Here is a 57,217-nt window from a genome sequence, read left to right as displayed (position 1 = left end):
GGCCAGCGTACGCAGCAGGGGTTCGGCGAGTGTCAGCAGCCCGGAGACGGCCGCGAGCGGATTGCCGGGCAGCCCCACCAGATACCGGCCGGACGGCAGCGCGGCGAGCAGCATGGGGTGGCCGGGGCGTACGGCGACCCCGTCCACCAGCAGTTCGGCGCCCACCCGCGCGAGCACCGGATGGACATGGTCGACCGGGCCCGCCGCCGTACCGCCCGTGGTGAGGATCAGATCGGCCTCGGACGCGGTGATCGCCCCGTACAGTGCCTCCGCGTCGTCACCGAGGCGGCGGGTGGCGATGACCTCGGCGCCGAGAGCGCGCAGCCAGGGCGCCATCATCGGGCCCAGGGCGTCGCGGATCAGCCCGTCGTGGGGGATTCCGGCGGCGAGCAGTTCATCGCCGAGGACAAGCACCTCGACGCGCGGGGGCGGGACGGTGAGCAGCTCGTCGTAGCCGGCGGCGGCGGCCAGGCCCAGTACGGCGGGCGTGACCGGGGCTCCTGCGGGCAGCAGCCGGTCCCCGGAGCGGCACTCCTGGCCGCGCGGCCGGATGTCCTGGCCCTGGGTCACCGCGCGGCGCTCGGCGTGCAGATGGCCGGTGGCGTCGACGCGGGCGTGCTCGCTGCGGATCACGGCGGTGGTGTCGGGCGGGATCCGGGCGCCGGTGGCGATCCGTACGGCCGTGCCGTCGGCGAGCGCCGCAGACCGGCCGTGACCGGCGAGGATGCCCGCGGCGGCGGAGTCGGTGCCTGCGGGCGCCACGGACCGTACGGACCAGGGGCCCGGTCCCGAGACCGCCCAGCCGTCCATGGCGGAGGTGTCGAAGGACGGCAGGTCGGTGAGCGCGGCCAGCGGCTCGGCGAGGGCCCGGCCCAGGGCCTGGTCGAGAGGCACACGTCCCGGCGTCGGCCCCGGCTTTGCCGATCGGCCGGCGCGGGCCGCGAGCGCGCGGGCCGCCGTCCATGACGCGGCGCGGTGGCGCTCCCGGCGCTCGTGCGGGACGTCCGCCGGAGCGCCGCGCCGGTCCGCGCCGGAAGACGGCGGGGAGTGCGGCGAGTTCGGGGAGTTCGGGGAGTCCCCGCCCGGAGCGCGGGCCACGACCGGCTCTCTGCCCACCAGCGCGAGGACGTCCTCGATCCCGTCGATACCGTCGATCCCCTCGATACCGTCGTGGCCGGTCATCCGGCGTCGGTCCCGGTCTCGTCCGCCCAGCGCCGGGCGAGCGCCACCGCCTTGCGCGCGGCCTCGGCGACGGCTTCGGGGCCGTCCCCGCCGGCCCGGCCCGCCGCGTAACCGACCAGGAAGGTCGTCAGCGGCGCGGCGGGCCGGGCGACGCCGTGCGCGGCGTCACGGGCGAGGTCGAGGAGGAGGACGGTGTCGACATCCAGCTCGATGCCGAGTTCGTCCTTGACTGCGGTGATCCATTCGTCCAGCACGGTCCCATGCTCTCTGATGCGCGCCCGGGCCGTGGAGATGTCCTCCCAGGTGTCGCAGTCGAAGGAGGCGAACGGGTCGGCCTCGACCCGTTCGCGGTCGAGTTCCTGGGTCAGCAGGCGCAGCGGCAGACCGGCGAGGCTGCCGTACTCGGCCCTCAGCAGGGCGATCTCACGGCGCAGCGGCTCGACGCGGTAGGCGGCGACCAGCGGCTGGTCACGGCCGTCGGCGTCGGTGAGCAGCGCCGCTTCCCTGCTGGTGGCGTCGAGGACGCCGATCAGCCGGCGGACCGTCGCCCGGTCGAGGAACGGCAGATCCGCCGAGAGGACGAGTACGGTCCCGGCGTCGGCGGCGAGCCCCCGTACCCCCGCGTCGAGCGCGGCGAGCGGACCGCCGCCGGGCGGCTCCTCGCGCGTCCAGCGCACCGGCCGCACCGTGGGCCGTCTGCCGCCGACGACCACGGTGCTGTCCGCTCCCGCGCTCGCCGCCAGCACTCGGTCGAGAAGCGCCCGGCCGCCGACCCGTACTCCTGGCTTGTCGGCCCCGCCGAGCCGCTGGGCGGTGCCTCCGGCGAGCACGATGGCGTCATAGGCGGTCATGGCTGAAGTATGAGCCGCCCCGGTCAGAGCGTGCGCAGCAGTACCACCGGCTGTTCTACGCAGTCCGCCACGTACCGCAGGAAGCCGCCCGCCGTACCGCCGTCGCAGACCCGGTGGTCGAAGGTGAGCGACAGCTGAACGACCTGGCGTACGGCCAACTCGCCCTGGTGCACCCATGGTTTGGGCACGATCCTGCCGACGCCGAGCATCGCCGCCTCGGGGTGGTTGATGATCGGCGTGGAACCGTCGACCCCGAACACCCCGTAGTTGTTGAGCGTGAACGTGCCACCGGTCAGCTCGGCCGGCGTCAGCGTGCCCGTCCGGCCCGCCTCCGTCAGCCGCGCGAACTCGGCGCTCAGCGACTCCGCCGAGCGTGCGTGCGCGTCCCGTACGACGGGGACGACCAACCCTCGGTCCGTCTGCGCGGCGAATCCGAGATGCACCCTGGTGAGCCGGACGATCTCGCGGGCCACCGGGTCCACGGTCGCGTTCAGCTCGGGGTGGCGGGCGAGCGCCGCGGTGCAGATCCGGGCCAGCAGGGCGAGCAGCGAGATCTTCGGGCCGTCGGCCGCGTTCATTGCCGCCCTGGCGGCCATCAGCTCCGTCGCGTCCGCGTCGACCCAGCACGTCGCGTCCGGTATCTCGCGCCGGCTGCGGGCCAGCTTGTCCGCGATCGCGCCCCGTACGCCGCGCAGCGGCACCCGTACCGCGTCGGCGTCAGGCGCGGGGACCGGCGCGGGGGCCTGGGCCGGTGGCACCATGGCCGGCGCGGCCGGGGTGCGTGCCACGCCCTGGCCGATCGCCTGCTCGACATCGCAGCGCAGGATCAGCCCGTCCCGCCCCGAGCCGGTCAACCCCCGCAGATCGACTCCGTGTTCGCGGGCGAGCCGGCGGACCAGCGGCGAGACGACCGGGACCGGTCCCGGCGCGGTACCGTTCACCGGCCGGCCGGTGGAAGCCGTCCCGCGCGGCGGCCGGATCCGGCGCCGGCGCGAGGACGCCGCGCTCGTCCCGTACCCGACCAGCACATTGCCCGATGCCTCCGGCGCGGGCCCGGTATCCGCCGCGGGCACGGACGCGGCAGCAGCCGCGTCGGCGGGCGCGGAGGCCGCCGCGGGCCGCTCCGCCGCGCCCACCGCCACCGTCAGCAGGGGTGCGCCCACCGGCAGCTCCGTGCCCTCCTCGCCGTAGCGCGCGGTCACCACGCCCCCGTAGGGGCAGGGCACCTCGACCATCGCCTTGGCGGTCTCGACCTCGACCACCGGCTGATCGACGGCGACGACATCCCCCACCGCCACCAGCCAGCGCACGATCTCGGCCTCGGTCAGCCCTTCCCCGAGATCCGGCAGTTTGAATTCCAGCACCTGGGCCATCAGCTCTCCGTCTCCCACTGGAGCCGCGCGACCGCGTCCAGCACCCGGTCCACTCCCGGAAGATGGTGCCTCTCCAGCATCGGCGGCGGGTACGGAATATCAAATCCGGCCACCCTGAGGACCGGCGCTTCCAGATGGTGGAAGCAGCGCTCGGTGATCCGGGCGGCGATCTCCCCGCCGGGGCCGCCGAAGCCGGTGGACTCGTGGACCACCACCGCCCGGCCCGTCCGCCGTACGGACGCGGCGACCGTCTCGTCGTCGAACGGCACCAGGGAGCGGAGATCGACGACCTCCAGGTCCCAGCCCTCCTCCCGGGCCGCCTCGGCCGCCTCCAGACAGACCGGCACGGAAGGACCGTACGTGATCAGGGTGGCGCCGGAACCCCGCCGCCGCACGACGGCCCGCCCGATCGGGGGGACCTCGGTGGGCTCGTCCGGCGACCACGCCGCCTTCGACCAGTAGAGCCGCTTCGGCTCCAGGAAGACCACCGGATCGTCCGAGGCGATCGCCGCCCGCAGCAGCCCGTACGCGTCCTCCACCGTCGCGGGCGTGACGACATGGAGCCCCGGAGTCGCCATGTAGTACGCCTCGGAGGAGTCGCTGTGGTGCTCCACGCCGCCGATCCCGCCGCCGTACGGGACGCGCACCGTGATCGGCAGGGGCATCGCGCCGCGTGTGCGGTTGCGCATCTTGGCCACATGGCTGATCAGCTGCTCGAACGACGGATAGGCGAAGGCGTCGAACTGCATCTCCACGACGGGCCGCAGCCCGTACATCGCCATCCCTACGGCGGCCCCGAGGATGCCCGCCTCGGCGAGCGGGGTGTCCGTACAGCGCGCGTCCCCGAACTCGGCGGCGAGTCCGTCGGTGATCCGGAAGACACCGCCGAGCGTCCCGACGTCCTCTCCGAGGACATGGACCGACGGGTCCTCGGCCATCGCGTCACGCATCGCGCGCCGCAGGGCCTGCGCCATGGTGGCGGACCGCACCGCGGCCGGGGCGACCGTCGTCCCGACGGCGGTCATCGCGCCTCACCCGCCGCGTCACCTTGGTAGGAGGCCGCCTCGGCGTCCAGCTCCGCGCGGAGCAGGGCCGCCTGCTCGCGCAGTTGGGGCGTCGGCTCCGCCCAGACGTGCGCGAAGATCTCCATCGGGTCGAGCGCCGGCTCGGCGTTCATCCGCTCGCGCAGCCGCGCGGCCATCGCCTCGGCCGCCTCCGCCGCCCGGGTGACACCCGCCTCGTCGAGCACGCCGCGCGCCAGCAGCTCCCGCTCCAGCAGCCGGACCGGGTCGTGCGCCCGCCAGGTCTCGACCTCCTCCGCGTCCCGGTAGCGCGTGGCGTCGTCGGCGTTCGTATGCGCGTCGACGCGGTACGTCACGGCCTCGACGAGCGTCGGCCCGTCGCCGCGCCGGGCCCGCGCCATGGCCTCCCCGAGCACCGTGTGCACCGCGACCGCGTCGTTCCCGTCGACGAGCCGGCCCGGCATCCCGTACCCGACGGCCTTGTGGGCCAGGGAGGGCGCCGCGCTCTGCTTGGCGAGCGGCACGGAGATCGCGAAGCCGTTGTTCTGGACGAGGAAGACCACAGGAGCGCGCCAGACGGCGGCGAAGTTCAGCGCCTCGTGGAAGTCGCCCTCGCTGGTGCCGCCGTCCCCCACCAGGGCCAGCGCGACCACATCGTCCCCCTTGAGGCGGGCCGCGTGCGCCAGACCGACCGCGTGCGGCAGCTGGGTGGCCAGCGGCGTGGACAGCGGGGCAACCCGGTGTTCGCGCGGGTCGTAGCCGGAGTGCCAGTCGCCGCGCAGCAGCGTCAGCGCCTGTACGGGGTCGAGCCCGCGCACCACGGCCGCGAGGGTGTCGCGGTAGCTGGGGAAGAGCCAGTCCCGCTCGCGCAGGACCAGCGCCGCCGCGACCTCGCACGCTTCCTGGCCGGTGCTCGACGGATAGACCGCGAGCCGTCCCTGCTTGGTGAGCGCCGTCGCCTGCGTGTTGTACCTGCGGCCGCGCACCAGCTCGGCGTAGAGCCGCAGCAGCAGCGCGGGCTCCGCGCCCGCGGCGGCGTCCGTACCCAGCACCCGGTACGGCTCGGGGTCGGGAAGCAGCGGGGCGGGGTCGGTACGCGGGCGCCACGCCGGGGGCGGAGTCGGCCGGTGGGCCGCGGCGGCGGGTGGTTCCTGGACCGACGTACTGCTTTTCTTCACGCGTGCACCTCCTCGTGGGAGCGGGCAGACGGGGTGCCGATGTGTGCGGCACGCCTCCCTACCGATTGTTCGGTCGCCGGGCCATTTTGGCTACACACGCCTTCAGCCTGTGGACAAACGGTTCTCCACAGCCTGGGATGGACGCAGGTCGTCCATGGCGTGGAGGCGGGGAGACATGACAGCTGAACAAATGGCCGACGAGGGTACGGAGCGGAGCGTTCCGCCGCGCCCGCTGGACTCCACCGACCGGGACATTCTGCGGATCCTCCAGGCCGACGGACGCGCCTCGATACGGTCCGTCGCCGAGCGGGTCCACGTCTCGCGCGCCAACGCCTACGCGCGGATCAACCGGCTCATCGACGACGGTGTGATCCGTGGCTTCAGCGCCAGGCTCGACCACGAACGGGCGGGTCAGGGCGCCTCCGCCTACATCACCCTGAAGATCGTGCAGAACTCCTGGCGCACCGTGCGCGAACAGCTCCAGGAGCTGCCGGGGGCCACCCATATCGCGCTGGTCAGCGGCGACTTCGATGTCCTGCTGCTGGTGCACACCCCGGACAACCGGACCCTGCGCGAACTGGTGCTGACCCGCATCCAGTCCATTCCCGAGGTGCTCTCCACCCGCACCCTGCTGGTCTTCGAGGAGACTGACCTGGCACCGGGAGCGCCCACGCCTGCACCGCTGGACGCGCCGCCCTGACGGTCTACTGCGGCGGTCGCACCGTACGCAGCCCGTCGAAGGCGAGCCGTACGACGGCCTCCGCCACCTGGTCGCGGTCGTCGCCGCCGCCCGGCAGCGGCCGGTACCACTCCACCAGGGAGTTGACCATGCCGAAGAGCAGCCGGGTCGCCAGTCTGGTGTCCATGTCCGAGCGCAGATCCCCGTCCGCGGCGGCGGCCTTGAGCAGATCGGCCACCCGCTGGTCGAACTCCCGGCGCCGCTCCATCGCCCAGCGCTCGGTCCTGGTGTTGCCCCTGACCCGCAGCAGCAGCGTCACATAGGGCAGCTCGGCCATCAGCACCTCGACCGTGCGGCGGGTCACGTACTCGACGCGCGCGATCGCCCGCCCCCGCGTCGCGCCGTCCTCCTCAAGGATGCCGAAGAGGCCGTCCAGGGCGCGGCTGACCGCCCGGCGCAGCAGCTCCTCCTTGCCGACGACATGGTGGTATATCGAGGACTTGGAGATGCCCGCGGCCTTGGAGAGGTGCTCCATGGACGTGCCGTCGTAGCCGCGCTCGTTGAAGACGCGGACGGCGACCGTCAGCAGGGTCTCGGGCGTGTAGGTGTCCCGCTTGGCGGTGGTCATGAGCGTCCCTGCTTCGCTTCGAGGTCGGCACGGCGGCGCAGCGCCGGGGACGAGCCGTAACGGCCGCCGGGATACTCGCCGTCCAGGCTGCACAGGAAGTGGTGCGCCCATCGCGCACCGAGGCGCGCGCACCACTCGCCGGGTCCGCCAGGGTAGTTCACGCCGAGTCTCATGGCGGTGTCGATGTCCCGCGCGCTCGCCACCCCGCGGCCGGCCGCGTCCGCCGCGAAGTCGATCAGCATGGCGACCGTACGCGCCACGATCATGCCGGGGATCTCGTCGATGACGCTGACCTTCTTGCCGAGCCGCTGGAAGAGGCCGACGGCCGCGCGCAGATCGGCGGGGTCCGCGTCCGCGCCGGGCGCGAGGGCGATCCGGGTGCAGGAGCGGTAGTCGAGGGCGAGATCGAAGTGGATGTACGCCCCGGAGGGGTCGCTGGTGGCGGTCGTCCCGTCGGTGAGGGCGAGCGCCGTGCCGCCGGGCAGGGCGAGGAAGCCGTGGGAGACGTACGGGGTGCGGTCGCGGGTGACCTTGATGCCCGCTTCCTCGATCATCTCGCGCAGTACGGCGGCGGGCCCGAGGTCCGCGTGCAGGCCCACGCTGTCCGGGGCCTCCTGCGGCTCCTCGGTCCGCGGGCACGCGCGCGTGGCGTCCGTCCCGTACGTGAACCAGCCCTGTCCGGTCTTGCGGCCCAGCCGCCCGGCCTCCACCAGCTTGCGCTGGGCAAGTGACGGCGTGAACCGCGCGTCCTGGAAGAAGGACTCCCAGACGGACCGGGTGACCGCCTCGTTGACGTCCTGGCCGATCAGGTCCATCAGCTCGAAGGGGCCCATCCGGAAGCCGCCGCACTCCCGCAGTACCGCGTCGATCGTGGCGGGGTCGGCGGCCCCCTCCTCGTACACCCGCAGCGCCTCGGCGTAGAAGGGGCGGGCGACGCGGTTGACGATGAACCCGGGGGTGTCGGCGCAGCGCACGGGGGTCTTGCCCCAGGCGCGGGCCGTCGCGTACGCGCGCTCGGCGGCGGCCGGTTCCGTCGCGGCGCCGCTGACGACCTCTACGAGCGGCAGCAGGGGCGCCGGGTTGAAGAAGTGGAGTCCGACGAGGCGGCCGGGGAGGCGCAGCGCGCCCGCGACGGCCGTCACGGAGAGGGAGGAGGTGTTGGTGGCGAGCAGACAGTCGTCCGCGACGGTGTCCTCCAGCGCGGCGAACAGCTCCTGTTTGACGGCGAGCCGTTCCACGACGGCTTCGGCCACGAGCGCGGCGTCGGAGAGCTCGGCGAGCGCGCCGGCCGGGTGGAGCCGGGCGAGCGCGGCGTCGCGCGCCGCCGCGTCGAGCCGGCCCTTCTCGACCAGCCGGCCGAGGCGTCCGGCGATGGCGGTGGCGGCCTGTCCTGCCAGGCCCGGCACGGCGTCGTAGAGCCGTACGGGATGCCCGGCGGCCAGCGCCACCTGGGCTATGCCCTGTCCCATCGTGCCGGTGCCGACGACCGCGACGACGCGGTGCGGCTCGATCGCTGTCATGAACACAATCCTCCCGTACGAGTCACCCGGCGCGGGGTCCGCGGTGAGTTGTCCACAGGTTCGCCGGCCCCCCTTGTCCCGACCGATCGTTCGGTTACTCTAACTCTGACCGCACGTCGCCGTCCCGCCGCATCCCGAGGAGTTGGTCCGTGATGGCCGCCCAGCTCAGCCCCCAGCAGCTCGCCGAGAAGCACCGGCCCACACTCGACCGGGCCCTCGACGCGGTCCGCACCCGCGCGTACTGGTCCCCCCACCCCGAACATCCCAAGGCGTACGGCGAGAACGCGCCCGCCGACGGGCTCGCCGCGTTCGAGGCCCTGCGCGGGACCCCCTTCGAGCTGGACCAGCCCGGCACGGACGGCTGGACCGGCGGAGAGATCTCGCCGTACGGCCCTGCCCTCGGCATCGAGTACCCGCACGCGGACCCGGACGTCCTGCTGCCTGCCATGCGCGCGGGCATGGGCGCGTGGCGCGCGGCGGGACCCGAGACGCGCGCCCTGGTCTGTCTGGAGATCCTGGCGCGGATCTCCGCCCGTACGCACGAGTTCGCGCACACGGTGATGCACACCAGCGGGCAGGCGTTCATGATGGCGTTCCAGGCGGGCGGGCCGCACGCCCAGGACCGGGGCCTGGAGGCCGTGGCGTACGCGTACCAGGAACAGACCCGGACGCCCGCCGCCGCCGACTGGTCCAAGCCCCAGGGCAAGCGCGACCCGCTGGAGCTGCGGAAGACCTTCACCGCGGCCCCGCGCGGCATCGCGCTGCTGATCGGCTGCAACACCTTCCCCACCTGGAACGGCTACCCGGGCCTGTTCGCGTCCCTGGCCACCGGCAACCCCGTCCTGGTCAAGCCGCATCCGCGCGCGGTCCTGCCGCTCGCGCTGACGGTAAGGACCGTCCGCGAGGTGCTCGCCGAGACCGGCTTCGACCCCAACCTGGTCGCGCTGGCCGTGGAGCGGCCCGGCGAGGGCATCGCCAAGGCCCTGGCCGTCCGGCCCGAGATCCGGATCATCGACTACACCGGCTCGACGGCCTTCGGCGACTGGCTGGAGACCCATGCCCGCCAGGCCCAGGTGTACACGGAGAAGGCCGGCGTCAACACCGTCGTCATCGACTCCACCGACGACTACCGGGGGATGCTCGCCAACCTCGCCTTCTCCCTCTCGCTGTACAGCGGCCAGATGTGCACCACCCCGCAGAACCTGCTGATCCCCCGGGACGGCATCGCGACGGACGCGGGCGAGAAGTCCTACGACGAGGTGGTCGCCGATCTGGCCGCCGCGGTGACCAAGCTGCTCGGCGACGACACCCGCGCCGCCGGCCTGCTCGGCGCGCTGGTCAACCCCGGGGTGAAGGCCCGCCTCGACGACGCCGCCGGACTCGGCGACCTCGCCCTGGCCTCCCGCGCCGTCACCCACCCGGACTTCCCCGACGCCGTGGTGCGCACCCCCGCGCTCGTGAAGGCCGACGGCGCCCGTAAGGCGTGGGACTCCGACGGCACGACGGCGGCGGAGACGGCGGAGACGGAGGTCCCGTATCTCTCCGAGTGCTTCGGGCCCGTCTCCTTCGCGGTGGCCGTCGACTCCACGGCGGACGCCCTCGACCTGCTGCGCCGCACGGTGCGCGACAAGGGCGCGATGACGGTGGGCGCGTACACGACCTCGCCCGCGACGGAACGCGCGCTGGAGGACGTCTGCCTGGACGAGTCCGCCCAGCTCTCCCTCAACCTCACCGGAGGGGTGTACGTGAACCAGACGGCCGCCTTCTCCGACTTCCACGGCTCCGGCGGCAACCCGGCGGCGAACGCGGCCCTGTGCGACGCGGCGTTCGTGGCGAACCGCTTCCGCGTGATCGAGGTCCGTCGCCAGGCCTGAACCGCCCCGGCGGCGGCGCTGCCCGTCGGCTCAGCCGCCGGGCGGCGCCGGGATCTCCGCGTACCGCTGGATCCACGCGTGCATGGCGATCGCCGCCGCCGCGCCCGCGTTGATCGACCGGGTCGAACCGAACTGGGCGATCGAGCAGACCATCGAGGCGTGCGCCCGCGCCTCCTCGGTCAGCCCGGGCCCCTCCTGCCCGAAGAGCAGCACGCACCGCCGCGGCAGCTCGGTGCGCTCCAGCGCCACCGCCCCCGGCAGATTGTCGATCCCGATGATCGGCAGCCCCTCAGCCGCCGCCCACGCCGTCAGCTCCGCGGTGTCCGGGTGGTGCCGCACATGCTGGTACCGGTCGGTCACCATCGCCCCGCGCCGGTTCCACCGCCGCCGGCCGACGATATGGATCTCCTTGGCGAGGAAGGCGTTGGCCGTACGGACCACGGAGCCGATGTTGAAGTCATGGCTCCAGTTCTCCACCGCCACATGGAAGTCGTGCCGCCGGGTGTCGAGGTCCTCGACGATCGCCTCGCGCGTCCAGTAGCGGTACTGGTCGGTGACGTTGCGGCGGTCGCCGGAGGCCAGTAGCTCCGGGTCGTACCGCTTGTCCTCGGGCCAGGGCTCGCTGTGCGGGCCCACCCCGATCTCCGGACCGAAGCCGTCGTCGTACTGGACCGGTTCCAGCGCCTCGGCCGGTGTCTCGCTGCTCACCCCACGAGAGTACGGGGCTGGTCAGGGCTCTCGCTCCGCTGTTCGGGCGGGCGGGTACGCGCGGACGGCCCGAGCCGGCGGAGCCCGGGGAGCAGCCGGTCGCGCAGCCGGACGGTACGGGCGCCGAGGAAGAGCAGGAAGCCCGTCGGCAGGAAGACCGCGTCGGCCGCGATCATCGCGAGGGAGAAGAACGGCAGCCCCAGCAGTACGGCGATGCCCGCGTGCTCCAGCATCATCGCGACCAGCAGGACGTTCTTGACCCGGCGGTTGAAGAGCGTGAACGGGAAGGCGACCTGCACCATGACCGTCGCGTAGGTCACCACCATCACCATGATGCCGCTGGCCGCGAGGATGCCCGAGAGCGCCGGCCAGGGCGCGAAGTAGTCCAGTTTGAGCGGGTAGTAGAGGGCGGTGCCGTCCTGCCAGCGCGAGCCCTGGATCTTGTACCAGCCCGCGGTGGCGTACACGAGGCAGACCTCCGCCATGATCACGGCGAGTCCGGCGTTGTGGACGAGGTTGGCGAGCACGTCCAGCAGGGCGCGCTGCTGCCCGTCGGGCGCGTAACGGTTCGCCGCCCACCACAGGCCCTGCGCGGCCCACATGCCCCAGAACAGGAGCAGCAGCCAGAGCGCGGGAAGCGGCGCGGCCACCGCCGTACCGACGAGCAGGAGCGCGCCGGTCAGGCCCCACAGCACCGGCCCGACCCGGTCGGGGGCGGCCTTGCGCGCCGCGCGCCGGGCGTCCAGCGACCAGACCTGGCCGCAGCGGGTCAGCACCAGATAGATCGCCATCAGATGGATGACGTTGTCGCCGCCGTCGCCCATGAAGATGGAGCGGTTCTGGAGCGACAGCACCCCGAACATGAAGAGCACGGACATCGTGCGGGTACGCCAGCCGAGCAGCAGCAGCGCGCTGGAGAGGACGGCGACGGCGAAGACGATCTCGAACCAGACCGTGCTGTCCGACCACATCAGCGCGGTGAAGGCGCCGTTCCGGTCGATCAGCTGCCGGGCCATGTCCCAGCTCCACGGCCCGTCGGGCCCGTACAGCTCCCGACGGTGCGGCAGTTCGCGCAGCAGGAAGAGCAGCCAGGTGCCCGCGAAACCGATCCGCACGACGGCGCTCTGATAGCGGCCGAGGGGGGTGGAGGTGACGCGCTGGAGGGCGGTGGCGGCCCGCCGCTCGAAAGAGGAACGCCTGACCACGCGCGGCTGCGGCGTCATCGCCGGATCCGGCTCCGGCTCCGACCGCGGCTTGGGTTCCGTCTCCGGCTGCCCGCTCACTCGCCCGCCTCCTTGCTGCCGTTCCTTACGCCGTCGGGAAGATCCTCGGCGCTCACCGTCCACCAGGGATAGACCCGGTACGACGGGCGGGTGCTGACCTTCTCCTTGCTCCACACGGGGCTGCCGACGGCCGTCGTGGCCGACCTGAGCTGGATACGGGTCACGGTCCCGCCCAGCGCGCGGTCCTCGAGACGCAGCATCACGATGCGGCGTATGTACTGCTCGGAGAGCTTGCCGCGCAGTCCGTTGGGACGGTTCTGGCTGTCGTGCGAGCCGACGAAGAAGTCCCAGCCGCGGCGCAGTTCGTTCTGGTCGACATGGCTGGGCAGCGGATTGTGCCTGATCGCCCGGCCGTCCTCGGCCGAGAGATCGATCCATTCCGTGGTCGTCCGCGTCCGGGCGCCGTCGGCGGACTCGACCTCCGCGCGCGCCTGGACGGCGATGTTCTGCTGGAGCGGATTGGGCGCGAAGAGCTTCCAGTTCTGCTCGAACTCGGGATAGACCCACGCGTCGACGGCCTTGCCGTGCTCCTTGGTGATCGTGTTCGAGGGCGCGACATGGAGAAACACCATGGCCACATGGACGCAGGCCAGTACGGCGATGACCGCGAGGGCCGTGGAGGCCGCCACCTGGTACGGGAAGGAGAGGCCGACTATGCCGCTGCCGGGCGGCGGCGTCCCGGGCGGCGGTGTCCCGGGCTGCCGCGAGCCGGCCCGCGGAGCCCCGGCCCGCGCCTCCTGGTCGTCGTACGAATCCATCCCGCCCCGATCCCCGTCGCGCGCCCCGGTCAGTTATCCACAGAGGTTGACACCCTACGGGCCCCCGACCCACCATTGAAGTCAACGAACCGAACGATCGGTCGGTAGGGGGTCCGGATGACGGCAGTGACCGCGGGAACGGCTGCGGAGGCGGCGATGGAGACGACGGCGGAGGAATTCGCGAAGGCCTTCGACGCGGCCGTGGCGGCCGACGAGCGCATCGAGCCGCGCGACTGGATGCCGGAGGCGTACCGCGCCACGCTGGTGCGCCAGATGGCACAGCACGCCCACTCCGAGATCATCGGCATGCAGCCGGAGGCCAACTGGATCACGCGCGCGCCGTCCCTGCGCCGCAAGGCGATCCTGATCGCCAAGGTGCAGGACGAGGCAGGACACGGCCTGTATCTCTACAGCGCCGCCGAGACCCTGGGCACCGACCGCGACGAGCTCCTCGACAAGCTCCACACGGGCCGCCAGAAATACTCGTCGATCTTCAACTACCCCACGCTGACCTGGGCCGACGTCGGCGCGATCGGCTGGCTGGTGGACGGCGCCGCGATCACCAACCAGGTGCCGCTGTGCCGCTGCTCGTACGGCCCCTACGCCCGCGCGATGGTCCGGATCTGCAAGGAGGAGTCCTTCCACCAGCGCCAGGGGTACGAGCTGCTGCTCGCCCTCAGCGGCGGGACCCCCGCCCAGCACGCGATGGCGCAGGACGCGGTGGACCGCTGGTGGTGGCCGTCGCTGATGATGTTCGGCCCGCCCGACGACGAATCGGCGCACTCCGCGCAGTCCATGGCCTGGAAGATCAAGCGGCACTCCAACGACGAGCTGCGGCAGCGCTTCGTCGACATCTGTGTCCCCCAGGCCGAGGCCCTGGGGCTGTCCCTGCCCGACCCGGACCTCCGGTGGAACGAGGAGCGGGGCCGGCACGACTTCGGCGCCATCGACTGGACGGAGTTCCAGCAGGTCCTGAAGGGCAACGGCCCGTGCAACGAACAGCGGATCACCCAGCGCCGCCGGGCGCATGAAGAGGGAGCCTGGGTGAGGGAGGCGGCCTCGTCGTACGCGGCGAAGCACAGCGCCCCCGGCACGCACGACCACGGCCGCGACCACGACCACGACCAGTTGCGCGACCACGACCACGACCAGTTGATGGAGGCGACGGCATGAGCAGCCCGACCGACTGGCCGCTGTGGGAGGTGTTCGTCCGGTCCCGCCGCGGGCTCTCGCACACCCACGCGGGCAGCCTGCACGCCCCGGACGCCGAGATGGCGCTGCGCAACGCCCGCGACCTCTACACCCGGCGGGGCGAGGGCGTCTCGATCTGGGTCGTGCCCTCGGCCGCCGTCACCGCGTCCTCGCCCGACGAGAAGGACCCGTTCTTCGCCCCGGCCGCCGACAAGCCGTACCGCCATCCGACCTTCTACGAGATCCCGGAGGGGGTGCGCCACCTGTGACCGACGTACGGACGACCGCCGCGGCCCTGGCCCTGGGCGACGACGCGCTGGTGCTCTCGCACCGGCTGGGGGAGTGGGCCGGCCACGCGCCCGCGCTGGAGGAAGAGGTCGCCCTCGCCAATATCGCGCTGGACCTGCTCGGCCAGGCGCGGATCCTGCTCTCCCTCGTCGGGGACGAGGACGAGCTGGCCTATCTGCGGGACGAGCGGTCCTTCCGCAATCTCCAGCTCGTCGAGCAGCCGAACGGGGACTTCGCGCACACCATCGCGCGGCAGCTCTACTTCTCCACCTACCAGCTGGCGCTGTACCGGGAACTGGCCTCGGGGGAGGGCGAGTTCACCGGCCTCGCCGCCAAGGCAGCCAAGGAGGTCGCGTACCACAAGGACCACGCCGAGCACTGGACGCTGCGGCTCGGCGACGGCACCCCGGAGAGCCACCGGCGGATGGCCGGGGCGTGCGGCGCGCTCTGGCGGTTCACCGGCGAGATGTTCCAGCCCGTCGAAGGGCTGGACGTCGACTGGCCCGCGCTGGAGGCGGGCTGGCTCGCCTCCGTCACGGATGTGCTCGACCGGGCGACGCTGGGCGTGCCGGACGGGCCCAGGACCGGCGCGTGGACGGCGGGCGCGGGCCGGCAGGGACTGCACACCGAGCCATTCGGGCCGATGATCGCCGAGATGCAGCATCTGCACCGCAGCCACCCGGGGGCGTCATGGTGACCGGAACGGGCTCCCGGCCGCCCGGCCCCTCACCGGCCGCCCCCTCACCGCCGCCCACCGCGCTGGAGGCCGAGCTGTTCCGTCTCGCGGGCGCGGTCCCCGACCCCGAGCTGCCGGTGGTGACACTCGCGGAGCTGGGCGTCCTGCGAGCCGTCCGTATGGCGGCTCCCGTCCATATGGCGGCTCCCGTCCATATGGCGGCTCCCGGACCCGGACCCGGTCCCGGCCCCGGCCTCGCCCCGGGTGCCGGTGCGGTCCGCGTCGAGCTGACCCCCACGTACACCGGCTGCCCGGCGATAGAGGCGATGTCCTCGGACATCGAGCGGGTGCTGCACGACCGGGGCATGCCGGACGTCTCCGTCGTGACCGTCCTCTCCCCCGCCTGGTCCACGGACGACATCAGCGCGGAGGGCCGGCGCAAGCTCGCCGAGGCCGGCATAGCCCCGCCCCGGCCGGGCGCCACCGCCGGGCCCGTGCCGCTGACGCTCGCCATCCGCTGCCCGCACTGCGGCTCGACCGCGACCGAGCTGCTCAGCAGGTTCTCCTCCACCGCCTGCAAGGCGCTGCGCCGCTGCACGGCGTGCCGCGAACCGTTCGACCACTTCAAGGAGTTGTAGATGTTCCATCCGCTCCGGGTCGGCGCGCTCGACCGGCTCACGGACGACGCGGTGGCCGTCACCTTCGAGGTGCCGCCCGAGCTGCGCGAGGCGTTCCGGCACACCCCCGGCCAGCACATAGCCCTGCGCCGTACCGGGACCGCCGCGGCCGGCGAGATCCGGCGTACGTACTCGATCTGCACGCCCGCCGGGGCGGAGCCGGTGCTGCGCGTGGGCATCCGGCTGGTCGAGGGCGGCGAGTTCTCGACGTACGCCCTCAAGGAGCTCGCCGTCGGCGACACGGTCGAGGTGATGGAGCCGACGGGCCGCTTCGTGCTGGAGCCGCGACCGGGACACTTCGCGGCGGTCGTCGGGGGCAGCGGCATCACCCCGGTGCTGTCGATCGCGTCCACGCTGCTGGCGGCGGAGCCGGACGCCCGGTTCTGCCTGGTCCGCAGCGACCGCACCGTGGCCTCGACGATGTTCCTGGAGGAGGTCGCCGACCTCAAGGACCGCTGTCCCGACCGCTTCCAGCTGGTCACCGTGGTCTCCAGGGAGGAGCGGCAGTCGGGGCTGCCGTCGGGACGGCTGGACCGCGAGCGGCTGACCGGGCTGCTGCCCGAACTGCTCCCGGTGACCGGGGTCGACGGCTGGTTCCTCTGCGGCCCGCTGGGGCTGGTGACCGCCGCCGAGGGCGCGCTGCGCGGCCTCGGGGTGGCGCGCGGCCGTATCCACCAGGAGATCTTCCACGTGGACGACGCCCCGGCCACGGGGGCGGGCGCCGCCGCGGCACGGACGCCCGAGCGGGGACCCCGTACCGCCACCCTCACCGCCACGCTCGACGGCCGCTCGGGGCGCTGGCCGGTCCGGGACGGCGAATCCCTGCTGGAGACCGTGCTGCGGGGACGCGCGGACGCGCCGTACGCCTGCAAGGGCGGCGTGTGCGGCACGTGCCGGGCGTTCCTGGTCGCGGGCGAGGTCAGGATGGACCGTAACTTCGCGCTCGAACCGGAGGAGACGGACGCGGGCTATGTCCTGGCCTGCCAGTCCCATCCGGCCACGGGAGAAGTGGAGTTGGACTTCGACCGCTGACCCGGCCGGCCGCCAGGCGCGCCCCCGTCACGCCCCTTGGCGCGTCGCTCAGAGGACGAACGCGGGGCTGCCGGTGTCCGCGACCATCGGGCGTCCCGCGCCGTCCCAGGCGAGCATGCCGCCGTCCACGTTCACCGCGTCGACGCCCTGCCGCACCAGGTACTGGGTGACCTGCGCGGAGCGCCCGCCGACCCGGCACATCACATACGCCGTGCGCCCCTCGGCCACCGCCTCCGTCACCTCACCGAACCGCGCGGCGAAGTCACTCATCGGGACGTGCAGCGCGCCCTCGACATGACCGGCCGCCCACTCGTCGTCCTCCCGTACGTCCAGCACCAGGCCGTCGGCCGGGACCGCCGCGGCGTCGACCGAGGGCAGCGGGGCGAAATTCATGGGGATAGTGCCTTCTCTCGTACGTACGGATGCCTGAAGCGGGGAGGAGCCGTTGCTCCGGAAGCCCAAAGCCCCGGAAAACCTACTCCACCTACTCCACCAGCCTGCCCAGTTCCCTCTCGCGCTCGGAGACCTCCGCGAGCAGCTGCTCGGCGATCTCCTCCAGCAGCCGGTCCGGATCGTCGGGCGCCATCCTGAGCATCGCGCCGATCGCGCTCTCCTCCAGCTCCTTCGCGACCACCGACAGCATCTCCTTGCGCTGCGACAGCCACTCCAGCCGGGCGTACAGCTCCTCGCTCTCGCTCAGCCGTCCCGCCACCGGCGCCGGCCCCGCCGCCCACTCGTCCGCCAGCTCCCGCAGCAGGGGCTCGTCCCCACGCCCGTACGCGGCGTTGACCCGGGTGAGGAACTCCTCGCGCCGCGCCCGCTCGTTGTCCTCCCGCGCCAGGTCCGGGTGCGCCTTGCGGACCAGTTCGCGGTAGAGCTTGCGCGCCTCGTCGCCCGGCCGGACCCGCGCGGGCGGCCGTACGGGCTGGTCCGTCAGCATCGCCGCGGCCTCCGGCGACAGGCCGTCCGAGTCGAGCCACTCGTGGAACAGCTCGTCCACCCCCGGCATCGGCTGCACCAGCGCCCGCGCCTCCCGCGCCTTGCGCAGATCCTCGGGATCGCCGGTACGGGCCGCGCGCGCCTCGGCGATCATCGCGTCCAGTTCGTCCAGCCGGGCGTACATCGGGCCGAGGCGCTGGTGGTGCAGCCGGGAGAAGTTCTCCACCTCGATCCGGAACGTCTCCAGCGCGATCTCGAACTCGATCAGCGCCTGCTCGGCGGCGCGCACGGCCTTCTCCAGCCGCGCCTCGGGCCGCGCCTCAGCCTGCCGTCGTACGTCCTGCTCGTCGTCGTTACGGATCATCGGCTCCCCAGGGGCGTCGTGCATCACCCGTCCAGCGTACGGGCGCCCACGACGGCCGGTGCTCACAGCCCGGTCCGGGGCGCCCTCCCGCCGATGCCGGGGCGCCCTCCCGCCGATGCCCGGCCGGCCATCGACCCGTCATCCGCCGGCCACACCCACGCTAATGACCAGATGTACATTATGAGGATGAGCAAGGACCCACCAGAATTTCCTGGCGTGCCGACCCTCACCAGGAAGAAACACGTCCGCGCCCCGGAAGCCCACCGCGAGGCGATCCTGGAGGCGGCGCGGGCCGCGTTCGCCGAGCGCGGCTACGTCCGTGCCACCATCCGGGAGATCGCGGGGCGGGCCGGTGTCACCCACGGTCTGGTCATGCGCCACTTCGGATCGAAGGAGCAGTTGTTCCTCGCCGCCGTGCCCGGCCCGCGGGACCTGCCCGAACTCGTACCCGGCCCGCCCGAGACCCTGCCGGACCGGATCGCGCGGGCCTTCGTCGAACGCATGGAGCGCGGCGACGACACCGACCCGTTCCTCGCGGTGATCCGTAGCGCCGCCTCCGACGAGCGGGCCGCCACCGGGCTGTACGCGGCGATGCGGCGCAGCAGCGCGGAGGCCTACCGCACGGTGCTGAGCGGGCCCGGCACGGACGAGCGCGTCGACCTGCTCGCCTCCCATCTCGTCGGCATCACCTTCAGTCGCTACGTACTGCGGGACGGCCCGGTGGCCGAGATGCCGCCGGAGCGGCTCGTGGCGTATCTGACGCGCACGCTGCGGTGCGTCCTCGGGCCCCTCGACGGGCCCGTCACCCCTCCCACATCCTCCGAAGGGACCTCCCCGTCATGACGGATCAGGGCCTCACCCACGCCGCGTTACCGCCCTCCCTCATAGGCCGGACGGTCCTGCCGTCCGACGCCCGCTACCCACAGGTGCGCCACGGATTCGCGCACCGGGGCGCCCCGGCCGCGGTGATCTTCCCCGAGAGCGCGCGGGAGACGGCCGCGGCACTGGCGTACGCCCGCGCGCGGGGCGCGGTGGTGTCCGTGCGCAGCGGTGGGCACGGACTCAGCGGACGGTCGACCAACGACGGCGGTGTCGTCGTCGATGTCTCCCGCCTCGACGGAGTGACGGTGCTCGACCGGGCGCGGCGGCTGGTCCGGATCGGCGCGGGCGCCCGCTGGGGGAAGGTCGCGCAGGACCTCGCCGCGCACGGGCTCGCCGTCAGCTCCGGCGACAGCGGCGACGTGGGCGTGGGCGGACTGGTCACCGCGGGCGGCATGGGCTGGTTCGCGCGGCGGGACGGGCTGACCATCGACCGTGTGACGGCCGTCGAACTCGTCCTGGCCGACGGCACGTTCGTCCGCGCCGACGCGGAGCACCACCCCGACCTGCTCTGGGCGGTCCTCGGCGCGGGCGGCTACTTCGGCATCGTCACGGCGGTGGAGCTGGAGGCGTCGGAGGCCGGCGAGGTCGTCTTCGCCAACCTGGTCTTCGACGCGGGGGACGCCGCGCCGCTCGTCGAGGAGTGGGGTGCCGTCCTCGCCGCCGCGCCCCGCGAGCTGACGAGCCTCCTCACCCTCAGGCCCGCCGCACCGGGCCGGCCCGCCGTGGCCCATGTCGCCGCGGTCTACGCGGGGGACCGGCCCGACTCCGCCGAGCGGGTGCTGACCCCCCTGCTGGGCCTGGGACCCCTGCTGCACCAGGAGGCGGTGCTCGCCCCGTACCAGGCGCTGGTGCCGGTCAGCGGCGCGCCGCACCACGGTCGGGGCCTGGGCGTCACCCGCTCCGGACTGCTCGACCGCCTCTCCGCGCACACCGCGCGCGCCCTCGCGGAGGGGCTGGCGTCGGGGCAGGTGCTGATGGGGCAGCTCCGCTCGCTGGGCGGCGCGGTCAACGACATCGACGAGTCGGCCACCGCCTACTCCCACCGCGTCCAGAACTTCCAGTTGCTCTCCGCGACCGCTCCCGAACGGGAACGCTTCCTGGACGCCCACTGGGCGCGGCTCGCCCCGGAGGTGAACGGCATGTACCTCAGCTTCGACACCCGCCGCTCCCCCGAGGTCCTCGCCGAGGCGTTCCCCGAGCCGGCCCTGTCCCGGCTCCGTGCGCTCAAGGCCAGGTACGACCCCGAGAACGTGTTCGGCCACGACTTCCCGCTGCGGTGAGAGCGGTCCCCCGGCGGGCCGGGCCGGGCCGGCGGGCCGGGCCGTCAGGAGCCCTCGTCAGGCCCTCGTCAGGCCCTGTCAGGCCCTGTCAGGCCCTCGTCAGGCCTCGCCGTGCGTACGGGCGCCGTCGAGCGCCGTCGCGTACGACGTGGCCGCCAGCTCCCTGAACTGGAAGAGCCGGGGCACGTGCTCCGACTTGGTCAGCTCCGCGTGCAGGAACGTCAGGTCGGTGGCGAGGCCCACCATCCCGAGTGCCGCCTTCAGGTACGGCTCCTGGTAATCAAAGCCGTGGCGGGGCGTGCCCGGCCCGTACGCACCGCCGCGCGCGGAGGCCACCACGACCTTCTTGCCGGACAGCGGGCCCTCGCCGGTGGCCGGGTCGGCGATCAGCGGCGCGATCAGGACACGGTCGAACCATGCCTTGAACGTGGACGCCACCGAGAAGTTGTACATCGGCACCCCGAGCAGGATCGTGTCGGCCGCGAGGAGTTCCTCGATCAGCGGCCAGGTCACCGCCCAGCTCGCGGCCTCCTCGGGCGTCCGCGCCGCCTCCCGGGTCGCCTCCAGGTCGCGCACGCCCTCCGCCTCCAAGCGGTGCATGACCTTGATCTGCGCGTCGTCGACATGCGGCACGGGGGCGGCGGCCAGGTCGCGGTAGACGTAGGTGCCCTCGGGGTGGGTTTTGCGCCACGTCTCCGCGAACTCGCCCGAGATCTTGCGGGAGACGGAACCGTGACGGGGGCTGGAGTCGAGGTGCAGCAGTGTGGGCATGGCGTAAGTCCCTTGTCCGTTGGGTCCGTTGAGTGGAGTTGATCTCCATTTAATTCCCCGCCGGAACCGTTGTCCCGTCGCCTGGCGTGCTACTTCTTAACCTGAAGCGTTAGGGAGGATGACGGTGCTGGACGTACGGAAACTGGTCCTGCTGCGCGAGGTCGGGGCCCGGGGCTCGATCGCCGCCGCCGCGCAGGCACTGAACTACACGCGTTCCGCGGTCTCCCAGCAACTGTCCGCCCTGGAGGCGGAGACCGGCGCCGAGCTGCTTGACCGCAGCAGCAAACGGGCCGAACTCACCGCAGCCGGCCGGCTGCTGGTCGCCCACACCGAACGTATCCTCACCCAACTCGAATCCGCCGAGGCGGAGTTACTCGCCCGGGACGGCGAGGTCACCGGCGAGCTGCGGGTGGGCGTACCGCTGCACGAAGGCCCGTCCCTGCTGGTCCCGGCGTTGAACCGGTTGCGCGCGCGCCATCCGGAACTGCGCATCACCCTGCACGCCGTCGACCCCGACAAAGGCCGCCAGACGGTCCGGCTGGGGCGGCTCGACGCCGTCCTGGCCTCGGGCTACCCGCAGGTGCCGGAGCCACGGGTGCCGGGACTGTACGAGGAGGAGGTGATCGGCGACCGCATCCGCCTGGTCATCGCGCCCGGTCACCCCCTGGCCCGGGGCGAGGAGCCGCGCGCCCTCTCCGAGTTCGCGGAGCAGCCGTGGCTGCTGGACCGGACGTCCAGACTCGGCCGGCTGGCCCTGCACCTGTGCTCCGACGCCGGTTTCGTCCCCGACATCATCTCCGACATCGGGGACATGCAGGCCGTGTTCGGGCTGGTCTCGCTGGGCTGGGGCGTCGCGCTCGTACCCGACCTGGTGCCCGACCGGCCGGGGCATCCGGTCGCGCGCCTCACGCTGAAGGGGATCCGGCCGCTGCGCCGGATCACCCTCGTGGTGCGCGCGGGCGCCCGGGACAGCCCGCAGGTGGCGGCCCTGCTGCCGGCCGTACGGGAGGCTGCCGACGAGCTGCGCCGCCCGCCGGCGGAACCGGTCCACCACCCCTCGGCCGACGCGAACCCCGGCGATCAGCCCACACCCACCACCGACAGCCGACCGCTCTCTCCGGAGGCGGAGGCCGGCAAGGCCGGCACGAACGCGGGCACAGAGGCCGACCAGCGCGGATAGCTGCCCATGAAGCGCATCTCCAGACCCAGTGCGCCGACGGCCGCCATGGCCTGCCGCAGCGGACGCGTGTCGATGTGGGCGTCGACGTCGAGGAACAGGTGGTAACTCCCGAGCGCCCGGCCCGTCGGCCAGGACTGGATCCAGGACAGGGCGATGCCGAACGTACGGAACTCGTTGAGGACGTCGGGGACGAGGGCAGGGCCCGCGGTGCCCAACGACACCAGCAGGGAGGTGCGTTCGCGTACGGTCCTGGCCGGGTGGGACCAGCGGGGCGCCACCGACACGAACCGGGTCACGGCCCCCGCCTCCCGGCCGAGACCGGTGGCGAGGATCCGCAGCCCGTACAGCTCGGCGGCCGGCGCCGCCGCGACGGCCGCGTGCCCGACGACGCCCGCCCCGGCGACGTCCCGGGCCGCCGCGGCGGTCGAGGCGGCCGTACGGGTACGGGCCCCGGGCAGCCGGTCGCGCAGCCAGTCCTGGCACTGGCCCAGCGCGTGCGGATGGCTGTGCACCACGGTCACCTCCTCCAACGCGACGCCCTCCGGGGCCATCAGGGCGAAGGTGACCGGCACCTCGATCTCGGCGTTGATGTGCATCTCCGCCGAGGCCAGCTGGTCCATGGTGGCGGGTACGACGCCGCGCACCGAGTTCTCCAGCGGCACCACCGCCGCGTCGCACTCGCCCCGCCGGGCCGCCTCCAGCGCGGCGGGCACGCTCGGGAACGGCCGGTGCGCGGCATCCCGGTGTTCGGCGTTCCGGTGCGCGGCGTTCCGGTGCTCGGCATTCCTGTCCGCGGCATTCCTGTCCGCGGCTTCCCCCTCCGCGTCGGCCCCGGGATCCGCCGCCGAGAGCAGCCGGCGCAGCGCGGTCTGTGTGAAGGTCCCCTCCGGACCGAGATAGGCGTATGTCATCGTGGCCCGTCAGCTCTCGATCACACGGTGGAACGCGACGGTGTCGAAGATGTCCTCCATACGGACGGCCCGCCCCTCGCGCAGGAACCAGGAGTGCACGAACGGCAGCGTCTCCGTGTAGCCGCTCAGGGAGGTGATGTCCCGGTGGCCGAAGACGACCACGCGCTCGCCCCCGCCGACGAATTCGTCCGGACGCAGCCGCATACCGCCGAGGACCGTGGGCACATGCGCGAGGAACTCCTTGACACCGGCGTGCCCGTGCTTGGTGCCGCCGAGGCCGTACAGGTCCATCCCCTCGGGGTGCACCCACTCGATGTCCGGGTCGAAGGCGTCCAGGAGCGCGCCCACGTCGCGGGCCGCGAAAGCCGCGTAGGCCCGGTGGATCGGCGCCAGTGGATCGGCGCCGCTCACCCCGTCCGTACCGTTGTCCGTTATGCCTGCGTTGCTGGTGCTGTCGGTCATGACGGAAGCCGTTCCTCTCACTTCACTTCTTGAGCTGTTCGGGATAGAGGGCCGCGAGAGTGCGCCGAATGCCCACGCGCCACGGCACCTTGCACGGTCCCGTGAGCGAGCGGCGCAGCGTCGGGTCGAACTGGTAGGTCTCCCGGGTGACCTCGCTCGGTACGAGGTTCGCCTCGACCCCGGTGAGTTCCTCCAGGTAGCGGACGCAGTCGGTGATGCCGACTGACTCGTCGCCGCCCCAGTTGGTCAGGGTCACCGGGACGCTCGCCGCGTTCCACAGGTGCGGGGCCTGCTCGACGAGATCATCGGTGTACAGCAACGAGGTCCAGTTCTGGCCCTCCAGCGGCACCGGGATCGGCTCGCCCGCGAGCATGCGCTTGAAGTACAGCATCGGCACACCGCCGTAACCGCCGGGGCCATAGGCGATGTTGAGGCGTGCGATGACGGTGGGCAGGCCGAGGGTCTGCGCGAACGCCCGGACCGTACCCTCGGCCGCGATCTTGACCACGGGATAGGCGGGCAGCCAGTCGGCCTTGCCGTCCAGCGGGTCGGTCTCGGTGTACTTGTGGTCGAGGGTCTGGCGGGCGTACAGGGCGCCGGTGGAGACGTACAGGAACGCCTCCGCGGTACGGCAGTGGGTCATCAGGCGCCCCGCGGCGACCGAGTTGACCTCGACGGCCGCGTTGAAGTCGCCGTCCTCACCGCGGCGCACCGCGGAGTGGAAGACATGGGTGAAGTCCTCCGGCAGGCCCTTGAGGGAGTCGGCGGTGGTGTCGTCCATGTCCCAGCGGAACGTACGGATGCCGAGGCGGGTCAGCTCCTCCTCGGCTCCGGGGGCGCCGAAGCGGCCCAGCGCCCACACCTCGTTGCCGCCGGCCAGTGCCTCGGCGACCGGCCCCGCCACCTGTCCGGTGGCACCGGTCACCAGAATCTTCTTGCCGTTCACTTACTGCCCCTCCTCGGGGTCGTGGAGCGGGAATCGGTGCGGGTCAGGCGTCGCCGAGGGCGCGGTCCAGCTCCTTGCGCAGGATCGACTGGAAGGTCGCCACGTGCGCCGGGCCCATCAGCGTGTAGTGCTCGCCGGGGACGTCGATGTAGCGGTTCTCGCCGGTGGCGTGCTCGTCCCAGCGGCGCAGCTCGTTCCTGAGCCACTCCTCCTTGGTGCCGCGCAGCGGGATGGCGTAGAAGACGCTCATCGAACGGACCGTGCCGCCGGGCGCGTAGCCGCGGCCGAGGTTGGTGAGACCGTCGGCGAGTTCCGCCCATGCCCTGAACTTCTCGAAGGTGAGGTCGAGGTCGGCGAGCCGGCCCTCGGGCGCCTGGTCCATGAGGTACGCGAGCTGCTCCTCCCTGGGCAGCGACCGCAGTAGCGACGGCAGTTCGAGCGACTGCTTCTTGTCGATCAGCTCCAGGAAGAACGCCAGGTTGGCGGCGGTCTCGACGAAGTCCAGCTCGTTCATGCGGTACTTGATGTGCGGCGGCAGGTTGAAGCTGCCGACGAAGTCGACGCGCTCGCCCTGCGCTTCGAGCACCTTGGCTATCTCGAAGGCGACCGCGCCGCCGTACGAGTACCCCGCGACGGCGTACGGACCGTGCGGCTGCCGGGACCGGATGGCTAGGACGTACGTGTCGACCATCTCGGCGAAGCTCCCGAAGGGCTTCTCGCCGGGGTTGAAGCCACGGGCGCGCAGGGCGTAGAAGGGCCGTTCGCCCACGAAGTACTTGGCGAGGTTGACGAAGACGAGAACCTCTCCGACGCCCGGATGGACGCAGAACAGCGGGGTCCTGTCGCCGGTGACCTGCATCGGCACGATCGGGTCGTACTCCTCCTCGCCGTCCGCCGTCCCGTGGAGGTGGGCGGCCAGAGCGCGCGCGGTGGGCGCCCGCAGCACGGTGATGATCTGCAGGCCGTCCGCGCCGAGCCGCTGGGCGACCAGGGAACGCAGCCGCAGGATGTCCAGCGAGGTGCCGCCCAGGTCGAAGAAGTTGGCGGTGGCGCTCATCCGGGCGGGGTCCGTGTCGAACATCTCGGCGTAGATGCCGGTGAGGGCCCTCTCCGTGTCGCCCTCGGGCGCGGTGTAGCCGCCGAGCCGGCGCAGCACCAGGTCGTCGACGGCGGCCTTCACCTCGTCGTACGCCCCGGCCTCCAGCCGCTTGCGCATCAGCGCGCGCTGGATCTTGCCGAGGCTGGTCTTGGGGAAGGCGTCCTTCGGCAGCGGCAGGACGATCGCGGGCCGGAAGCCCCAGTGCATGACGACGCTGCCGCGCACCGCGCTCAGCACCCGGTACAGGGCCAGCTCGTCGCCGTCCGCGCACTCCGGGTGGAAGGCGATCACGAGCTGCTCGGTGTCGCTGCCGGGGGCGCGGGTGGGGAAGGCGGCGACGTACGAGCGGGCCACGTCGTCGAGGCCTTCGAGGAGCGTCTCGATGTCGTGGCTGAAGTAGTTGACGCCATTGACGATGACGCTGTCCTTGCTGCGCCCGACGAGGGTGAGCCGGCCGTCGTCGATCCGGCCGAGATCACCGCTGCGGAACCAGCCGTCGGGAGTGAAGGCGTCCTGCGTGGCCTGCTCGTTGTTGTAGTAACCAGCCGTGATCATCGGGCCGTTGAGCTGGAGTTCGCCCACCTCGCCCGCCGGGAGTTCGCGGTGGACGTCGTCGGCGACGCGGATGCGCAGCCCCTCGACGGGCCGGCCAAGATTGGCGAATTCCTGCCCCTGGTCGGCCGCCGGGAAGTCGACGGAGTAGACGCTGCCGGCGCAGGTCTCCGACATCCCGAACGCGGGCCACAGCGCGTCGGCGCGCAGCCCGTACGGCGCGAAGCGGCTGAGGAAGGTCTCGCCGGTAGTGCGGACGACGGCCTCGCCACCGCTGATGATGTGCCGCAGCTTGGACAGGTCGATCTCGTCGCCGTCCGTCTCGTCGAGCCGGTCGGCCTGCGGGTTGATCAGCCCCAGCAGGAAGTTGGGGGTGAAGCTCATGGTGACGCCGTAACGGGAGATGATCCGCAGGAAGTCCAGCGGCTCCTGGAGCACCACGGACGCCTCGACGTGCAGCTGGGTGCTGCCCGCGGACAGCGGCAGCAGGTGGCATTCGAGGAGGGCGGCGACATGGTCGAAGGAGACCCAGTTGAGGCTGGTGTCCTCGGCGGTCAGCCCGTGGCAGCCGTTCTTGCCGGCCATGGAGGCGAGCAGATTGGCGTGGCTGAGCATCACGGCCTTGGAGTTACCGGTGGAGCCGGACGTCAGCACGAGAACGGCGGTGTCCTTGGACTCGGCCTCGTAGAAGGAGTCCTCGGGGACCTCGGGGTGCTCGGCGCGCAGTTCCTCCAGCGGGACGACGCTCAGGCCCTCGGCGTACGGGAGTTCGGCGGCGAGGGTGGCGCTGGTGACGATCAGCGGATGGTCGAGGAGGCTGTCGACGTGCGTGAGCTGCGCCGCCCAGCGCTCCGGGTCCCCGCCCAGGGCGGCCATCGGGCACGGTACGAACCCGCCGAGCTGGCAGGCCCAGAACGCGGCGAGGAACTCCTGCGGTTTCTCCAGGAGCAGGACGACCTTGTCCCGTGGGGCGAGGCCGCGTTCCCGCAGGCCGGCGAGGACCGAGCGGGCCGCGTCGAGCAGGTCGGAGTAGCGCTGGAGGGGCGCGTCCCGGTCGTTCGCGCCCCGGGGATAGCGCAGCCCGGACTCCGCGTGGTCCCGGGCGGCGTCGCGCAACAGGTCCACGATGGTCCGCGTCGTCGTCACGGCTGTGGTCATGTGGGATGCCTTCTTCCTCTGCGTCGGCCGCCGTGCCCGGGGGTCACCGGAACGGCATGCCGAACGGTCTGCGGAATGTCCTCGCACGTGCTGGTGAGTCGGCGCGCGACCGCGAAAGGGCAGCGGTGACGGCAGCCGGTAGACAGAGGGGCGGCGCGGCACGCGCGGCCCCCACCCGAGAGCTAAGAAAGAGAAGAGTCAGATCCGCTTATAACCGGCGGATCGGTCCGGCACCTGTCATCGTCCCCCGTCGACCAGGTCAGCCCGGGAACCACGACGTCGGGGCCCCGGATACCCGCCCGACAATAAGAACCGCTCGTCGCGCTTGTCAAAGGACAGAAAGCGCGAGCAGAAATTGCGGGAAATCGGTAGGAAATCCCCAACAAACCTCACCGGGCACGAGGGAGAGCACACCGTCCTGACGCTGAACCCACGGAATATCAAGCAGGGATCCAGATTCCTGACCTGCACGGTTTCGCCGCAAGCAACTTGACCGTTACATTCCGATTTCCAGATGTGTAACAGAAAGAATCTGGTGCCGTATTTACTGACGGTGGGCGTAAGCGATCGAGACACGCCCCGAGCGGACAACCCGCCGCCCGCCGGCCACCGGAGGCCGTACACCCCACAGGCCGCCCCACCGGGCTCACCGCGCGGAGCCCGGTCCCGTCACACCCCGGAGGGAGGCCGGCGGAAGCTTCCCGTCACACTCTCCAAAGAGCGTGGAAATCTCCCGCGACAGCCGAACTCCCGGAAGGACATTGACCACCGAAGGACACCAAGCCTTTGGGAAGAATTTACTTCGGAAAACGGCGATTTGATTTGCCTTCAAAGCCGCCGAGAGGGTCACCCCGACAGCACCCTGAATATCGGTCAGTAAGACCGCCGCGGGCGTACGCGGGCGTACGCGGGCGTACGCGGGCGTACGCGAGTGAGTGCGAGTGAGTGCAAGTGAGTGCAAGTGCGAGTGAGCGGGCATGCGCGGGCGACCGCACTCCGTAAAAGCGACGCCAGAAGGACCGCACAAGACCACCGCGCGCCGGCGCCCGGCCCTGAGACGTAGTTCACATCCGAGGGGTAAACGGGGGGAGCGGGGGGGGGCCGGCGGCGGGCCGGCGGGGAGCCAGGGAGCCTGGGGCAGGGCCACGGAGGCACCGGCCGCCCCAGAGCGACCGAAGATCCACAACGGAACGCGGAACGGGCGGCACCGTAGTTACGGTGCCGCCCGTTCCTTCTGTGCGCGAGGGGGGAGTTGAACCCCCACGCCCTTTCGGGCACTGGAACCTGAATCCAGCGCGTCTGCCTATTCCGCCACCCGCGCATTGGGTGTGCCGTTCGGTGCCTCACCTGCTGGTGTGTGCTCCTGGCGACATCGAGAAGATTAGCACGCACCGGGCGGTGCCCTCACATCCATTCCCGTCGGCGGCCCGGCCCTCGAACAGGGAACGCACAGCGACCGCCCCCACTCCTCCTGAGTACCCCCGGGGTGCGGGACACTGGCGTCGGGGCGGCTCTACGATCCCGTGTGAGAGGGGACACTCATCAACGGGGCAGACAAGGGGAACCAGCCGATTTCCCGACGCGTGGATACGATCAGTAAGCAGTACGAGGACGGCAACGACCGAGGAGGTGCCCCATGGGAGTCATGAAGCGTTTCGAACAGCGTCTCGAAGGTTTGGTCAACGGCACCTTCGCGAAGGTGTTCAAGTCCGAGGTCCAGCCGGTCGAGATCGCGGGCGCCCTCCAGCGGGAGTGCGACAACAACGCGAGCATCTGGAACCGCGAGCGGACCGTCGTCCCCAATGACTTCATCGTGGAGCTGAGCACGCCGGACTACGAGCGGCTCAGCCCCTACTCCGGCCAGCTCGGCGACGAGCTGTCCGGCCTCGTCCGGGACTACGCGAAGCAGCAGCGCTACACCTTCATGGGGCCCATCAAGGTCCACCTGGAGAAGGCCGAGGACCTCGACACCGGCCTGTACCGGGTACGCAGCCGGACCCTCGCGTCCAGCTCGTCGGGGCCCGCCGGCCCCCAGTCCGCCGGCCCGCAGCCGGGCGGCGCGGGCGCGGCCGGACACGGACAGGGCCCCGGGCGCGGCCACTCCGCCCCGCCGCAGCCGGCCTCACCCCCGCAGGGCGCCCCGGGCGGCTACGGCTACCCGCCCGTCGCGGTGCCCCCGCTGCCTGCCTCCTCGCCCGCCGGAGGCCACGCCGGCCCCGGCCAGGGCGGACCGCCCGGCGGCCAGGTGCGCCGCTGGATCGAGATCAACGGCACCCGCCACCAGATCTCCCGCGCGACACTGGTCCTCGGCCGCAGCACCGAGGCCGACGTACGGATCGACGACCCGGGGGTATCGCGCCGACACTGCGAGATCCGGGCCGGAACGCCCTCCACGGTCCAGGATCTCGGGTCCACCAACGGCATCGTGGTAGACGGACAGCACACCACCCGCGCTACGCTCCGCGACGGCTCGCGGATCGTCGTGGGCAACACCACCATCGTATTCAGGCAAGCCGAAGGGTGAAGCGGGGGCAATGTCAGAGCTGACCCTGACGGTCATGCGGCTAGGTTTTCTGGCCGTTCTGTGGCTGTTCGTGATCGTGGCCGTACAGGTCATCCGCAGCGATCTGTTCGGAACACGCGTCACGCAGCGCGGCTCACGCCGCAACGCCGACGCCCGCCCGCAGCAGCCACGCCAGACACCGGCGCCGCCTCAGCAGCGCCAGCAGCAGGGGGGCAGACAGCGCCGGGGAGCGCCCACAAAGCTGGTCGTCTCCGAGGGGTCGCTCACCGGCACCACGGTGGCGCTCCAGGGGCAGACCATCACGCTGGGCCGCGCCCACGATTCGACGATCGTGCTGGACGACGACTACGCGTCCAGCCGGCATGCCAGGATCTACCCGGACCGGGACGGCCAGTGGATCGTCGAGGATCTCGGGTCCACCAACGGCACCTATCTCGACCGGACCCGGCTCACGACCCCGACACCGATCGCGCCAGGCGCTCCGATCCGCATCGGCAAGACCGTCATCGAGCTGCGGAAGTAGTACGACAATGAGCGAGCGGAGCGAGCGAGCCACAACGGTCCCGACAGCGGACCGCGACAGGCTCCCGACCGGAGGGTGGGCAGTGTGGCTCGAGACCGGCTGGCGCGACAGTCGACCGGCGAGCCGACGGGCGAGGTGCGCATGAGTCTGTCTCTGCGTTTCGCCGCCGGGTCGCACAAAGGCATGATCCGGGAGGGGAACGAGGACTCCGGTTACGCCGGTCCCCGGCTGCTGGCCATCGCCGACGGCATGGGGGGCCAGGCCGCGGGCGAGGTCGCCTCGTCCGAGGTGATCTCCACCCTCGTCCAGCTCGACGACGACGTACCGGGCTCCGACATCCTCACCTCGCTCGGTACGGCGGTGCAGCGCGCCAACGACCAGCTGCGGGTCATGGTCGAGGAGGACCCCCAGCTGGAGGGCATGGGCACCACGCTCACCGCGCTCCTGTGGACCGGCCAGCGCCTCGGCCTCGTCCACGTCGGCGACTCGCGCGCCTATCTGCTGCGCGACGGCGTACTGACCCAGATCACCCAGGACCACACCTGGGTGCAGCGGCTGGTCGACGAGGGCCGGATCACCGAGGAGGAGGCCACCACCCACCCGCAGCGCTCCCTGCTGATGCGCGCGCTGGGCAGTGGCGACCATGTCGAGCCCGACCTCTCGATCCGTGAAGTCCGCGCCGGCGACCGCTACTTGATCTGCTCGGACGGCCTCTCCGGCGTTGTCTCGCACCAGACGATGGAAGAGGCCCTCGCCAGCTACCAGGGCCCGCAGGAGACCATCCAGGCCCTGATCCAGCTCGCGCTGCGCGGCGGCGGACCCGACAACATCACCTGCATCGTCGCGGACGTCCTGGACGTGGAGTCCAACGACACCCTGGCCGGGCAGCTCAACGACACCCCGGTCGTGGTCGGCGCCGTCGCCGAGAACCAGCTCCCGCTGAGTTCCGCCGAGAACGCCGCCGCCATGCAGACCCCGGCCGGCCGCGCCGCCGGCCTCGGCCGCGCCGTACCGCAGCAGCCCGCCGGCGGCTTCGGCCCGCCCGGCAGCGGCGACGACTACGGCATGCACGACGGCGGCGGCTACGGGAGCGGTCACGGGCACGGCCAGTACGACGAGGAGGAGTTCATCAAGCCCCGGCCACCGCGCCGCTGGCTGAAGAGCTCCCTCTACACCGTGCTCGCACTCGCCGTCATCGGCGGCGGCGTGTACGGCGGCTACCGCTGGACCCAGACCCAGTACTACGTCGGCGCCAACGACGAACACGTCGCGCTCTACCGGGGCATCAGCCAGGATCTGGCCTGGATCTCGCTCTCCACGATCGAGAAGGACCACCCGGCGATCAAACTCAAGTACCTCCCGCCGTACCAGCGCAAGCAGGTCGAGGCCACCATCGCCGAGGGCAGCCTCGCCGCCGGCCGGGTCAAGATCAGCGAGCTCGCCACCCAGGCCTCGGCCTGCGAGAAGGACGAGCAGCGCCGCGCCGCCGAACAGAGCTCCAAGCCGGTCACCGGCTCGGAGGACTCCGAAGGCAGCACCGGCACGGAGACCTCTCCCAGCCCGAGCATCACGCCCAGTGCCGACAGCACCACAGGCACCGGCACAGGCACCGCCACCGGTACGAACGTCTCGGCCCGGACCACCGACATCAAGCCGAAAACCGCGACCCCCACTGCTGGCCCCACCCTCTCCGAGGATGAACAGAAAGTGGTCTCGAACTGCGGTAAGCAGCAGTAGCGGCCGTAGGGGGCTTTTCACCACCATGAGCGTTGTCACCAACACGACCACCATCGGCGCGATCGAAGCACCGAGCCGCCGCAACACCGAGCTCTTCATGCTCGCCTTCGCCGTCGCCATCCCGGTGTTCGCGTACCTGAACGTGGGACTGGCGCTCGACGGCAAAGTACCGGCGGGCATGGCCGGTTACGGCCTCGGCCTCGGCCTGCTCGCGGGCGTCGCGCACCTCGTGGTGCGCAAATTCGCCCCGTACTCCGACCCGCTGCTGCTGCCGCTGGCGACCCTGCTCAACGGACTGGGGCTGGTGCTGATCTGGCGGCTGGACCAGTCGCCGCGGCTGATCTACCAAGCCAACCTCCGAGGCGGCTTCAGCCCGGACGCCCCCAAGCAGCTGCTCTACTCGGCCATCGGGATCGCGTTCTTCGCGGCCGTACTGATCCTGCTCAAGGACCACCGCATCCTTCAGCGCTACACGTACATCTCGATGGCCGGCGCGCTCGTCCTGCTGATCCTGCCCATGTTCTTCCCGGCCGTGAACGGCGCGAAGATCTGGATCAACATCGCCGGATTCACCATCCAGCCCGGTGAGTTCGCGAAGATCATCATCGCGATCTTCTTCTCCGGCTATCTGATGGTGAAACGGGACGCCCTGGCCCTCGCCAGCCGCCGCTTCCTGGGCCTGTACCTGCCCCGCGGCCGTGACCTCGGACCGATCCTCGCGATCTGGGGCATCTCGATCCTCATCCTGGTCTTCGAGACCGACCTCGGCACCTCGCTGCTCTTCTTCGGTCTCTTCGTGGTCATGCTGTACGTCGCCACCGAGCGCACCAGCTGGATCGTCTTCGGCCTGCTGATGTCGGTCGGCGGGGCCGTCGGCGTCGCCTCGTTCGAGCCGCACGTCCAGGCCCGGGTCAACGCCTGGCTCGACCCGTTCTCCTGCTACGGGAAGAGCGACGCCTGCGACCAGATCGGTCAGGCGCTGATGTCCTTCGGCTCGGGCGGCACCCTCGGCACGGGCCTCGGCCAGGGCAACTCCGACCTCATCTCCTACGCCGCGAACGCCGACTTCATCCTCACCACCGTCGGCGAGGAACTGGGACTGGCCGGCACGATGGCCTTCCTGATGATCTACGCACTGATCATCGAGCGCGGCGTACGCACCGCCCTCGCCGCCCGCGACCCCTTCGGCAAGCTCCTCGCCATCGGCCTCTCCGGCGCGTTCGCCATCCAGGTCTTCGTCGTCGCCGGTGGCGTCCTGGGCCTCATCCCGCTGACCGGTATGACGATGCCGTTCGTCGCGTACGGCGGTTCCTCCGTCCTCGCCAACTGGGCCCTGATCGGCATCCTCATCCGTATCAGCGACACCGCCCGCCGCCCCGCGCCGGCGCCCGCCCCGTCCCCCGACGCCGAGATGACCCAGGTGGTCCGACCGTGAACAAGCCCCTGCGCCATATCGCGATCTTCTGCGGGCTGATGATGCTCGCCCTGCTGCTCCGGGAGAACTGGCTCGCCTACGTACGCGCCGACGAGCTGGCCAACAACAAGCACAACCGCCGGGTGCTCATCGAGCGGTACGCCTACGAGCGCGGCAACATCATCGTCGACGGCAAGCCCATCACCGGCTCCGCCAAGACCGAGAGCACGGACTTCGTCTACAAGCGGACGTACATCGACGGACCCATGTGGGCCCCCGTCACCGGCTACGCCTCGCAGGCGTTCGGCGCCAGCCAGATCGAGAACCTGGAGGACGGCGTCCTCACCGGCACCGACGACCGGCTCTTCTTCGACCGCACCCTGGGGATGTTCACGGGCAAGGAGAAGAAGGGCGGCAACGTCGTCACGACGCTCAACGGCGCCGCCCAGAAGGCCGCCTACGAGGGCCTCGGCACCAAGAAGGGCGCCGTCGCCGCGATCGACCCGCAGACGGGCAAGATCCTCGCCCTGGCCTCCACCCCCAGCTACGACCCGTCGAAGTTCGCCGGCAACAGCGACAAGGACACCAAGGCCTGGGTCGCGCTCGACAAGAAGAACGACGCCGACGACCCGATGCTCAACCGGGCGCTGCGCGAGACCTACCCGCCCGGATCCACCTTCAAGGTGCTGACCGCAGCGGCCGGCCTGGAGCACGGCGTGGTCAAGGACGTCGACGCGGCGACCGACTCGCCGCTCCCCTGGATCATGCCGGGGACCACCACACCGCTGGTCAACGAGAACAACATCCCCTGCAAGAACGTCTCGCTGCGCGAAGCGCTCCGTATGTCCTGCAACACGGTCTTCGGCAAGCTCGGCTACAACGTCGGCAAGGACAACATGCTGGAGACGGCCAAGAAGTTCGGCTTCAACGCGGAGCAGTTCATCCCGGTCCGTTCCAACGCCTCGTACTTCCCCGAGGAGATGAACGACTCCCAGACGGCCCTCTCCTCCATCGGCCAGTTCGACACCCGCGCCACCCCGCTCCAGATGGCCATGATCGCCGCCGCCGTCGCCAATGACGGCAAGCTGATGAAGCCGTACATGATCGACCGGCTCGAATCGCCCAGCGTGGACACCCTGTCCCAGACCGAGCCCGAAGAGCTGCACCGTCCGCTCACCCAGGAGCACGCGCAGATGCTCCAGAGCATCATGGAGACGGTCGTCAAGGACGGCACCGGCAAGAACGCCCAGATCCCCAACGTGACGGTCGGCGGCAAGACCGGCACGGCCCAGCACGGCGAGAACAACAGCAAGAACCCGTACGCCTGGTTCATCTCGTACGCGAAGACGGACAAGGGCTCCCCGGTCGCCGTCGCGGTCGTCGTCGAGGACTCGGGCGCCAACCGCGACGACATCTCCGGCGGCGGCCTGGCCGCCCCGATCGCGAAGGACGTCATGAAGGCCGTGCTCGACAAGTAGTGACACCGATCACGGCTCACATCCATACCTGCACATTGCGATACCGGTCGTATATCAGGTGACCGTTACGGGCCGACCGTGTCCGGCCTGCCCGGTACCGTAGGCGCCAGCAGCACACCGCCGGACCACACGCCGGTGCGGTCGGGGACTGACGGAGAGGGCTCGAACGTTATGGAAGAGGCGCGTCGCCTCGGCGGCCGGTACGAGCTGGGCTCGGTGCTCGGCCGTGGTGGCATGGCGGAGGTCTACCTCGCCCATGACACCCGGCTCGGCCGCTCGGTAGCCGTGAAGACCCTGCGGGCGGACCTCGCCCGCGACCCGTCGTTCCAGGCCAGGTTCCGCAGGGAGGCCCAGTCCGCGGCCTCCCTGAACCACCCGGCGATCGTCGCGGTCTACGACACCGGCGAGGACTACGTCGACGGCGTCTCCCTCCCGTACATCGTGATGGAGCACGTCGACGGCTCGACCCTGCGGGAGCTGCTGCACTCCGGGCGCCGGCTGCTGCCTGAGCGCACCCTGGAGATGACGGTCGGCATCCTCCAGGCGCTGGAGTACTCGCACCGCAACGGCATCGTCCACCGCGACATCAAGCCGGCCAACGTCATGCTGACGCGCACCGGCCAGGTCAAGGTCATGGACTTCGGCATCGCCCGCGCCATGGGCGACTCCGGTATGACGATGACCCAGACGTCCGCCGTGATCGGCACCGCCCAGTACCTCTCGCCCGAGCAGGCGAAGGGCGAGCAGGTCGACGCGCGTTCCGACCTCTACTCCACCGGCTGCCTGCTGTACGAGCTGCTGACCGTCCGGCCGCCCTTCATCGGGGACTCCCCGGTCGCGGTCGCGTACCAGCACGTACGGGAGGAGCCGCAGCCGCCGAGCGTCTTCGACCCCGAGATCACGCCCGAGATGGACGCGATCGTCCTCAAGGCGCTCGTCAAGGACCGGGACTACCGCTACCAGTCGGCCGACGAGATGCGCGCCGACATCGAGGCGTGCCTCGACGGCCAGCCCGTCGCCGCCACCGCCGCCATGGGCGCGGTCGGCTACGACGGCGGCTACGGCGACCAGCCGACGACCGCGATGCACCAGGGCCACCAGGGCGCCCCGACGTCGATGCTCCCGCCGATGAACCCGGACGACGGCGGATACGACGGCTACGACGACCGCCCGGCCCGCCGCCGCGGCAACCAGAAGAAGTCCAGCACCTCCACCGTGCTGCTCGCGGTCGCCGGGATACTGGTACTGGTCGGCGCGATCCTCATCGGCAAGGCGCTCTACGGCAGCGACGGCGACAAGACCAGCCAGGTGGACGTCCCGCAGTTCGTCGGCAAGACGCTCGCCGAGGCCGAGACCCTCGCGACCAACGCGGACGTCAAGATCAAGGAGTCCGACTCCAAGCGCTGCGACGTCCCCAAGGGCTCCATCTGCAGCCAGAGCCCCGAGTCCGGCAAGGTCGACGCGGGCGACACCATCGATGTCGTCGTCTCGGAGGGCGCTCCGCAGGTCAAGGTCCCGGACGTCACCGAGAAGCAGCTGCAGAGCGCGACCGACCTCCTCGAAGGCGACGGCTTCGTCGTCAAGACCGAGGAGGAGGAGTCGGACAGCGCGACCCCGGGTTCGGTTCTGCGCCAGGATCCCGAGGGCAACAAGGAAGTGGAGAAGGGCACCACGGTCACGCTGACGATCGCCAAGCAGGCCAAGACCACCGTGCCCCCCGTGACCGGCAACTCGCAGGCCGACGCGCAGGCGCAGCTGACCGGCCTCGGCTTCACCGTCTCGACGAGCCAGGTCGACTCGGATCAGCCGGCGGGCACCGTCGTCAAGCAGTCGCCGGAAGGCAACTCGAAGGCGGAGAAGGGCAGTCAGGTCACCCTGGAGATCTCCAACGGCCCGAAGCAGGAAGAGGTCGAGAAGGTCACGATCCCCAACTTCACCTTCCCGACGGTCGCGGACGCACGGAACCAGCTCCAGTCCCTCGGCCTCCAGGTCTCCGTCCCGAACGGCACTCCCGACGACGCCCGCGTGCTCAGCACCGACCCGCCGGCCGGCACCGAGGTCAACAAGGGCGACACCGTGGCCCTCAAGATCTTCGGCAACCAGAGCGGCAATAACAACAACGGCGGCGGGAACAACGAAGGCAATAACAACGGCGGCAACAACGGCGGCGGCCTGTTCGGCAACTGAGCCGGCGGTACGTAAGAGGAAGGCCCCGTCCCCCACCCGCGAACGGTGGGGGACGGGGCCTTCCTCTTATTACGTGGTGCGTGCGCCTCAGCGCAGCTCCGGCGGCGGCGTGCGCAGCTTGTCGACCTTCTGCGTACGGTCCAGCTCGGCCCAGACGATGTAGCGGTAGTCCGAGGTGTAGATCGGCGTGCAGGTCGTCAGGGTCAGATACCGGCCCGGCTTGGTCTTCCCGGACTCCTTGGGCACCGGCATCAGCACCTCGACGTTGTACTTCGAGGTCTGCCGCAGCTCCTTGTAGACCTTGTAGATGTACCAGGTGTCGCGCGTCTCGAAGACGACCGGATCGCCCGTCCTGATCTTGTGGATGTTGTGGAACCGCGCGCCGTGGCCGTCGCGGTGCGCGGCCAGCGTGAAGTTCCCCTTCTTGTCCCAGGGGAGGGCGGACTTGACCGGATCCGTGTAGTAGCCGGCGATCCCGTTGTTCAGCAGCTCGGTGCTGGTGCCCTTCTTGACCAGGATCTCGCTGCCGCCGAGCGCCGGGACGTGGAGGAAGCCGATGCCGTCCTCCTCGTCGTAGGACTTGGGCGTGGTCTTCCCGCCACCGCCGCCGCCGTCCTCCTGCGCCCAGTGGTCGCGTACGTCGTCGCCCTGCTTCGCGGCCTCGCGGTCGGCCAGGACGTTCGTCCACCACAGCGAGTAGACGACGAAGAGGCCCAGCACCACGCCTGTCGTGATGAGCAGTTCACCGAAGACACTGACGACCCGCGCGATCCGGCCCCGGCGCTGGGGCCGGGGCTGAGGCCGAGGCTGGGAAGCGGGCGGTGGTGACGGCACGCCGGTCCGCCCGTCGTGTTCGGTACTCGCTGCCACCGCACCCGTCCCCGTCCCTGTCATGATTCCGGTCGGCCCGGCCTCGGGTCAGCTGACGAGAGCGTCTGGCTTGCCCTTGCTGCGCGGCCGTTCGTCCACCATCTTGCCCCACACGATCATGCGGTAGGTACTGGTGAATTCCGGGGTACATGTCGTCAGGGTGATGTAGCGGCCGGGGCCGGTGAAACCGGAGCCGACCGGCACGGGCTGGATGACGCTCACGTTCGACGGCGGCGTCTGCGGCAGGATGCTGGTCATCTCGTACGTGTAGTACGCGTCCCGCGTCTCGACGATGATCTTGTCGCCGCTCGTCAGCCGGTTGATGTAGCGGAACGGCTCGCCGTGGGTGTTGCGGTGGCCGGCGACCGCGAAGTTGCCCTCCTTGTCGGCGGGCATCGCCGTCTTGAGGCTGCCCTCGGCGTAGTGGCCGACCATGCCGTGGTCCAGGACCTTCGACTTGCTGATGCCCTCGGCGATCGGAACGACCACGTCCAGCTTGGGGATGTGCATGATCGCGAAACCCTGGCCCGGTGTGAACGCCCCGGCCGTGCGGTTCTTCGTGAAGCTCTCCTGGATCTTGTTCGTCTGCTTGCCCGCGTACGCGTCGGCCGCGACGTTCGTCCACCACAGCTGGTACGTGACGAACAGCAGCATCAGCACACCGAAGGTGATGAACAGCTCGCCGACCGCCCGGCTGGCGATGACCGCGGGGCTCTCCTTGAGGGCGCGCGCGGCGCGGCGGGCCTCGATGCGCGAGAGCGGGCGCGCGGCCGAACCGGCGGACATCCCGGTGGGCGCGATGGGCCCGGCGTCGTCGGACCCGTAGGCGGGCCCTGGCCCGGCCCCGGGCGCTGCCGTGGACTCGGACCCCGTCCGTTCGTTCTCCGGCCGCTTACGGCCCCGGGTACCGCCCTTGGCGGCCTTACGGCGCTCGGCCCGGCCCCCGGCGGCGGGAGCGGACTCGGGCGCGGGCGCCTCGGGAGCCGGTATGACGGGCATGGGCGCGGTCTGTCCGACCGCGGCGGCGGCCGGCACGGGCCGCGACGCCCGCGGCATCGACGCCCGCCGCATCGGCTCCTGCGGCATCGGCGCCTGCCTCACCGGCTCTTGCCGCATCGGCTCCTGCGGCATCGGCGGTACCGGCGGCAGGTACTGCGTGGGCGCCTGGGCCGAGTCCGTCGCGTACTGCTGGTAGTAGTCCCCGGACCACTCCGGGGACGGTACGGACGGCTCCTGCGGTACGGGCACGACGGGCGCGGCGGGGGCAGCGGGCGCGACGGGGGCGCCGGACACGACGGGCGGCGTCTTCCGGGGTCCCCGGTGCCGTCCTGATCCCGGCTCCACCGGCAGCGCGGGCATCGGCTGTCCCAGCGGCGAGGACGGCGAGGACGAGGCCCGGGACGCGGGCGTCGACGGCAGAGGGGGCGCCGGTGCCAGCGGAAGCGGATCGTTCAGCGGGTCCGCGAACCCGTCCTCCGCCGCCTCGTACGCGCCCCCGTCCGGCAGCCCGGCGGGGCCGCCCTGCCCGTACTGACCGCCCTGCCCGTACGGGGCTCCGTGACGGGCGCCGGGCCCGGGGCCGCGTCCCGTCACGCGAGCGCCTTGCCCACCACCGGCGCCAGGCCCGACGAGCGGGCCACCGCGCCGGGATCACCGCACTGCGCGAGCCAGTTGGCCAGCATCAGGTGCCCGTACTCCGTCAGGACCGACTCCGGGTGGAACTGCACCCCCTCGACGGCCAGTTCACGGTGGCGTACGCCCATGATGATGCCGTCCGCCGTCCGTGCCGTGACCTCCAGCTCGGCCGGCAGCTCCGCCGGATCCGCCGCCAGCGAGTGGTAGCGGGTCGCGGTGAACGGCGAGGGCAGCCCGGCGAAGACGCCCTTGCCCTCGTGCGTGACGGGGGACGTCTTGCCGTGCAGCAGCTCGGGGGCGCGGCCGACGACCCCGCCGTACGCCACCGCCATCGACTGCATGCCCAGGCAGACGCCGAAGACGGGCACCCCGGTCGCGGCGCAGTGGCGGACCATCTCCACGCAGATACCGGCCTGTTCGGGCGTGCCGGGGCCGGGGGAGAGCAGCACCCCGTCGAAGCCGTCCTGCGCGTGCGCGGTGGCCACCTCGTCGTTCCGCACCACCTCGCACTCGGCGCCGAGCTGGTAGAGGTACTGGACGAGGTTGAAGACGAAGCTGTCGTAGTTGTCCACGACGAGGATCCGGGCGCTCATCGGGCCGCCCCCGCTCCGTCGACGGTCACGTCGTTGAACGGCAGCAGCGGCTCCGCCCACGGGAACACGTACTGGAACAGCACATAAACGACAGCCAGCGCCAATACGAGCGAGAACAACGCCCGCAGCCATGCGTTGCCCGGCAGATGCCGCCAGATCCAGCCGTACATGCTGTCCCTTCCGTTCGGTACCGCGCCCGGCGGTACCGCACCAGAGTAGAGGGCCGCACGGACACATGGGCGGCGCACGGTGCAGCTGTACGGACGTTCGGGACTTGCTCTTCGTCACAGCGGCGGGCTACCCGGCGGGCTGCGCGTAGTGCAGTTCCACCGTGCCCGTGTAGCCGGGGAGCTTCTCCTCGCGCCGCTCCTCGACGCGCCAGCCGAGGCCGTACGCCTTGACGTACAGCTGGTAGTTCTGGATGGCCGGGGAGTCGTCGAGCGCCTTGCGCAGCGCGCCGCGGTCGCCTACGGCCGTGATCTTGTAGGGCGGGGAGTAGACACGCCCCTGGAGGATCAGGGTGTTGCCCACGCACCGTACGGCGCTGGTGGAGATCAGCCGCTGGTCCATGACGCGGATGCCCTGGGCGCCGCCCTGCCACAGGGCGTTCACGACGGCCTGGAGGTCCTGCTGGTGGATCACGAGGTCATTGGGCTGCGGATCGGGGTAGCCCGGGTTCGCGACGGCGTTCGGCGGGGCGTCGTTGAGGGTGACGGTGAGGCCCTGGCCGGTGAGCGGCTCGGTGCCCGCGGAGGTCTCCAGGGCGCGCAGCCGGGCCTCCTCGGCGTCGGAGGAGCCGTGGTCGCGGCTGACGAGGGCGTCGATCTTACGGCGCAGGGCGGCCGTGGAGTTCCCCAGCTCGGCGTTCTTGCGGTCCCTCTCGTGGATCAGGTCGGAGAGCTTCAGCAGGGAGGCGTCCGTACGGATATTGGTGCCCCTGGCCGTGTTGAAGCTCGTGACGAAGATCAGCCCGGCCAGCGCGAAGACGGCGGCGGTGAGCAGCCGGACGGGTCGCCAGACCCGTCGACGGACCGGCCCTGGGGGGAAGTCGGCGGAATTGCTCAACGTACCCTTATCTCCTTAGGCGCCGCGGAAGCACTACGCTAACGGACGCCCGAGGGCGGCGGTGATCCCCCTGCTCCCCGCCCCGGTCACCCGTTACAGTCCCCTGCGCGGTCACGCAGCGCATCGACAGGAGAGTCCCTCGTGCCGAAGTCACGTATCCGCAAGAAGGCCGACTTCACGCCGCCTCCCGCGGCGAGGACGGCGACCGCCATAAGGCTGACCAACAGGAGTTGGGTGGCCCCGGTCATGCTGGCCCTGTTCCTGATCGGTCTGACCTGGATCGTCATCTTTTATGTGACCGACGGCGATCTGCCGGTGAAGAGCTTCGGTAACTGGAACATCGTGGTCGGCTTCGGGTTCATCGCCGCCGGGTTCGGCGTCTCCACGCAGTGGAAGTAGCCGGTCCGCGCCTCGGCCGTCAAGCTCTCCCCCGACTTGTCCACATCGTTATCCACAGGCGGGGGAAAAGGTCAGACGATCTGTGGATAACTCCACGGGATGTTGACGCCGGTGTGACCACGTCCGCCATCCCGGTGAAGCCGTTGCCCCTTGTCGCCGCTGGTCAGCCCCGTACCGGCGACAGGGGGCACGCACGTTCCCCACAGGATGCACAAGATCCGCCACGGTCTGTGGACAACTTTTCCCCAACGCGCTCGTTCGCGCGTTATCAGACCCGTCGGGTGAGCGAAACCGGCCCCGTCAGGTGAGCGACATGGTCCGGGCCACGACCATGACCAGCGACACCAGCAGCACCAGCCCGCACGCCCCGTACTGCACCAGCGCCCGCCGCTCGCGAGGCGCGTGCACCATGGCTATGGCGATCGCCGTACCGGCGACCAGTCCGCCCACATGCGCCTGCCAGGCGATGCCGGACCAGGAGAACGTGAAGACCAGGTTCAGCCCGAGCAGGATCAGGACCGGCCGCATGTCGTAGTTGAGCCGGCGCATCAGCACGGCGGTGGCGCCGAGCAGTCCGAAGATGGCGCCCGACGCGCCCAGGGACGGCTGGTTCGGCGCGGCGATGAGATACGTGAAGGCGCTGCCCGCGAGTCCGGAGATCAGATAGAGCGCCAGATAGCGCACCCGGCCGAGCGCCGCCTCCAGCGGCCCGCCGAGCCACCACAGGCTGAGCATGTTGAAGCCGAAGTGCATCACGGCCTGGTGCAGGAACATCGCGGTGAAGAGCCGGTACCACTCGCCCTCGGCCACGCCCTCCAGCGGCCCGAACGGGCTGTACGCGGCTCTGCCCAGCAGATCGAGGCTGTCGACGAGCCGGTCGCCCACGGCGAGAACGGCGAGGAAGACCGCCGCGTTGATGCCCAGCAGGATCTTCGTGACCAGCCGGGGATCGGCGACGACCGCGCCGCCCGCGAGATTGCGCGGCCGGTTCGCGTCCGGCGCGTGCCCCGTACCGGATCCCTGTCCGACGCACTCCGGGCACTGGAAGCCGACGGAGGCGCTGATCATGCACGCGGGACAGATGGGGCGGTCGCAGCGCGTGCAGCTTATGCCCGTCTCCCGGTCGGCGTGCCGGTAGCAGCTGGGCATGGGCTGGTTGACGGCGGACTGGTCCTGGCCTCCGTGGCCGCCTGGCGGGTGGTCCATCGGTCCCCTCGGTCTTCCTCGTAACGGCGGGCTGTTGCGGCGGACTGTGCACGGCAGGGCACAGCACACCGCCCCGCCCGTCCGGTATGTAACCACTACGGACGGGCGGGGCGGGAGGTTCCCGTACCCCGGAAGTCGGCGGTCCTGCGGGCTGCGGCGGCCGGCTGCGGCGGCCGGCGGCCGTCAGCGCGTCTCGACGACGACCGACTCGATCACGACGTCCTGCAACGGCCGGTTGGTACCCGGGTTGGTAGGCGTCCGGCCGATGGCGTCCACGACCTTCCGCCCGGCCGGTCCCGCGACCTCGCCGAAGATGGTGTGCTTGCCGGTCAGCCAGGTGGTCGGCGACAGGGTGATGAAGAACTGCGAGCCGTTGGTGCCGGGCCCGGCGTTGGCCATGGCCAGCAGATACGGCTTGGTGAAGGCCAGCTCCGGATGGAACTCGTCGGGGAACTTGTACCCAGGGCCGCCGGTGCCGTTGGCCAGCGGGTCGCCGCCCTGGATCATGAAGTCGCCCATGACCCGGTGGAAGACGGTCCCGTCGTAGAGCCGGTCCGTGGTCTTCGCCCCGGTCTCGGGGTTGACCCACTCGCGCTCGCCCTGGGAGAGCTCGACGAAGTTCCTGACCGTTTTCGGCGCGTGGAACGGCAGCAGCCGCAGCTCGATGTCGCCCAGGGTGGTCTTCAGGGTGGCGTAAAGCTGCTCGGCCACGGGGTGCCTTCCGTAAGTTCCGCTGATGCTCCCGATCCTCGCACGGAGGGCATGGCATGCCGAAGTGCCCGCCCCTCTCGTACCGAGAGGTCGGGTTCATGACCCGGATAGCCCGTACCACGTGCCGGGACCGGGGACGCCGTGCATGATTCCGAAAAGGATGGACAGGCGAAATACGGAATTACGGAAATACGGAACGCCACCGAAGGAGGACGATCCTGTGACCCGCATGGACAGCGTGCGCGCCGCTACCGGTTCGGCGAAGGAGAGCGTGCAGCACGCCGCGGAAGCGGTGGCGCCTTACGCCGGTACGGCGAGAGAACAGGCCGCTCTGGCCAAGGAACAGGCCGTCGTATACGCGCACGAGGCGCGCGTACGGCTCGCCCCGGTGATGGCGAAGGCCGCTCAGCAGGCCCGTGAACAGGCCCGTAGTCAGTACGGAGCGTATGTGGCGCCCCGGGTGCCCCCGAAGCTCGACAAGGCCGCTCAGCTCGGTGCGGACCGTGCTCGCAAGGCCGCGCGTCAGGCGGCCGAGTACACGGTGCCGCGGGTCGGCCAGGCGGTCGCCTCCGCACAGCCGGTGGCGGAGGAGGCGGCGGCCCGTTCGGCGGCGGCGCTGGCCGCTCTGCGCGGACAGGTCACGCCGAAGGAGATCCAGAAGCTGGTGAAGAAGCACGAGCGGCGGGCCTGCGCCGGCCGGGTGACCAAGCGTGTCGTGGTCCTGGGCGTGCTGGCCGGTGGGGCCTTCGCCGCCTGGAAGTGGTGGGACAAGCAGGCCAATCCGGACTGGCTGGTGGAGCCGCCGGCCGCGACGGAGGTCTCGGAGCGGGCCCCGCTGTCGTCCGTGGACGGCAGCCATGTGGCGCATCCGGCCGATTCGTTCGACGCACCCGAGCAGGAGCGGAGGGGCGACCAGCCCTGAGGCGCGTGGCACAGCGCGGGACGGGACGCGAGGCGGGTTGCGAGGCGGAAACGGAGCGTGCGGTCGGGACGGCGCGGGTGACGCCTCATGCGGCAGCCGTGACGAGGGCCGCGTCGGCGGCGTACGCGCTCTCGCGGGCCAGGGCGGCGTCGGTCTCGCTGGGCAGCACGGCGGGCAGGTGACGGACCGACGGTGACGAACCGTGCGCCTCGGCGCGGATGCGCTGCTTGATCGTCGGCGGCAGCGACCGGTCGCGCGGCAGCGCCCTGGGTACGGCCGCCCATCCGGCCGTACCCGGCTCGGCGTGGTGGCGCGCCGCGGCGGCGGGCGCCTGCGCGGGCTGGTCGGCCGGCTGCTGTACGGCCGTACCGGCGGCGGCGGCCGGGGCGGTGAGGCCCAGGGAGGCGAGCACCGCGAAGAACGCGGTGATGAAGACGGTCCAGAGCTTCTTGACCTTGAAGGCGGCCATGACCCCTCGCTTTCGGTTTCGAGTTGCGTGTTCCATACCTCCGCCATGATGGATACGCATCTCGGGAATAGCGGGAGATACGCCGCGCATACATAGTTCTTCTGATGAACACCACTCGTACGGTCCAACCGGACATGCGGACCAGCCGATTCCATGATCAGCACACTTGAACCCTTCGCCACTTGCCTAAAGCTATTAGGCAAATGCATAATCGCTTCTGCCGGACTGCCGGACGAGAGAACCGGACCCGAGAACCGGACGAGAGAAGCGGATGGGCAGCATGGGACGCGTGGGCCTGACCCCGGAACGCCTGACCCTGGCGGGGGCCGAACTGGCCGACGAGGTCGGCTTCGACCAGGTGACCGTTTCGGCGCTCGCCCGGCGGTTCGACGTCAAGGTCGCGAGTCTGTACTCGCATCTGAAGAACTCCCAGGACCTCAGAACCAGGATCGCGCTGCTCGCCCTGGGGGAGCTGGCCGACCGGGGCGCCGCCGCCCTGGCCGGCCGGGCCGGCAAGGACGCGCTGGCCGCCTTCGCGAACGTCTACCGCGACTACGCCCGGGAGCACCCCGGCCGCTACGCCGCCGCCCAGCTGCGGCTGTCCCCGGAGACTGCGGCCAACAGCGCCGGCGTCCGGCACGCGCGGATGATGCGGGCGATCCTGCGCGGCTACGACCTGACGGAGCCCGACCAGACGCACGCGGTCCGGATGCTGGGCAGCGTCTTCCACGGCTACGTCAGCCTGGAGGCCGGCGGCGGCTTCAGCCACAGCGCCCCGGACTCGCAGGAGTCCTGGTCGCGGATCCTCGACGCCCTGGACGCCCTGCTGCGCGCCTGGCCCGCGCCCTGACCGCCCCAGAACTCCCGCCCCCGTACCGCCCCCGAATCAGCAGGCAGAGACCATGACCACGCCGCTCACGACACCCATCACGACCCCCATCACCACCGGCATCCTGCGCGGCGCCCTGGAGCTGGAGCACACCGCGCACGGCGTACTGCCGCACCGGCTGCCCGCCCGCGCCCGCGCCCAGTGCGCCGACGGCCAACTGGCCATGGCCGAGTCGCAGCCCTCGGGCGTACGGCTGGCCTTCCGCACCCGGGCCACCGCCGTAGAACTGGACACGCTGCCCACCAAGCGGGTCTACGTGGGCGCCCCGCCCCGCCCCGACGGCGTGTACGAGCTGCTCGTCGACGGTCGCCCGGCCGGACGGGCGACCGCCACCGGCGGCAACACCCTGACCATCGACATGACCACCGGAAGCACCGAGCACCGGTCAGGAACGCCCGGGACCCTCCGCTTCACCGGTCTGCCCGACGGCGTCAAGGACATCGAGATCTGGCTGCCGCACAACGAGACCACCGAACTGGTCGCCCTGCGCACCGACGCCCCCGTCGAGCCCGTACCGGACCGGGGCCGCAAGGTGTGGCTGCACCACGGCAGTTCGATCAGCCACGGCTCCGACGCCGCGAGCCCCACCACCACCTGGCCCGCGCTGGCCGCCCGTCTCGGCCGCGTGGAACTGATCAACCTGGGCCTGGGCGGCAGCGCCCTGCTCGACCCGTTCACCGCGCGGACCATGCGGGACACCCCCGCGGACCTGATCAGCGTCAAGATCGGCATCAACCTCGTCAACACCGACCTGATGCGCCTGCGCGCCTTCGGCCCCGCGGTCCACGGCTTCCTCGACACCATCCGGGAGGGCCACCCCACCACCCCGATCCTGGTCGTCTCCCCCATCCTGTGCCCCATCCACGAGGACACCCCCGGCCCCAGCGCCCCGGACTTCAGCGACCTCAGCGCGGGAAGACTCCGGTTCCGGGCCGCGGGCGACCCCGCGGAACGGGCCACCGGCAAGCTGACCCTCAACATCATCCGGGACGAACTGGCCCGCCTCGTGAAACAGCGGGGGACCGACGACCCGAATCTTCGCTACCTGGACGGCCGCGAGCTCTACGGCGAGGCCGACGCCGCCGAACTCCCCCTGCCCGACCGCCTCCACCCGGACGCCGCCACCCACCTCCGCATCGGCGAACGCTTCGCCGCCCTGGCCTTCACCACCGACGACGCCTGAGGGGGCGCGTGGTGGTGCGGCGGGCCACGGCTGCCGCTCCGCCCCGAACAGTACGGCCGTACCTCTTCCCGGACCGCGGTCACGTACAGGCCCACCAGACCGCGTGAACAGATCGAACGTGGTGCGGCGAGTGCCGTTGCCGAGGAACTGGCCGGAAGCGGATCCTGTGGGGTTGTGTGGTTGTGCGGTGACTTCCACGATGACACGGCGGTTCGGGCGTCCGGTCACACAGGAGGACACGGGTGATATCGCACGTACAGCTGCCGGGGCATGCGGCCGGGTGGACCTCGAAGGACCGGGCGGCGGTCGCCGCGGGCATCGGTGGCGACTGCCGTCGCACCGGGTTCTTCTTCGTCCACCAGCACGGCATCCCGGCCGACTTGATCCAGAACGTCTACGTGGAAACAGGGCAGTTCTACCGGCTGTCCTCGACGGAGAAGCGCCCGTACGACGCCACCGAGCAGTCCCAGTTCCTGGGGTACCGCGGGCTCGGCAGGGAACGCAGTCGCACCCACGGCGGCACCGAGGCGTGCGAGCAGTACCGGATCGGCAACCCGGGGTTCCTTGCCCGGCTGCGGAGGGCCGTGGCTGCCCGCGACGTACAAGAGGTGTTCCCGTTCCATTTCGACAGCACTGTCACCGTGCTGAGCAGGAAGCTCGGTCTGGACACCGTGACACCGGGGTTCGGCTTCCTGGACCAGGGCGGTGGCAGGCTGCTGAACAGCAAGGCGACCTTTCGCGCACTGGCCGCTGGGACAGGTGTCGCCGTGCCGCACGGAAGGGTTTGCTCAAGCCAGGAGGAAACCGCGGAGTTCCTTTGGGACGAACTGCTCGGCCAGGGACGCGCCGCGATTGTGAAACAGGATTTCCATGTTGCGGGATTCGGCAACGAGGTGATCAGCCCAGTTGCAGGTGTCGAGCCGGTCGGGGCACTGCGGACCGTGGTGACAGCCGACCGCGAGGAACTCACCAAGTACGTAGCCGAACGGTGGAACTGGCTCACCGACGGCGAACGCAGTCCGGTCGTCGTCGAGCACTACCACGTCGGCTCGCTGCCTCTGTGTGCCGAGTTCCATGTCGGTGAGAAGGGGGCCGAACTCGCGGGCCACGGTGCGATGCGTATGGCTCCGGTGCTGAACGGCCACGTCTGGCCCGCGCCGGCCGTTGAACTCGAAGGCTTCGAGGAGTTCATGAGGTCGGCACAGAAACTCTGCGCTCCTATTCACGCGATGGGATATCGCGGTGTCGTCAGCGTCGACGCGATCGTAACGCCCGAACAGAACCTTCTGGTCAATGAGTTCAACTGCCGGGTCAGCGGATCCACCCACGCTTACCACATCGGAGAGCACGTGGTGGGCGGGAACTACCTCACCGAGCGCATTCTGGTCGAACAGCGCCGGTGCACCTTCCCGACGTTTACCACCGCCGTGCGGATCCTGGCAGAGAACGGGCTGGCCTACGACCACGCCACTCGCACGGGCGTCCTGGTGGCGGTCGAGGACGGCAGCGACGCCGGCGGATTCGGCGAGTACTGCGTCGTAGCTGAGAACGCCGAGCAGGCCGAACAGCTGGAAGCAGCCCTCACCCGCGTGTTCGCCGCTCACGGGAAGTAGCCACCCACGCCGACGCGGGGCCCGCGCACCAGCTTCCTGACCCCACCACCCATGAAGGACCCATGACTGTCACCGGTTTGCCAACCCACGACCGCCTCACGGACGCGGAGGTGTTCGCGGCGCACCGAGGCGGACAGCTGTCCGTCGTCGGCACCCTCCCGATCCGGGACGCGCACTCCCTCTCCGTGGCCTACACACCCGGTGTCGCACGGGTCAGCGAGGCCATCGCCCGGGACCCCGCGCTCGCCCCGCACTACACATGGGCAAGCAGGCTGGTCGCGGTCGTCACCAACGGCACGGCGGTACTGGGTCTGGGAAACGTCGGGCCCGCCGCCGCACTGCCGGTCATGGAGGGCAAGGCCGCCCTCTTTCAGAGGTTCGCGGGACTCAACGCACTGCCGGTCGTCCTGGATGCACCGGACATCGACGACATCGTCGAAGTGCTGCTCCGTCTGAGACCGTCCTTCGGCGCCGTGTGCCTGGAGGACATCGCGGCTCCGGACTGCTTCGAACTGGAGGAACGGCTCAAGGAGGTGCTCGACTGCCCCGTCATGCACGACGACCAGCACGGTACGGCGGTGGCCGTCCTGGCCGGGCTGCTCGGAGCCCGTACCGTACTCGACCGTCCCCTCCAGACCAGCCGTGTCACGGTTCTGGGAGCCGGTGCGGCGGGCATCGCCACCGCGCACCTGCTGCTGGATGCCGGTGTCCACGATGTCACCGTGCTCGACTCGCTGGGCATCCTGTTCACCGGCCGAAGCGGTCTGACACCGGCCAAGGCGGCACTGGCCACGCGGACCAATCCGAGAGGGCTGCGGGGCGGCCTCGCCGAGGCGCTGCGCGATGCCGACGTGCTTATCGGCCTGTCCTCGTCGACCGTCCCGGAATCCCTGATCGCCACCATGGGCCCGAAGGCCACGGTACTCGCCCTGTCCAATCCCGACCCCGAGATCCAGCCCGAGGCAGCCGGCCGGCACGCCGCCGTCGTGGGAACCGGCGGCAGCGACCATCCGAACCAGATCATCAACACTCTCGCCTCACCGGGCATCTTCCGTGGCGCCCTCGACGCCGGTGCCCGGTTCATCACCACCGGAATGAAACTCGCAGCGGCGCGCGCGATCGCGGACGTGGCCAGGGACCAGCTCACTGTCGACTACGTCGTCCCGCACTCTCTGGACCCCCGAGTGACACCTGCCGTAACCGAGGCGGTGGTCCAGGCCGCGAGCGAAACCTGAGGCCGCGGCCTCGCCTGACGAACCCGGACAGATCTCGATCAAGCAATGCCCCGGAATCATCCGGTCCTGGCACATGGGGTCTCCGCCTCTTCGCCCCTTGGTTTCGATGTAGGCCATGTAACGACCGGAAACGACGCGATGTGCCCACCATGTGCCCACCAGTGGAAGCAAAAACACCCTCCCGACCCACGTTTCCGCGGGTCAGACCTGGACACCTGCACTTCGCTCCGCCCAAACCTGAACGTGCCTCAGATGTCAAGACCGTTCCGTCATCCGGGTGCGGGGACGTCCCGCAGCCCTAAGATTTCCAGGACCACCGAAAGGGCACGCTGCCGACCGGAGAGACGGAACACCATGCGCCAAGGGGCACGGAAGCGACTGGCGGAGCTGCTCGACGGCGCGGAGCGGGGCGGGGACTTCAGTACCCGCATCGAGATGTCCTCCCACGCTCTACGCATCGAGATCGACGGCGTCGGCGAACTGCCCCTTCCGGTGTGCGCCCCGGTCGCCAGGAAGCTGATCACCCAGGCTCAGCAGGCCCGCTTCGGTCGCGGCGAGCAGACCCTGACCGACACCGGTGTGCGCGACACCTGGGAGATCACTCCGGACCGGATCACCCTGGACGGCCCCGACTGGCACCGCACTCTGAGCAACGTCCTCGACGGGATACGTACCGCGCTCGGCCTGCCGCCCACCACCGTCCTGCGCGCCGAGCCGCACGCGCTTCTCGTCTACGGCAAGGGGCAGTTCTTCCTGCCGCACCAGGACTCCGAGAAGGACGACCGCATGGTGGGCACCCTCGTGGTCTCACTGCCCTCTTACCACACCGGCGGCGAACTCGTCGTCGAACACGCCGGCCGCAGCGTCACCCACCGGGCGTCCCGGGAGCAGCTGACCTTCACCGCCTTCTACGCCGACTGTCGTCACGAGGTCAGGCCCGTCACCTCCGGGTACCGCATCACCCTCACCATGAACCTGCTCGCCGAACGCATGCGGCCGACCGACGGGACCAGCGGCGGCCCGGTGGCCGACCTGGCCCACTGCCTGACCGAGCACTTCGCCCAGCCGGCCGAGCAGCACTACAGCTACGGCCGTCCGGATGCCACGCCGCCCAACCGGCTCGTCTACCTCCTCGACCACGAGTACACCCAGCGCGGCCTGGGCTGGGATCGCCTCAAGAGTGCCGACGCCACTCGCGCCGCTCTGCTCCGCCAGGCCGCAGCACAGGCGGACTGCGAGGCGGTCCTCGCGCTGGCGGAGGTGAAGGAGACCTGGGACGCCGTACCGCCCTACGACCGCTACGGCTACTACGGCGACGTCGAGCACTTCGACGACTGCGAGGACGAGGAATGCGAGGGCCAGTGCCTCCTCGACCCCGACGGCGAGCCCGGAGCCGAGCGCCGCCGCAGCGGCGACTTCTCCGACTACGAGCTGAACGACCTGGTCGACGACGAGACCACCCTCGGCTGGTGGACCCGCCCCGACGGCACCGGCGGTGAGCACATCTCCCTGCCCGTCCCGTACGCCGAGGTGTGTGCCACCACCGACAACAAGGACCTCACGCCCTACCAGTCCGAGTACGAGGGCTACATGGGCAACTACGGCAACACCCTGGACCGCTGGTACCGGCGGGCCGCGGTGGTGCTCTGGCCCCGGCAGCGCTCGTTCGCGGCACGCGCGGAGGCGGGCTCCGAGGGAGCCCTGCGGGAACTTCAAGGCCACCTCGACACCGGGGAGGTGGAGCAGGCCCGCACACTCGCCCGGTCACTCGCCCCGATCTGGAAGCACCAGGGCTCGGGCCCGGCGGCATCCGGGCTATTCGCATCCGCACTGCCTGTCGCGGTAGGACTGGGAGAAGCGGACACCGCCACAATGCTCCTCGCTCCTTTCGGGGTGGAGACCCTGAGCGAGCGGCACGCCCCCGCTCTCGCGGCGGCGGCGGCACGGTACGGGCGGACGTGGGCGCATGAGGCCGTCGGCAGCTGGTTCGGCCCGGCCGGCACATACCCCGGGGCCGACCGCGCCGCGTGGATCGAGTCCCTGCCCGGTCTCTGCGCCGCGCTGCGGACCTCCGACGGTGACGGGGACGCGGTGGCCACACCGCTGGTCGAAGGAGCCTGGCGAACGACCGGGGAACAGCTCACCGGCCTGCTCGGAACGAGCCGGGAGCAGGAGCGCCGCGCGAGCATGGAGCGGCTCGGTACCACGCTGGCCCACATCCTGCGGGCAGCCGGCCCCGGGAGCGCCGACACGATCACCACCGCCTTGCGCGGACTGCCGGACACCGCCCTGGAATGCCTGCTCCCGGCCCTGCGCACCGCGGCCCGCCGACCGGCCGCCGTGCGCGACGGCACGCCCGCAGCCCGCGCCTTCCAGTCGCTCGCCGACCACTGCGAGACCATGCTGACCGCAGGCGCCGCCCGCCCCGTACGGGTGGCGGACGACTGGTCACTCACCCCGGCCGGAACCTGCCGGTCCCGCTGCGACCTCTGCCCCGACCTCGACGCCTTCCTCACCTCCCACACCCGTCGGCTCATGGAGTGGCCGCTCGCCAAGGACAGGCGCCGCCACATCCACAGTCGTATCGAGCTGGCGGACCTTCCCGTGTCCCACACCACCCGGCGCCAGGGACGCCCCTACACCCTGGTGCTGGCCAAGACGAACGCGGTGTTCACCCAGGAGCGGGCAGCCCGGGCCCTCGCCGAGACCGACCTGGCGTGGCTCCGGGAGGAATGGCCCCGCCCGCGTCTCTGAGGAACAGCGGACGATCCCACCGTCGGTACACCTGCAAGAGGCTCCGTCCACACCTGGAACGCGGACGACGTCCCGCCCACCCCCTGCCCGGAGAAGACGCTCCGCCCCATCACGGCGTGATCGACGAATTCTCCCGCTTCGAAGCGATCAAGGGCCGGTGCGCGGCCGACATCCTCACCACCATGGAACCGCACCGCGCCCAGGCCGGGCGACACCCTCACCATCACCGTGCCCGGCCAGATACTCAGGGCAGCCCTGCCCCCTGAAGCCTCACGTCATCGCGGACCGACCTCAGCGAATCGACATGGGCGCCCGCCTCGACCTCGCCGCGGCCTCCGCACCGGGCCCCAGGGCCCCGGCCGACCAGACCGCGCGGTCTGTCATGGAGAACGGATAATCCGGCACAGTGTGGGGCAGAACCAGTCCCGCCGGTCCTGCCCCACACTGCCGTCTTATGCAGCCGCCGAGCAGAGCTCGGTGGTCAGTGGCTCCGGTTGCCGGTGCGGCAGCAGACCGGGCCGCGGAAGAGGCAGCGGGTGGGTCCGTCCCCGGCGCAGATCCGCGGCTCGGCCTGGAGGCTGTCAGGTGTCCTCGCCGGCCTGCCCGGCGGTCTGCGTCACGGTGAAGTGAACGAACTCGGCGGGGCGCACGGGCGCGACGCCGATGGCGCAGATGACCTTTCCGCTGTCCATGGTCTCGGGGGTGTTGTTGGTGTTGTCGCAGATCACGTAGAACGCCTCGTCGGGTGTACGGCCCATGAGCGCGCCCTGCCGCCACTGATCGGTGAGGAAGGAGGAGACCGAGTGCCGCAGCGTCGCCCACAGACGCTCGTCGTTGGGCTCGAACACCGCCCAGGTCGAGGACTGGCGGATGGAATCGGAGAGGTAGGACACCAGACGGCGGACGTTGAGGTAGCGCCAGTCGCGGGTGGCCGACCTGGTGCGGGCGCCCCACACGAGCAGGCCCGTGCCGGGGAAGATCCGCAGGCAGTTGATGCCCTTCCCGTTCAGCTCGCCGTTCTCGTCGTCCGTGAGCAGGGTGTCGAGCTTCAGGACGCCGCGGAGGTTCTGGTTGGCGGGGGCCTTGAAGATGCCGCGTTCGTCGTCGGTGCGGGCCCAGACCCCCGCCACGTGGCCACAGGGGGGCACGGTGCGCTCGACGGCGTCGACACCCGGCACCGTGATCCACGGGTAGTACAGGGTGGTGAAGGCGGCGGCATCGGAGTCGGGCGAGTCGAGTTTCGCAGCGAAGGTCTTCACCTGGTCCGCGTTCTGGCCCGGCGGCGGGTCGAGGATCGCCAGCCGGTTGCCCTGCTCGGTGCAGTGCTTCACCACCTCGGCCATCCTGCTGACGCCCTGCGCCTGGTCGGGCGCGGGCGCTTCCTTCTCGGAGGAGACACCCGCGGTCATGTCCCAGAGGCTGGGCACGGCGACCATGGTGACCTCGGCAACGGTCTCCAGGCCGGCGAGGCCCGTACGGGCGTCCACGTCTCCCTTGAGGTCCTGGGCGGAAACGGCGCTCTGAGGGCTGGTGAAGCCCACCACGTAGCAGGTGCGTCCGCCGTTGGCGAAGAATCCGTAGACGGCTTCGGCCAGGGGGAAACACCGTTCCAGCCCCCGAATCGTGGCAGGGTCGGTAGCCTCCGCGAATTCCTTGGCGATCCCTGCCGTGCTGTAGCGGGATGCAAACTCCCGCCAGCTGCCGATCCTCTGCGGGATCTGGCGCTCGGCCTCGGTGAACGGCGCGGGCGTCGCGTTCGGATCGTCCTTGACGGAGACCTTCGTGTAGCCGAGGAACGCCGGGACCGACGTACTCGCCCCGGTGATCGTCCGCACGCCGCTTGGCATTTCACGTACGAAGACCCCTGGGGGGTTCGGGCTGGACATCTACGCTCCTGGAGAGTTCGGGGCTGTTTGCCGACGCTGACCTCGAAGCGTCGGTGTCCTTCGAGGCCCAACAGCAACGTGGGGCAAACCCAGGAAACCGCATACATTATTTTCACGAAATGGCGCATATATGCGCACATTCACCAATCTCGCCCAATGCGGCTATCCCGAGGGATGTGTAAACCACCCTTCCGGGTGGAGCCTCAGGGACGGTCCGAGCGGGATCAGCAGTCTTCTTCGCAGCCACCGTCCAGGGACATGTTGATCTGCTTCGTCAGCTGGGCGCCGGTGTCGCTACCTCTGAACAGGAAGACTCGCGGCGGACACAACCTCTGGTTGCCTACGCCGCCCGACTCACCCGCCGGGAGACGCCCGTCGCGCGGTTGGCCAAGTGCCCCGGCCCACGGTTCCGCGCGGGCCGGGGCACTGGCGCCGGTGAGAGACCGGTCAGCGTTCGAGGAGAGCGATGCGGATGGCTCGTTCGACGTGTGCGGCAGTGTTGGCGTGTCCCGCGCCGTTGGGGTGGACCAGGGTGACGCGCTTCTGGATGAGACCGCAGTTCAGCACGGTGCCGGGGAGCTTGGCGGGCCAGTAGTCCGCGGCGTCGCCGCAGATTCCCTCGACCCACTTCGTGCCTGCGGGCTGGCAGGCGTCGTGGCCCACGCTGGAGGAGTAGACGTCGACGTAACGGTCGCCGAAGAACGAGGAGACTCGGTGGATGGTGCTGTTCAGCGGCTTGAGGACGTCGTCACGGAGCCAGTCGATGTCGGCGTGCTTGATCGCGCCCAGCTCGGTGAGGGACAGGCGGTTGCAGTCACTGGCCCGGTCCGGCAGGACGGCCGGGTAGCCGACGGTGATCACCTTGGCGTTGGGTGCGGCCTCGTGCACCTTGGCCAGCATTTCGATGTACTCGTCCTGGACCCTGGCGAGCTTGTCCTGGATGCTCTCCTCGTCGGCGGGCGGATTGGTGTAGTACTCGCGGCAGGACTCGCCGGGCTTCGCGCCCAGTTCGAGGCACTTGAAGAGCATGCCGCCGAAGGGCAGGCTGTTGCCGCCGACACCGATGGTGACGACGTCGGTCTGGTCGCTCAGCTTGGCCCGCTGGATCTGCGGGTCGACCGCGCTCCAGCCTCCGGCGGGGGGCTGGACCGGACTGATCGGGGTCTGCTTGGTCTTGGCGATGTTGTCGATGGTGGCGTTGCCGCAGCTGACGTTGGTCAGATGGACGGGCTTGCCCGGCGGGAACTCGTCGAGCTCCCGCTCGACAACGCCGGGGTATGCGTCGCTGGTGCGGTCGCAGCCGTCCCGCGACGCATCACCGAGCGCGGGCTGCGGGTCCCCGACGAAGCCGCCGGCCGTGTACGAGTCGCCCAGCGCGGCCCACTCGTACTGATCAGCCGCACCAGCGGAGCCCGCGGGTACAAGGACGGCCGCAGCCAGGGCGAGCCCGACCGCCAGCGCCCGCGTCCTGAGACGGGAGACAGGGTGTCGCATCAATCCTCCAGAATCGACAAAAGACACCCCGGAGCCGCAATGTGCCCCAAATCGGAAGGCGTCTTGCCCAAGATCATCCACGCCGCCGGTCTACTGCTCGACCCAATCGGACCTATCAGACCCGATCGAGCTAAATGATCAGATCTTCATGCCGCCGCCTGCCAACAGCCGACACAGGCGCCGGATCGGGAGCCGGCCGCGCGGGCGACCAGGGGCCCGACACAGCTTGCAGATCATTCACATCGCCGGGATCCCGGTGCGGCATCCGCAGGTGGTCGCCGCGGGCCGGCATTACGGCTGCCAGGTGGTCAGTTGCGTGCCCTGCGATCCGGAATCGAAGGGCGGCGCGGAGGCCACGGTCCGGATCGCGAAGGCCGATCCGGTGCCCACCGGTGCGAACCTGCTGTCCGCCTACGACTCCTTCGCCGAGCTCGCGGATGCCTGCCTGACCTGGTGCGATGCGGTGAACTCGCGCCGTCACCGGGCGACCGGGCAGATACCCGCGGACCGTCTGGACATCGAACGCACCACCTTGCACGTTCTGCCCGTCGAGCCGCTCGCGCTCGCGCTGGGTGAGGAGAGGCTGGTCGGTTCGGACCGCACGATCAGCTTCAACTCGGTGCGTTACTCGACCCCGCCCGGCTATACCGGCGCGAGGGTGTGGTGCCGGGTCGTCGGCGAGGAACTGTCCATCACCGCCCGCACCAACTCCGGTGACCTGTCGGAGATTTGGCGCCACGAGCTTTCCACCCCGGGTGTTCCGGGAATCATCGACGAGCACTACCCCGACCACCCGGACGGCCGCGGCGTCCACCAGCCGAGGCTGCGGCCCCGCTCGGAAGCGGAGATCGCGTTCGTGGGCATCGGCCCCGGATGGTGTCCCGCCGAGTGGTGTAGCCGATCAAGGCGTAGTTGTGCGCGGGCGGATGCTCGGGGCGTGCAACCGATAGCGGTGCCTGCTCCCTG

General features: G+C 70.8%; 50 protein-coding genes, 1 tRNA gene and 1 pseudogene (1 of these 52 cut by a window edge). 24 read left to right on the top strand and 28 right to left on the bottom strand.

Annotated features, from left to right (window positions below; genetic code table 11):
• The 5 genes in view from AB0389_RS29665 to pdhA are tightly spaced (at most 23 nt apart) and all read right to left on the bottom strand, a layout consistent with a single transcriptional unit that may run on beyond the window.
• On the bottom strand, positions 1-1,182 hold the 5' portion of the coding sequence (locus AB0389_RS29665; RefSeq protein WP_366398591.1) for a molybdopterin molybdotransferase MoeA. The gene continues 261 nt to the left of window position 1, outside the view; 1,182 of the gene's 1,443 nt are visible here — the first part of the coding sequence; it begins with the start codon at positions 1,180-1,182; its stop codon lies beyond the left edge, outside the window.
• Positions 1,179-2,033 (bottom strand): NTP transferase domain-containing protein, encoded by an 855-nt coding sequence (locus tag AB0389_RS29660; RefSeq protein ID WP_366398590.1) that lies wholly within the window; start codon positions 2,031-2,033, stop codon positions 1,179-1,181. Before AB0389_RS29660 ends, AB0389_RS29665 begins: the two co-directional genes overlap by 4 nt.
• A gap of 23 nt (positions 2,034-2,056) precedes the next feature.
• On the bottom strand, positions 2,057-3,406 hold the full coding sequence (locus AB0389_RS29655) for a dihydrolipoamide acetyltransferase family protein (RefSeq protein ID WP_366398589.1): 1,350 nt from the start codon (positions 3,404-3,406) through the stop codon (positions 2,057-2,059).
• On the bottom strand, positions 3,406-4,431 hold the full coding sequence (locus AB0389_RS29650) for an alpha-ketoacid dehydrogenase subunit beta (RefSeq protein ID WP_366398588.1): 1,026 nt from the start codon (positions 4,429-4,431) through the stop codon (positions 3,406-3,408). Before AB0389_RS29650 ends, AB0389_RS29655 begins: the two co-directional genes overlap by 1 nt.
• The gene (pdhA, locus tag AB0389_RS29645) at positions 4,428-5,606 is read right to left on the bottom strand and encodes a pyruvate dehydrogenase (acetyl-transferring) E1 component subunit alpha (protein ID WP_366398587.1); all 1,179 of its coding nucleotides are present in this window, start codon (positions 5,604-5,606) and stop codon (positions 4,428-4,430) included. The genes AB0389_RS29650 and pdhA overlap by 4 nt, the downstream gene beginning before the upstream one ends.
• A 175-nt stretch (positions 5,607-5,781) precedes the next feature.
• Here pdhA and AB0389_RS29640 point away from each other — a divergent pair, with 175 nt between their 5' ends.
• Complete coding sequence (locus tag AB0389_RS29640; RefSeq protein WP_366398586.1) at positions 5,782-6,306, top strand: Lrp/AsnC family transcriptional regulator; 525 nt, start codon at positions 5,782-5,784, stop codon at positions 6,304-6,306.
• A 4-nt stretch (positions 6,307-6,310) separates the two neighbouring features.
• Here AB0389_RS29640 and AB0389_RS29635 read toward each other — a convergent pair whose 3' ends face one another.
• Both AB0389_RS29635 and AB0389_RS29630 read right to left on the bottom strand, forming a co-directional pair.
• On the bottom strand, positions 6,311-6,913 hold the full coding sequence (locus AB0389_RS29635) for a TetR/AcrR family transcriptional regulator (RefSeq protein ID WP_366398585.1): 603 nt from the start codon (positions 6,911-6,913) through the stop codon (positions 6,311-6,313).
• Complete coding sequence (locus AB0389_RS29630; RefSeq protein ID WP_366398584.1) at positions 6,910-8,433, bottom strand: 3-hydroxyacyl-CoA dehydrogenase; 1,524 nt, start codon at positions 8,431-8,433, stop codon at positions 6,910-6,912. Before AB0389_RS29630 ends, AB0389_RS29635 begins: the two co-directional genes overlap by 4 nt.
• 152 nt (positions 8,434-8,585) lie before the next feature.
• Between AB0389_RS29630 and paaN the strand changes: the two genes are divergently transcribed.
• Positions 8,586-10,307: a phenylacetic acid degradation protein PaaN gene (gene paaN / locus AB0389_RS29625; RefSeq protein ID WP_366398583.1), complete on the top strand. Its 1,722-nt coding sequence runs from the start codon at positions 8,586-8,588 to the stop codon at positions 10,305-10,307.
• Between the two features lie 30 nt (positions 10,308-10,337).
• On the opposite strand, the gene AB0389_RS29620 is transcribed toward paaN, so the two are convergent.
• From AB0389_RS29620 to AB0389_RS29610, 3 genes are read right to left on the bottom strand one after another with little or no spacing between them, the layout of a single operon-like run.
• Complete coding sequence (locus AB0389_RS29620) at positions 10,338-11,015, bottom strand: TrmH family RNA methyltransferase (protein WP_366398582.1); 678 nt, start codon at positions 11,013-11,015, stop codon at positions 10,338-10,340.
• The gene (locus AB0389_RS29615) at positions 11,012-12,238 is read right to left on the bottom strand and encodes an HTTM domain-containing protein (protein ID WP_366398605.1); all 1,227 of its coding nucleotides are present in this window, start codon (positions 12,236-12,238) and stop codon (positions 11,012-11,014) included. Before AB0389_RS29615 ends, AB0389_RS29620 begins: the two co-directional genes overlap by 4 nt.
• 56 nt (positions 12,239-12,294) lie before the next feature.
• Positions 12,295-13,056 carry a DUF5819 family protein gene (locus AB0389_RS29610; protein ID WP_366398581.1) on the bottom strand — a complete coding sequence of 254 codons (762 nt, stop codon included), beginning with the start codon at positions 13,054-13,056 and terminating at the stop codon, positions 12,295-12,297.
• A gap of 117 nt (positions 13,057-13,173) precedes the next feature.
• On the opposite strand from AB0389_RS29610, the gene paaA reads away from it, so the two are divergent.
• The 5 genes from paaA to AB0389_RS29585 are packed head-to-tail and all read left to right on the top strand — an operon-like array spanning position 13,174 to position 16,920.
• On the top strand, positions 13,174-14,229 hold the full coding sequence (gene paaA / locus AB0389_RS29605; RefSeq protein ID WP_366398580.1) for a 1,2-phenylacetyl-CoA epoxidase subunit PaaA: 1,056 nt from the start codon (positions 13,174-13,176) through the stop codon (positions 14,227-14,229).
• On the top strand, positions 14,226-14,516 hold the full coding sequence (paaB, locus tag AB0389_RS29600; RefSeq protein ID WP_366398579.1) for a 1,2-phenylacetyl-CoA epoxidase subunit PaaB: 291 nt from the start codon (positions 14,226-14,228) through the stop codon (positions 14,514-14,516). The genes paaA and paaB overlap by 4 nt, the downstream gene beginning before the upstream one ends.
• Positions 14,513-15,232 (top strand): 1,2-phenylacetyl-CoA epoxidase subunit PaaC, encoded by a 720-nt coding sequence (gene paaC / locus AB0389_RS29595; protein ID WP_366398578.1) that lies wholly within the window; start codon positions 14,513-14,515, stop codon positions 15,230-15,232. The genes paaB and paaC overlap by 4 nt, the downstream gene beginning before the upstream one ends.
• A complete protein-coding gene (gene paaD, locus AB0389_RS29590) occupies positions 15,226-15,849 on the top strand; it encodes a 1,2-phenylacetyl-CoA epoxidase subunit PaaD (RefSeq protein WP_366398577.1) in 624 nt (207 codons plus the stop codon). Before paaC ends, paaD begins: the two co-directional genes overlap by 7 nt.
• Positions 15,850-16,920: a 2Fe-2S iron-sulfur cluster-binding protein gene (locus AB0389_RS29585; RefSeq protein ID WP_366398576.1), complete on the top strand. Its 1,071-nt coding sequence runs from the start codon at positions 15,850-15,852 to the stop codon at positions 16,918-16,920. It begins immediately after the preceding gene.
• Between the two features lie 48 nt (positions 16,921-16,968).
• Here AB0389_RS29585 and AB0389_RS29580 read toward each other — a convergent pair whose 3' ends face one another.
• Entirely contained in the window at positions 16,969-17,313 is a 345-nt protein-coding gene (locus tag AB0389_RS29580) for a rhodanese-like domain-containing protein (RefSeq protein ID WP_366398575.1), read from the bottom strand.
• Between the two features lie 91 nt (positions 17,314-17,404).
• Entirely contained in the window at positions 17,405-18,223 is an 819-nt protein-coding gene (locus AB0389_RS29575; RefSeq protein WP_366398604.1) for a hypothetical protein, read from the bottom strand.
• A gap of 186 nt (positions 18,224-18,409) precedes the next feature.
• On the opposite strand from AB0389_RS29575, the gene AB0389_RS29570 reads away from it, so the two are divergent.
• Together AB0389_RS29570 and AB0389_RS29565 are read left to right on the top strand one after the other, a co-directional pair.
• A complete protein-coding gene (locus AB0389_RS29570; protein WP_366398574.1) occupies positions 18,410-19,066 on the top strand; it encodes a TetR family transcriptional regulator in 657 nt (218 codons plus the stop codon).
• Entirely contained in the window at positions 19,063-20,385 is a 1,323-nt protein-coding gene (locus AB0389_RS29565; protein WP_366398573.1) for an FAD-binding oxidoreductase, read from the top strand. The genes AB0389_RS29570 and AB0389_RS29565 overlap by 4 nt, the downstream gene beginning before the upstream one ends.
• A 99-nt stretch (positions 20,386-20,484) precedes the next feature.
• Here AB0389_RS29565 and AB0389_RS29560 read toward each other — a convergent pair whose 3' ends face one another.
• Positions 20,485-21,156: an NAD(P)H-dependent oxidoreductase gene (locus AB0389_RS29560; RefSeq protein WP_366398572.1), complete on the bottom strand. Its 672-nt coding sequence runs from the start codon at positions 21,154-21,156 to the stop codon at positions 20,485-20,487.
• Positions 21,157-21,274: 118 nt separating this feature from the next.
• Between AB0389_RS29560 and AB0389_RS29555 the strand changes: the two genes are divergently transcribed.
• A complete protein-coding gene (locus tag AB0389_RS29555) occupies positions 21,275-22,336 on the top strand; it encodes a LysR family transcriptional regulator (RefSeq protein ID WP_366398571.1) in 1,062 nt (353 codons plus the stop codon).
• Here the strand turns inward: AB0389_RS29555 and pheA are convergent.
• From pheA to AB0389_RS29530, 5 genes are all read right to left on the bottom strand, one after another.
• Entirely contained in the window at positions 22,237-23,247 is a 1,011-nt protein-coding gene (pheA, locus tag AB0389_RS29550; protein ID WP_366398570.1) for a prephenate dehydratase, read from the bottom strand. The two genes, AB0389_RS29555 and pheA, sit on opposite strands and share 100 nt — an antisense overlap.
• Positions 23,248-23,256: 9 nt before the next feature.
• Positions 23,257-23,709, bottom strand: coding sequence for a nuclear transport factor 2 family protein (locus tag AB0389_RS29545; protein ID WP_366398569.1), 453 nt, complete (start codon positions 23,707-23,709; stop codon positions 23,257-23,259).
• A 22-nt stretch (positions 23,710-23,731) separates the two neighbouring features.
• Positions 23,732-24,655 carry an NAD(P)-dependent oxidoreductase gene (locus AB0389_RS29540; RefSeq protein ID WP_366398568.1) on the bottom strand — a complete coding sequence of 308 codons (924 nt, stop codon included), beginning with the start codon at positions 24,653-24,655 and terminating at the stop codon, positions 23,732-23,734.
• A 43-nt stretch (positions 24,656-24,698) separates the two neighbouring features.
• Positions 24,699-27,464 (bottom strand): non-ribosomal peptide synthetase, encoded by a 2,766-nt coding sequence (locus AB0389_RS29535; RefSeq protein WP_366398567.1) that lies wholly within the window; start codon positions 27,462-27,464, stop codon positions 24,699-24,701.
• 1,237 nt (positions 27,465-28,701) lie between these two features.
• A tRNA-Leu gene (locus tag AB0389_RS29530) sits at positions 28,702-28,785 on the bottom strand.
• 315 nt (positions 28,786-29,100) lie between these two features.
• Here AB0389_RS29530 and AB0389_RS29525 point away from each other — a divergent pair.
• The 6 genes from AB0389_RS29525 to pknB all read left to right on the top strand — a co-directional run bounded on the left by AB0389_RS29525 (position 29,101) and on the right by pknB (position 37,327).
• Positions 29,101-29,988, top strand: coding sequence for a DUF3662 and FHA domain-containing protein (locus tag AB0389_RS29525; RefSeq protein WP_366398566.1), 888 nt, complete (start codon positions 29,101-29,103; stop codon positions 29,986-29,988).
• 10 nt (positions 29,989-29,998) lie between these two features.
• The gene (locus AB0389_RS29520) at positions 29,999-30,511 is read left to right on the top strand and encodes an FHA domain-containing protein (RefSeq protein WP_114660273.1); all 513 of its coding nucleotides are present in this window, start codon (positions 29,999-30,001) and stop codon (positions 30,509-30,511) included.
• A gap of 141 nt (positions 30,512-30,652) precedes the next feature.
• Positions 30,653-32,248, top strand: coding sequence for a PP2C family serine/threonine-protein phosphatase (locus tag AB0389_RS29515; RefSeq protein ID WP_366398565.1), 1,596 nt, complete (start codon positions 30,653-30,655; stop codon positions 32,246-32,248).
• Positions 32,249-32,273: 25 nt separating this feature from the next.
• The gene (locus tag AB0389_RS29510) at positions 32,274-33,683 is read left to right on the top strand and encodes an FtsW/RodA/SpoVE family cell cycle protein (RefSeq protein WP_366398564.1); all 1,410 of its coding nucleotides are present in this window, start codon (positions 32,274-32,276) and stop codon (positions 33,681-33,683) included.
• Positions 33,680-35,140 (top strand): penicillin-binding protein 2, encoded by a 1,461-nt coding sequence (locus tag AB0389_RS29505; RefSeq protein WP_366398563.1) that lies wholly within the window; start codon positions 33,680-33,682, stop codon positions 35,138-35,140. Before AB0389_RS29510 ends, AB0389_RS29505 begins: the two co-directional genes overlap by 4 nt.
• A gap of 171 nt (positions 35,141-35,311) precedes the next feature.
• On the top strand, positions 35,312-37,327 hold the full coding sequence (gene pknB / locus AB0389_RS29500; protein WP_366398562.1) for a Stk1 family PASTA domain-containing Ser/Thr kinase: 2,016 nt from the start codon (positions 35,312-35,314) through the stop codon (positions 37,325-37,327).
• 87 nt (positions 37,328-37,414) lie between these two features.
• On the opposite strand, the gene AB0389_RS29495 is transcribed toward pknB, so the two are convergent.
• From AB0389_RS29495 to AB0389_RS29475, 5 genes are all read right to left on the bottom strand, one after another.
• Positions 37,415-38,197, bottom strand: coding sequence for a class E sortase (locus AB0389_RS29495; RefSeq protein WP_366398561.1), 783 nt, complete (start codon positions 38,195-38,197; stop codon positions 37,415-37,417).
• Positions 38,198-38,245: 48 nt separating this feature from the next.
• Positions 38,246-39,790 (bottom strand): class E sortase, encoded by a 1,545-nt coding sequence (locus tag AB0389_RS29490; RefSeq protein WP_366398560.1) that lies wholly within the window; start codon positions 39,788-39,790, stop codon positions 38,246-38,248.
• Positions 39,787-40,425, bottom strand: a complete 639-nt coding sequence (locus tag AB0389_RS29485) for an aminodeoxychorismate/anthranilate synthase component II (protein WP_366398559.1) — start codon at positions 40,423-40,425, stop codon at positions 39,787-39,789. Before AB0389_RS29485 ends, AB0389_RS29490 begins: the two co-directional genes overlap by 4 nt.
• Positions 40,422-40,595, bottom strand: coding sequence for a hypothetical protein (locus AB0389_RS29480; protein ID WP_366398558.1), 174 nt, complete (start codon positions 40,593-40,595; stop codon positions 40,422-40,424). Before AB0389_RS29480 ends, AB0389_RS29485 begins: the two co-directional genes overlap by 4 nt.
• A gap of 127 nt (positions 40,596-40,722) precedes the next feature.
• Complete coding sequence (locus AB0389_RS29475) at positions 40,723-41,490, bottom strand: DUF881 domain-containing protein (protein WP_366398557.1); 768 nt, start codon at positions 41,488-41,490, stop codon at positions 40,723-40,725.
• A gap of 141 nt (positions 41,491-41,631) precedes the next feature.
• Here AB0389_RS29475 and crgA point away from each other — a divergent pair, with 141 nt between their 5' ends.
• Entirely contained in the window at positions 41,632-41,889 is a 258-nt protein-coding gene (gene crgA / locus AB0389_RS29470) for a cell division protein CrgA (protein WP_366398556.1), read from the top strand.
• Between the two features lie 300 nt (positions 41,890-42,189).
• Here crgA and AB0389_RS29465 read toward each other — a convergent pair whose 3' ends face one another.
• Positions 42,190-43,095, bottom strand: coding sequence for a rhomboid family intramembrane serine protease (locus AB0389_RS29465; protein WP_366398555.1), 906 nt, complete (start codon positions 43,093-43,095; stop codon positions 42,190-42,192).
• 183 nt (positions 43,096-43,278) lie between these two features.
• A complete protein-coding gene (locus tag AB0389_RS29460) occupies positions 43,279-43,806 on the bottom strand; it encodes a peptidylprolyl isomerase (protein ID WP_366398554.1) in 528 nt (175 codons plus the stop codon).
• Positions 43,807-44,026: 220 nt separating this feature from the next.
• On the opposite strand from AB0389_RS29460, the gene AB0389_RS29455 reads away from it, so the two are divergent.
• Positions 44,027-44,728, top strand: coding sequence for a DUF5324 family protein (locus tag AB0389_RS29455; protein WP_366398553.1), 702 nt, complete (start codon positions 44,027-44,029; stop codon positions 44,726-44,728).
• Positions 44,729-44,813: 85 nt separating this feature from the next.
• Here AB0389_RS29455 and AB0389_RS29450 read toward each other — a convergent pair whose 3' ends face one another.
• Positions 44,814-45,197 carry a DUF6344 domain-containing protein gene (locus tag AB0389_RS29450; RefSeq protein ID WP_366398552.1) on the bottom strand — a complete coding sequence of 128 codons (384 nt, stop codon included), beginning with the start codon at positions 45,195-45,197 and terminating at the stop codon, positions 44,814-44,816.
• A 280-nt stretch (positions 45,198-45,477) separates the two neighbouring features.
• On the opposite strand from AB0389_RS29450, the gene AB0389_RS29445 reads away from it, so the two are divergent.
• From AB0389_RS29445 to AB0389_RS29425, 5 genes are all read left to right on the top strand, one after another.
• On the top strand, positions 45,478-46,047 hold the full coding sequence (locus AB0389_RS29445; RefSeq protein WP_366398551.1) for a WHG domain-containing protein: 570 nt from the start codon (positions 45,478-45,480) through the stop codon (positions 46,045-46,047).
• 52 nt (positions 46,048-46,099) lie between these two features.
• Positions 46,100-47,269 (top strand): SGNH/GDSL hydrolase family protein, encoded by a 1,170-nt coding sequence (locus AB0389_RS29440; protein WP_366398550.1) that lies wholly within the window; start codon positions 46,100-46,102, stop codon positions 47,267-47,269.
• A 242-nt stretch (positions 47,270-47,511) separates the two neighbouring features.
• Positions 47,512-48,882 carry a peptide ligase PGM1-related protein gene (locus AB0389_RS29435; RefSeq protein ID WP_366398549.1) on the top strand — a complete coding sequence of 457 codons (1,371 nt, stop codon included), beginning with the start codon at positions 47,512-47,514 and terminating at the stop codon, positions 48,880-48,882.
• A gap of 77 nt (positions 48,883-48,959) precedes the next feature.
• On the top strand, positions 48,960-50,117 hold the full coding sequence (locus tag AB0389_RS29430) for a malic enzyme-like NAD(P)-binding protein (RefSeq protein WP_366398548.1): 1,158 nt from the start codon (positions 48,960-48,962) through the stop codon (positions 50,115-50,117).
• A 354-nt stretch (positions 50,118-50,471) separates the two neighbouring features.
• A complete protein-coding gene (locus AB0389_RS29425; protein ID WP_366398547.1) occupies positions 50,472-52,871 on the top strand; it encodes a 2OG-Fe(II) oxygenase in 2,400 nt (799 codons plus the stop codon).
• A 581-nt stretch (positions 52,872-53,452) separates the two neighbouring features.
• On the opposite strand, the gene AB0389_RS29420 is transcribed toward AB0389_RS29425, so the two are convergent.
• Both AB0389_RS29420 and AB0389_RS29415 read right to left on the bottom strand, forming a co-directional pair.
• Positions 53,453-54,757: a phage tail sheath C-terminal domain-containing protein gene (locus tag AB0389_RS29420; protein ID WP_366398546.1), complete on the bottom strand. Its 1,305-nt coding sequence runs from the start codon at positions 54,755-54,757 to the stop codon at positions 53,453-53,455.
• Between the two features lie 447 nt (positions 54,758-55,204).
• Positions 55,205-56,251 carry an SGNH/GDSL hydrolase family protein gene (locus tag AB0389_RS29415; RefSeq protein ID WP_366398545.1) on the bottom strand — a complete coding sequence of 349 codons (1,047 nt, stop codon included), beginning with the start codon at positions 56,249-56,251 and terminating at the stop codon, positions 55,205-55,207.
• 226 nt (positions 56,252-56,477) lie between these two features.
• Between AB0389_RS29415 and AB0389_RS29410 the strand changes: the two are divergent.
• Positions 56,478-57,217 (top strand): annotated as a pseudogene (locus AB0389_RS29410) (IS21 family transposase); the annotation flags it as partial.

Origin of the sequence: Streptomyces sp. NPDC093109, assembly GCF_040701725.1 — a bacterium.
Taxonomy (GTDB): Bacteria; Actinomycetota; Actinomycetes; order Streptomycetales; family Streptomycetaceae; genus Streptomyces.
Note: the sequence above shows the minus strand (reverse complement) of the source record. Positions and strands in the feature narration are given on the sequence as shown.

Coding starts and splice junctions, on each gene's coding strand:
- AB0389_RS29660 (WP_366398590.1), bottom strand. CDS start 2,033: ATGACCGCCTATGACGCCATCGTGCTCGCCGGAGGCACCGCCCAGCGG.
- AB0389_RS29655 (WP_366398589.1), bottom strand. CDS start 3,406: ATGGCCCAGGTGCTGGAATTCAAACTGCCGGATCTCGGGGAAGGGCTG.
- AB0389_RS29650 (WP_366398588.1), bottom strand. CDS start 4,431: ATGACCGCCGTCGGGACGACGGTCGCCCCGGCCGCGGTGCGGTCCGCC.
- AB0389_RS29640 (WP_366398586.1), top strand. CDS start 5,782: ATGACAGCTGAACAAATGGCCGACGAGGGTACGGAGCGGAGCGTTCCG.
- AB0389_RS29635 (WP_366398585.1), bottom strand. CDS start 6,913: ATGACCACCGCCAAGCGGGACACCTACACGCCCGAGACCCTGCTGACG.
- AB0389_RS29630 (WP_366398584.1), bottom strand. CDS start 8,433: ATGACAGCGATCGAGCCGCACCGCGTCGTCGCGGTCGTCGGCACCGGC.
- paaN (WP_366398583.1), top strand. CDS start 8,586: ATGGCCGCCCAGCTCAGCCCCCAGCAGCTCGCCGAGAAGCACCGGCCC.
- AB0389_RS29615 (WP_366398605.1), bottom strand. CDS start 12,238: ATGACGCCGCAGCCGCGCGTGGTCAGGCGTTCCTCTTTCGAGCGGCGG.
- AB0389_RS29610 (WP_366398581.1), bottom strand. CDS start 13,056: ATGGATTCGTACGACGACCAGGAGGCGCGGGCCGGGGCTCCGCGGGCC.
- paaA (WP_366398580.1), top strand. CDS start 13,174: ATGACGGCAGTGACCGCGGGAACGGCTGCGGAGGCGGCGATGGAGACG.
- paaB (WP_366398579.1), top strand. CDS start 14,226: ATGAGCAGCCCGACCGACTGGCCGCTGTGGGAGGTGTTCGTCCGGTCC.
- paaD (WP_366398577.1), top strand. CDS start 15,226: ATGGTGACCGGAACGGGCTCCCGGCCGCCCGGCCCCTCACCGGCCGCC.
- AB0389_RS29585 (WP_366398576.1), top strand. CDS start 15,850: ATGTTCCATCCGCTCCGGGTCGGCGCGCTCGACCGGCTCACGGACGAC.
- AB0389_RS29580 (WP_366398575.1), bottom strand. CDS start 17,313: ATGAATTTCGCCCCGCTGCCCTCGGTCGACGCCGCGGCGGTCCCGGCC.
- AB0389_RS29575 (WP_366398604.1), bottom strand. CDS start 18,223: ATGATCCGTAACGACGACGAGCAGGACGTACGACGGCAGGCTGAGGCG.
- AB0389_RS29570 (WP_366398574.1), top strand. CDS start 18,410: ATGAGCAAGGACCCACCAGAATTTCCTGGCGTGCCGACCCTCACCAGG.
- AB0389_RS29565 (WP_366398573.1), top strand. CDS start 19,063: ATGACGGATCAGGGCCTCACCCACGCCGCGTTACCGCCCTCCCTCATA.
- AB0389_RS29560 (WP_366398572.1), bottom strand. CDS start 21,156: ATGCCCACACTGCTGCACCTCGACTCCAGCCCCCGTCACGGTTCCGTC.
- AB0389_RS29555 (WP_366398571.1), top strand. CDS start 21,275: ATGACGGTGCTGGACGTACGGAAACTGGTCCTGCTGCGCGAGGTCGGG.
- pheA (WP_366398570.1), bottom strand. CDS start 23,247: ATGACATACGCCTATCTCGGTCCGGAGGGGACCTTCACACAGACCGCG.
- AB0389_RS29545 (WP_366398569.1), bottom strand. CDS start 23,709: ATGACCGACAGCACCAGCAACGCAGGCATAACGGACAACGGTACGGAC.
- AB0389_RS29535 (WP_366398567.1), bottom strand. CDS start 27,464: ATGACCACAGCCGTGACGACGACGCGGACCATCGTGGACCTGTTGCGC.
- AB0389_RS29525 (WP_366398566.1), top strand. CDS start 29,101: ATGGGAGTCATGAAGCGTTTCGAACAGCGTCTCGAAGGTTTGGTCAAC.
- AB0389_RS29520 (WP_114660273.1), top strand. CDS start 29,999: ATGTCAGAGCTGACCCTGACGGTCATGCGGCTAGGTTTTCTGGCCGTT.
- AB0389_RS29515 (WP_366398565.1), top strand. CDS start 30,653: ATGAGTCTGTCTCTGCGTTTCGCCGCCGGGTCGCACAAAGGCATGATC.
- AB0389_RS29510 (WP_366398564.1), top strand. CDS start 32,274: ATGAGCGTTGTCACCAACACGACCACCATCGGCGCGATCGAAGCACCG.
- pknB (WP_366398562.1), top strand. CDS start 35,312: ATGGAAGAGGCGCGTCGCCTCGGCGGCCGGTACGAGCTGGGCTCGGTG.
- AB0389_RS29485 (WP_366398559.1), bottom strand. CDS start 40,425: ATGAGCGCCCGGATCCTCGTCGTGGACAACTACGACAGCTTCGTCTTC.
- AB0389_RS29480 (WP_366398558.1), bottom strand. CDS start 40,595: ATGTACGGCTGGATCTGGCGGCATCTGCCGGGCAACGCATGGCTGCGG.
- AB0389_RS29465 (WP_366398555.1), bottom strand. CDS start 43,095: ATGGACCACCCGCCAGGCGGCCACGGAGGCCAGGACCAGTCCGCCGTC.
- AB0389_RS29450 (WP_366398552.1), bottom strand. CDS start 45,197: ATGGCCGCCTTCAAGGTCAAGAAGCTCTGGACCGTCTTCATCACCGCG.
- AB0389_RS29445 (WP_366398551.1), top strand. CDS start 45,478: ATGGGACGCGTGGGCCTGACCCCGGAACGCCTGACCCTGGCGGGGGCC.
- AB0389_RS29440 (WP_366398550.1), top strand. CDS start 46,100: ATGACCACGCCGCTCACGACACCCATCACGACCCCCATCACCACCGGC.
- AB0389_RS29425 (WP_366398547.1), top strand. CDS start 50,472: ATGCGCCAAGGGGCACGGAAGCGACTGGCGGAGCTGCTCGACGGCGCG.
- AB0389_RS29420 (WP_366398546.1), bottom strand. CDS start 54,757: ATGTCCAGCCCGAACCCCCCAGGGGTCTTCGTACGTGAAATGCCAAGC.
- AB0389_RS29415 (WP_366398545.1), bottom strand. CDS start 56,251: ATGCGACACCCTGTCTCCCGTCTCAGGACGCGGGCGCTGGCGGTCGGG.